Raw genomic sequence first — 55043 nt, forward strand, 5'->3', positions numbered from 1 at the left:
CTGCTCGATGCGCTGGCTGCTCTGCTCCAGCGGCGTGTTCATCGCAACGGCTGTGTCCACCGATACACGCAGATGGGCAGGGTCACCCCCCTGGCCCTGCACCGCGAAGCTGCGCGAGGCATCGGCGTTCATCACCACTTCGTCGATGCGCTTGCCGCCCGCGGCATGCATTTCGGCGGCCAGGCTGCCGGCCAGCTGCGTACTCATCACATCCGGCACGCGGCCGACGCGCACGTCCTGTGCATGTACGCCACGGATCGCGTCGTTGAATAACGGATTGCCCAGATGATTGGCATCGTCCATGCGCAGCATGCTGGTGTGATGGCCGTTCTTCTCCGCTTCGCGGCGTGCCGGCTCACCGGGCTGCAGCGGGCCACGGATGTGGTCGTACAGATCGATTGCTCCGCCAGGGATGCCGCGTGCAGTACGGGTGACGCCGCGGCGCAGTGATTCCACGTCGTCGCGGTACTCCTCGATCATCTTGGCGTTGTCTTTCGCCAGTTGCTGCGTTTCCGGATGCTTCAGTACCGAGCCGTCGTTGAGGAAGTTGCCCAGTTTGTGCGCGCCGAACGAACTGCCTGCTGCAAGGATTGGACGATCCGGGATCAGGTCGCGCAGCGGGTGGTTGCTGAAGCCGGCCGCTGACAGCCTCTTGATCTCATCCGGGTTGGCGTAGATGCGTACTTGGCCGAAGTGGGGCGAAGCAGCACTGACCGGATCGGACGCCATGACGTGGTTGATCATGGTGTTGCCGCCTTCGGGGATGCGGTAGCTGAGGCTGACCGCACCATAGGCGTTGAAGGTCTCACCCTTGACGTTGAAGTGGTGCGAGGTGATCTGGGCAAGGGCGCCGCCGAGGGAGTGGCCGGTGACGGTGACCTGGGGAGTATGTCCACCATTCAAGCGGGACTGAAGTGCGGCAGATTCAAGCGTTCTCTGGGTCAATGCGATCGCGTCAGGTGCCTGTACATTGGTGCGCGCTACCACCATGCCGCCATCGGTCAGGATCGCATCGCGGGCAATATCCTCCGTGCCACGATGGGCAATGACGATCTCTTTGCTGTCTACGCGCTGATAGACGGTGCCCTGATAGCCGTTGAGCCGGTTGTCGACATGCTCGAGTATTTTGTACTCATGGCCGTTGAGCGTGACCTTTTCTTCCTGGCCGGGTGCACGTCGGCCGACGGCGCGGTCCTTGTAGGCGTCATCGGATAACGCAGCGTAGTCCTGGGAGGTGATGGTCACGGTGCCACCTCACTCGCAGAAAGGCTGATCGTGAACAGCTTGTCCTGCAGGTCGGCGGCATAGCCGCTGCGATCAGGCTCACCACTGGCCGGGAAATTGGGAACGCGATCTGCCCGCGGATAGACCAGTTCCGGATAGTAGAGCGTATGCGCGCTGCCGTCGGTCAGCGGCTTGGCATCGACGAAGGTCAGGAAGCGAGTTTCGTCTTCGGCGCCGGTTGCTTTCAGCATGGCACCGGCTCCGCTGAATTCCCATCTGCAGACGCCGCGGCCGTAGTAGTCCTCATCCAGCATACGGTCCACATACAACGTGCCGCGATACTCGCCATCGGCAACCTTGCGCAGCTGCACCGGTTCCTGGCTGGTGATGCGCGCTGCGGTGCCTGTGGCGGGCTCGATGTGACCGCACTGGTCTTCGTTGATGACGTCGTACTGCGCGACGCCCTCGACCACCGCGAAATCGCCGGGGGCATCCTTCAGGCGCAGCACCAGTTCATAGGCCTTGCGCGGGCTGGGGTTGAGCTTGGCGAGGCCACGCCCACCCTGGGCGACATCGGCTTCGGCAGCGGCACGTTCCTGGTTCATGGCGGACTCCGGGTTGCAGGCGGTCAATAAAAGCAGAGCAAGGCACGGAAGCATCTTGGGGCGCAATGTCGGCCTCCCTGGGGCATAGAGGGATATATGGAGCAGGCCACTCTCCGCGCGAGATTCTGCGCAGTGATCATGGTTGAGAGTAACGCGTCACGCAGATCGACCTGGTAGCGCGTCGGGCTTTTCTCGCCGCTTGCGCCATGTCCGGCAATCTCTTCGATGCGGGGGGGACATGCATCAGGAGCGATTCGACGTTCATGCGCTCCCTTTGGCGTGATACGGCGTGGTACATCCATGTCCATGCATCCTTCCCTGTTGACAGGTCCGGCGATTATGGAGTGCCCGGGAAAGCTGGCGCCAGCCGTCTCTGGACAAGGGGGGCGATTTATTGACGCATTCGGCGAAGGGTGATGCCAGGGAATCGACTGCGGCACAGGCGATTCGATAGCGCCAAGGCGTTTCAATGTCGCGATCGGCTCTCACTATCAATTTGTGACTTGAATCATGAATTCACACCTTCCTTACCCTGACAAAGTGCCTGCCATGAACCTTGCAATCCGCGCAGAATCCATCGACGACCATGTCGCCATTCACAAGCTCACCGAAATGGCGTTCCGCGATGCTGTCCACAGCAGCCACACCGAACAGCACATCGTCGATGCATTGCGTGAGCGCGGCGAGCTGAGCATCTCGCTGGTGGCAGAGGAAGCGGGCCAACTGGTGGGTCATGTCGCGCTGTCCCCGGTCAGCGTGCAGGACGGCAGCCAGGGCTGGTTCGGGCTCGGGCCGATTTCGGTGCTGCCGCAGCAGCAGGGGCGCGGCGTGGGCACGGCATTGATGCGGGCCGCGATCGAGGCGCTGCGCAAGAAGGGCGCGCGCGGCTGCGTGCTGTTGGGCGAGCCGGCCTACTACGGGCGCTTCGGCTTCCGTGCCGTGCCGGATCTGGTACTGCCCGGCGTGCCGGCGGCGTATTTCCAGGCCCTGTGCCTGCAGCCACCGATGGCACAGGGGGAGGTGCGTTACTCGCCGGCGTTCGACGTGGTTGCCTGACCGGGGAACGGCCGGTGTTCCAACCGCCGGTCAGCCTGGATGGCGCAGGTGGATGAGGGGATACGGACGACCCTGCGAATCCACCGGCGAGCGACCGGTTTCGATGAAACCCATGCGCCGATAGAAGCCCACGGCCTGCGCATTCTGCGCGTTGACGTCGGTGGTCAGTTGCGGCTGCAGTGCCAACGCATGCTGCAGCAGCTGGCGGCCGATACCGGCTCCGCGCACGTTGGGATCGATGAACAGCGCTTCCATGTGCGAGCCGTCGATCAGCATGAAACCCTGCGGCTGGTCCTGGTCGCCGACGGCCACGACCATCGGGGCCTGTGGCAGGAAGCCGGCAACTTCAGCATCGATCGCCTGGCGGTCATCGGTACTGAGGAAATCATGGGTAGCATCGACGGCGCGACGCCAGAGATCGACGAGAGCGTCACCATCGGTGGCGCGGGAAGGGCGCAGGGTGGTCATGGGATCGGCCAAGGTGCTTCGGAGTACCCGGATTGTACCGGTGCGACACCCGCAAACAGAAAGCCCCGCCGAAGCGGGGCCTTGGATGTCACCGTTCGCTGCGCCTTACTGCACGGTGCAGCCGGACAGTGCCGGGAAGCCGATGACTTCGCCATTACCGGTGCAGGCGAGCGTGACCTTCTGGCCCTTCTTCAGGCTGGCAGCCACGTCCTTGGGCAGGTCGCTGGCCTGCACGAAGCCGAACGGCTTGGCGCTCAGCTGCACGACCGGCTTGTCCATGAAGTCCGAGCTGATGGAGTCGACCGTGCCGGAAACCAGCAGCGCCTTGCCCTTGTACTTGCCATCGGCAGCGATCTCGTTGTCCTGGTAGTCGCTGAACATCGTGGTGGCGGTCACCTCCACAGCCGAGGCGGAGGGCGTAGCGGCATCGTTGGTGACGGCGGTGGCTGCCGGCTCTGCAGCCTTGGCGGCAGCATCTGCCTCCGCGGCGGCTGAAGAGACGCTGGCTTCAGCAACGGCCGCATCGTACTGGCCCTTGCTCTGCGCGCTGATGCCGCTCACCGTGCCGGCAAAGATCGCCAGGCCGACGAAGTACACGATCGGCGAAACGATGATCGAGCCCAGCAGCTGGAACAGGCCCTTCATGGCGCCGCCCTTGGCCATCGCGACGATGGCGAGGATGAAGGCCACCAAGTTCAGCGGCCAGCCCAGGAACAGGCCCAGGCCGGGGAACGGGACGAGGAAGCACAGCCAAGCGATCGCCAGCGTGATCCATGCGGCTTTTCCGGCAGGACTGGCCTGCACGGTGGTTTCTGCAACTGCGTTCAAAACTACCCCCTGTAGAGATCGAAAGGTGAAATCGCTGCCGGCAAGCAGCAGTGCACAGTCGTCAGATGACGAAAGCGCGATCGTAGCGTGAAGGAGTCTTCACGGCAGATCAAGCGGCGATGCAGCGTTTGCCGGTGCGGCGCTCCGCATCGGCGCAGCGGAAGCGCCAGAAGGCCTGCGTTACACTACGCGCGCGCTCATTCCTTGAATCCGAGAAACGCCATGACTGATAGCTTGGGCGTGCCGGTGCACGACATCGACGAGAGCTGGATGCGCCACGCATTGGCATTGGCCGAACGTGCGCAACGCGAGTTTGACGAGATCCCGGTCGGTGCGGTGCTGGTGGGTGCCGACGGTCAGCTGCTGGGCGAGGGCTGGAACCTCAACATCGCCTCGCACGACCCCAGCGCGCATGCCGAGATCGTGGCCATGCGCGAGGGCGGGCGGATGCTGGCCAATCACCGCCTGATCGGCAGCACCCTGTATGTCACCCTGGAGCCGTGCGCGATGTGCGCGATGGCGATCGTGCACGCACGCGTGGCGCGCTTGGTCTACGGTGCCAGCGACCCCAAGACGGGCGCCTGCGGCAGCGTGTTCGATCTGGTCGCTGATGCCCGCCACAATCACCGGGTGGAGGTCCATGCCGGTGTGCTGGCCAAGGAGGCGGGCAACCGGCTGACCAATTATTTCAGGGCCAAGCGTGGCAAGCCGCCGCTGCTGCTGGAGGACCACGCTGGCGAGGGCTGAGTGGCGAAAGGGTATGATGGCCGCCACTTCCCATTACCGGCCGGCCTCGTGCCTGCCCAGCAACGAGGCGACACGATGGCAGAGAACGGCGCGGCCAACGAGCGGCTGATCTGGATCGACCTGGAAATGACCGGGTTGGATACCGACAACGATTCGATCATCGAGATCGCCACCGTGGTCACAGATGCCCAGCTCAACGTGCTGGCCGAGGGCCCGGAGTTCGCCATCCATCATCCCCTGGAAACGCTGGAAGCGATGGACGAGTGGAACCGCAACCAGCATCGTCGTTCGGGCCTGTGGCAGCGCGTCATCGACAGCACCACCACGCTTGGCCAGGCCGAAGCGCAGACCGTGGCCTTCCTGGCGCAGTGGATTCCGGCCGGCGTGTCACCGATGTCGGGTAACTCCATCTGCCAGGACCGCCGCTTCCTGCACCGGCAGATGCCGCGGCTGGAAAAGTACTTCCACTACCGCAACCTGGACGTGTCCACGGTGAAGGAACTGGCCAAGCGCTGGGCGCCAAGCGTGGCTGCGGGCGTGGGCAAGAACAGCAACCACACTGCACTGAGCGATGTGCACGATTCGATCAACGAGCTGCGCCACTACCGCCAGTTCATGGGCGCGCTGTCGGGACTGCCGAGCCCGTGAGGGGGAGTGCCAGCCGCTGGCCGGCAATCGCCTGATCCCCGCCGGCCGCGCAGGGTTGTCGTCCGGCGGCCGGCACCACCCTGCGTTCAACTCCCTGTCGCTAAGATCGGCCGCATGAACGAGCCCATTCTGCTGCCCCGCGATATCGTCCACGACGCTGGTGACTGGTCTGACCTGCAGCGGGCGGTCGCGCTGCTGGAAGCCCCCACGATCACCGCGCGCATGGCCAACCTGGTCGGAACGCCGCTGGAGTTCGCGGTGAAGGCGCTTCCCACCTCGGTGTCCAACCGCATCCATGGTGCGGTGCAGGCGGCGTTGTCCAAATCCGTGCAGGCCGCGCTGTGGAGCATGGACAACACCCCGGGCAAGAGCGCCTCGACGCGTTGGCACAAGCTGGCGGCGGCGACGTCCGGCGCGGTGGGTGGGGCGTTCGGTTTCGCTGCGCTGTTCATCGAGCTGCCGGTGTCGACCACGATCATGATGCGCGCGGTAGCTGACGTTGCCCGCAGCGAAGGCTTCGATCTATCGCAGTTCAGCACCCGCCAGGCCTGCCTGGAGGTGTTTGCACTGGGCGGCAATTCGCCGCGCGACGATGCCAGCGAGACCGGCTACTACCTCGCCCGTGGTTTCACCACCGATGTCATGCGCCACCTCTCGGCCGAACTGGCCGGGCGGGTGGTGACCGGACGTGACCTGACCCTGGGCGTGGCGCCGAAGGAAGCCGGCAAGCTGCTGGCCAAGGTGGTGGAAAAGGTCGCCGCCCGTTTCGGCGTGGTGGTCACCGAGAAGTTTGCCGCGCAGGCGGTACCAATCGTCGGTGCGGCAGCCGGCGCGACGCTCAACACCATGTTCACCGACTACTACCAGGACATGGCCCGCGGCCATTTCATCGTGCGCCGGCTGGAGCTGAAGTACGGCGAAGAGGTCGTGCGAGACTGCTACGACCGCATCGCACACGGCGGGGCGTTGATCGAGCCGACGTTGTAATCCACGCCACGCGTGGATGCGGCATCGTTGCCCCGGCGGCACAACTGTTTTGCGCGGACGCGCCTGTTGCGCGCGCAGCGCCATCCCCATCCTTGCCGGCAATCCCCCGCAAGAGAGTGCCGCCATGTTGTTCACCCCCCACCGCCTGGGCGCGCTGACGCTGCCCAACCGTATCGTGATGCCGCCGATGACCCGCTCGCGTGCGGCGGCCGGCAATGTCGCCACCGTGCAGATGGCCGAGTACTACGCCCAGCGCGCTGGTGCCGGGCTGATCGTCAGCGAAGGCACCCAGATCAGCCCGCAGGGCCAGGGCTATGCCTGGACCCCGGGCATCCACAGCGACGAACAGGTGCAGGGCTGGCGCAGGGTCACCGATGCCGTGCACGCGGCCGGTGGGCGCATCTACGCCCAGCTCTGGCATGTCGGCCGTGTCTCCCATGTGGCCCTGCAACCGGACGGCGCGGCGCCGGTCTCTTCCTCGGCCCTGCTGGCCGACGGGGTGAAGGTCTTCGTCGACCCCACCGGTGCCGGTCCGGAATCCGGCGTGGGCGAGATGATCCAGCACTCGATGCCGCGCGCGCTGGGCGAGGACGAGATTCCGGGCATCGTGGCCGACTATGCGCAGGCCGCCCGCAATGCCCTGGCTGCCGGATTCGATGGCGTCGAGCTGCACGGCGCGAACGGCTACCTGATCAACCAGTTCATCGACTCGCAGGCCAACCAGCGTACCGATGGCTATGGCGGCGCGCTGCGCAATCGCCTGCGCTTCCTGCGCGAGGTGGTGCAGGCGGTGGTCGATGTCGCTGGCGGCGAGCGAGTCGGCGTGCGTCTGGCGCCGCTGACCACGCTGCAGGGGGCGGTGGATGACACGCCGCAGGCGACCTATCTGGCTGCCGCACACCTGCTGGGCGAGCTGGGTGTGGGTTACCTGCACATCGCCGAGGCCGACTGGGAGGATGCCCCGTTGATGCCGGTCGCGTTCAAGCAGGCGCTGCGGATGATCTATCCGGGAACGCTGATCTACGCCGGCAAGTACACTGCCGAGCGTGCCAGGCAGGCGCTGGAGGAAGGCTGGGCCGACCTGATCGGCTTCGGTCGGCCGTTCATCGCCAATCCCGATCTGCCCGATCGCCTGCGCAGCGGCGCGGTGTTGAATTCGCCCGATCGCGCGACGTACTTCGGTGGTGGCGCGGCGGGATTCACCGACTATCCGGTGCTGGAAGAGGCAGTCGAGGCCTGAAGCAGCGTCCGCCGGGCATGGCCCGGCGCTACCGATGACGGCGGATGGGTGCCGGCCACTGGCCGGCACTGCCGATCAGGGCTTGTCGCGCACCAGTGCGTCGGCCTCGACCACGCCACCATCCTTGCCATGCAGGTACAGGTGCATGTCCTGCTGCGGATACGGGATGTTGATGCCGGCCTTGTCGTAGCCCAGCTTGATCTGTTCGAGCAGGGTGACCTTGGTGCCGAAGTGATCGGCCGACTTCACATAGCAGCGGATGCCCAGATTGATCGCGTGCGCACCCAGCTCGTACACCACCACGTCCGGTGCCGGCGTCTGCAGCACGCGCGGGTCGGCCTTCATCAGGGCCAGTGCGGTATCACGCGCCAACTGGATGTTGTCTTCGTAACCGATGCCCACCACCAGCTCGACGCGGCGGGTGGGCTCTGCGGTGAGGTTGATGATCGGCGCGGCGGTGATCAGCGTGTTCGGAATGGTGGTGTGCTGGTTGTCCGCGCCGGTGATCACGGTCTGGAAAATGCGTACCTCGCGAACCGTGCCGGTCTGCCCGGCGATGGTCACCACATCACCCACGCGGAACGGACGCAGGGTCACCAGCATCACGCCCGAGGCGATATTCGACAGCGAATCCTTCAGCGCCAGGCCAACGGCGAGGCCGGCGGTACCGAGCACGGCCAGCAGCGGAGTGATCTGCACGCCCAGCGTGCCGATGGCCAGGATCACCACGATCACCAGCGAGGCCGCGTAGACCACGTTGCGCAGGAAGCTGCCCAGCATCGGGTCCACGCCCATGCGCGAGGTGGCGCGCGGCATGGCATTGGACAGCCGTCGTGCGAGCCACATGCCGACCAGCAGCACCACGATCGCGGCCAGCAACGGCACGCCGTAGGTCTCCAGCAGGCGTTCCCAGTCGAGTGAGCGGAACCAGGAGGTCGTGGCGGGGGAGGGTGGGGCAGCGGCGATCATGCGGACTCCTTTGCAACGGGAACAGGCGCGACGGAAACATGGCGTACGCGGACGCCAGAAACAGCAAGCCCCGCAGAGGCGGGGCTTGCGTGCAGCTTCAGTATGGGCAGGCGTCGATGAAAGCGACGTCAGCCATCACACGTCAACAGGTCACCCCTTGGCCTTCAACTTGGCCAGGCGCAGCCAGGTATCGACCACGGTGTCCGGATTCAACGACACCGACTCGATGCCTTCCTGCATCAGCCATTCGGCCAGATCCGGATGATCGGACGGGCCCTGGCCGCAGATGCCGACGTACTTGCCCTTGGCACGTGCCGACTTGATCGCCATCGACAGCAGCTTCTTCACCGCCGGGTTCCGCTCATCGAACAGGTGCGCCACGATCGACGAATCGCGGTCCAGGCCGAGGGTCAGCTGGGTCAGGTCGTTGGAACCGATCGAGAAGCCGTCGAAGATCTCCAGGAACTCATCGGCGAGCAGCGCGTTGGACGGCACTTCGCACATCATGATGATCTTCAGGCCGTTTTCGCCCTGCTTCAGACCGTTCTGGGCCAGCACCTCGACGACCTTGCGGCCTTCTTCCAGGGTGCGCACGAACGGGATCATGACCCACAGGTTGTCCAGGCCCATCTCGTTGCGCACGCGCAGCACGGCCTTGCACTCCAGTGCGAAGGCGGCCGAGAAGCTCGGATCGACGTAACGGCTGGCGCCGCGGAAGCCGATCATCGGGTTCTCTTCGTGCGGCTCGTAGTTGCTGCCGCCGATCAGGTTGGCGTACTCGTTGGACTTGAAGTCCGACAGGCGCACGATCACCGGGTTCGGCGCGACCGAGGCGGTCAGGGTGGCGATGCCTTCGGCCAGACGGTCCACGTAGAAGCCGACCGGGTCGGAATAACCGGCGATCTTCTCGTCGATCTTCTTCTTCGTCGCCGCATCCTGGCGGTCGTATTCCAGCAGCGCGTTGGGGTGGATGCCGATGTGGCTGGCGATGATCATTTCCAGACGCGCCAGGCCGATGCCCGCGTTCGGCAACTGGCCGAAGTCGAAGGCGCGTTCCGGGTTGGCCACGTTCATCATGATCTTCAACGGTGCCGGCGGCATGTTGCCCAGATCGGTGGTGGTGCGCTCGAAGCCGAGCTTGCCTTCGTAGATGAAGCCGGTATCGCCTTCAGCGCAGCTGACGGTGACCAGTTGGCCATCCTCGATGACCTTGGTGGCGTTGCCCGAACCGACCACGGCCGGCACGCCCAGCTCGCGCGCGATGATCGCCGCGTGGCAGGTACGGCCGCCGCGGTTGGTGACGATCGCCGAGGCACGCTTCATCACCGGCTCCCAATCGGGATCGGTCATGTCGGCGATCAGCACGTCGCCCGGCTGCACGCGGTTCATGTCTTCCAGCGTCTTCACCACACGTGCCACGCCGGCACCGATCTTGGCGCCCACGGCGCGGCCTTCGGCGAGAACGTTGCCGCCCTTCTCGGTCAGTGCGAAACGCTCGATCTGGGTGGCATGGCTGCGCGACTTCACGGTCTCCGGGCGCGCCTGCACGATGAACAGCTTGCCGCTGACACCGTCCTTGGCCCACTCGATGTCCATCGGGCGACCGTAGTGCTTTTCGATGGTCAGCGCCTGGCGCGACAGTTCGGCCACGTCTTCATCGTTGATCGAGAAGGTGGTGCGCAGTTCGGCCGGGGTGTCCTCGATCCTGACGCGCTCGCCGGGGACATCCGAGTACACCATGCGGATCGCCTTGCTGCCGAGCGAGCGGCGCAGGATCGCCGGCTTGCCGGCCTGCAGGGTGGGCTTGTAGACGTAGAACTCGTCGGGGTTGACCGCGCCCTGCACGACCATTTCGCCCAGGCCGAACGAGGAGGTGACGAACACCACGTCGCGGAAGCCGGATTCGGTGTCCAGGGTGAACAGCACGCCGGACGCGCCCACGCCCGAACGCACCATCAGCTGCACGCCTGCGGACAGGAACACGTCCTCGTGCTTGAAGCCGTGGTGCACGCGGTAAGCGATGGCACGGTCGTTGTACAGCGAGGCGAACACTTCCTTGACCTTGTGCACGACATCGTCGGCACCGGTGACGTTGAGGAAGGTTTCCTGCTGGCCGGCGAAGGACGCGTCGGGCAGGTCTTCGGCGGTGGCCGAGGAACGCACGGCCACGGCCACGTCGCCGCCGCCGTTGTCGGCGCTCAGCTTGGCGTAGGCAGTGCGGATGTCCTGGTCCAGCTGCGGCTGCAGCGGTGCATCGATCACCCAGCCGCGGATTTCCTTGCCGGCTGCGGTCAGCGCGTTGACGTCCTCGACGTCCAGCGTGGCCAGCTTGTCGAAGATGCGCTTGGACAGGTCGTTGTGCGCGATGAAGTCCTTGAAGGCTTCAGACGTGGTCGCGTAGCCCCCCGGAACGGAGACGCCCAGACCGGCAAGGTTGCCGATCATCTCGCCCAGCGAGGAATTCTTGCCGCCTACGCGGGCCAGGTCGGCCAGACGCAGTTCGTGCAACCACAGGATGTTCTCGTTCAAGCGCGATGCTCCGTTTGGCCATCGCCCGAGGCGGGCTTTGATGGCCGCGTCCGTAGGAAGAAGCCGATATGATGCCGGGCAGACCACCGTCGGCACAAGCTTGTGTTGGCGGCCCTTTTAGGCTTCGTAGGGGGTAAATGCGCGCATGTCGACCATCCGTCCGGTGTTCTACGTTTCCGATGGAACCGGTATCACCGCTGAAACCATTGGGCATAGCCTGTTGACCCAGTTCTCCGGGTTCAGCTTCATTACCGACCGGATGTCATTTGTCGATGACCCCGAAAAAGCCCGCGAAGCCTGTGCCCGGATCCAGGCGGCGGGGGAGCGCTACCAGGTCCGGCCGATCGTGGTGAACTCCTGCGTGGACCAGAGCCTGAGCCTGATCCTGGCCGAAAGCGGGGCGCTGATGCTGGATGTGTTCGCCCCGTTCATCGAACCGCTGGAGCGCGAATTGTCCAGCTCGCGCCTGAACCGGGTCGGCCAGGCCCACGGCATGGTCGACTTCGACACCTACCACCGGCGCATCAACGCGATGAACTTCGCGCTGACCCACGACGATGGCATCGCGGTGAACTACGACGATGCCGACGTGATCCTGGTGGCGGTGTCGCGGGCGGGCAAGACGCCTACCTGCATCTACCTGGCCCTGCATTACGGGGTGCGCGCGGCCAACTACCCGTTGACCGACGAGGATCTGGAGAGCGACCGCCTGCCGCCCCGCCTGCGCAACTACCGGCGCAAGCTGTTCGGCCTGACCATCGACCCGGACCGCCTGCAGCAGATCCGCCAGGAGCGCCGGCCCAATTCGCGCTACGCCAACCTGGACACCTGCAAGCGCGAGGTGGCTGCGGCGGAGGTCATGTTCCAGATGGAACGCATCCCGACCCTCAGCACCACCCATACCTCGATCGAGGAGATCTCCAGCAAGGTGCTCGGCACGCTGGGGCTGCAGCGCGAACTGTATTGACGGGGGCGCCACGACCAACGGTCGTGGCCTACCTGCGCGGTTGACGGGTGCGCTACGACCCAGGGTCGTGACCCACCTGCGCGGTTGACGGGTGCGCTACGACCCAGGGTCGTGACCCACCTGCGCGGTGGGTATCGACCGTTGGTCGATACAGTACAGGGCCCCTTTGGCCGGGACCGATCAGTCCCCACGTTGAAGGGCCAACGTGTAGGATCAGCCCATGGCCCGAGCATTGCCCCGTACCGAGCGCATTCCCCGCCTGAGCCGGCTGAGCTGGCTCATGGGGCTGTACGCAGAGAACTACCGTCACCTGGTGCGCCTGTTCGCGCCGGCCGAGCTGGTGGCGGGAAGCTACGTCTCTTCGGTGGGCGATGGCCTGGACGTGCGCCTGGACGTGATCGAGTGCCACCGGTACACGGTCGAGCTGCGCCTGACCTATGACCTGGCCGACCCGGTGACCGGTGAACCGGACCCATCGGCCTTCGTCCGCCTGTACCGGGACGCGCGCCAGGCCGAGACCACCCACTGCTACGTCGGCCGCCGCTGGCAGGACACGATGGGCCTGTACCCACCGCCGGCCGAGCTGATCAGCCATCGCATGCGGATGAACACCTTCCTCGGCAAATGGCTGGAATACCTGGCCGAACGCGGCCATGGCGTGGCCACCCTGCGGCGTGATCCAGACGGCAACACCGTGGGTGAGGGCGACCGTCGCCTGTCGCTGGTGCGATGATCGGCCATAATCCACGGCTGACCCGCCGCCGGACCCGCACATGCCGTATACCCCGATCGTCGCCACCCTGGGCTATGTGCTCTCGCCCGATCGCCGCCAGGTGCTGATGATCCACCGTAATACCCGGCCGGGCGACCACCACCTGGGCAAGTACAACGGCCTGGGCGGCAAGGTCGAGCCGACCGAGGACGTTGCCGCCGGCATGCGCCGCGAAATCGCCGAGGAAGCCGGTATCGACTGCACGGCCATGCGCCTGCGCGGCACCATCAGCTGGCCGGGTTTCGGCAAGCACGGTGAGGACTGGTTCGGTTTCGTGTTCGTCATCGACAGCTTCGAGGGTGCCCCGCACGGCGGCAATCACGAGGGCACCCTGGAGTGGGTGGACGTGGACAAGCTGGACCAGCTGCCGATGTGGGAGGGCGACCGCAACTTCCTGCCGCTGGTGTTCGATGCCGATCCGCGACCGTTCCACGGAGTGATGCCTTACCGGGATGGGCGCATGCAGAGCTGGTCCTTCAGCCGGCTGTGAGGCATTCCGGAGGCCGTTGCGTTCGCCGGGCATGGCCCGGCGCTACCCATCCGGCGCAGCCTCGGTAGCGCCGGGCCATGCCCGGCGGGGAGAGCTTCAACGCCGATGTGCCAGCAGCAGGTGGAAGTGCTTTTCCCGCTGCTGGCCGTCATTGCCGGCCGTGCATTCGCGATGCGAGCGCCATGCCGTGACGGTGAAGCCGGACACCCGCAGCGCCAGCTCCACTGCGTCCAGATCATGCAGTTCAAGGTCCTCGGCAAAGGGCAGGCTGCGCATGAATCCGGCATCACCGAAGGCCAGGCATAGCCGGCCGCCGCGATGCAGCACCCGTGCCAGTTCATCCAGTACCGGGGCCAGGTTCGGCCAGCGCAACTGCCCGGCCAGGGTGTATGCACCCAGCATCAGCATCGTCCGTCGGTAAGGAGTCGGGCGTGGCGGCGGCGGGTCCGCCGCAGACCATAGCGCTGGCGGACCGGCTTGGGAAGTAGGAAAACCCCGGCTTGTGGTGATGAGGAAATGTCCAGCGTCGCAGTCGGTGAGAACCAGTTGTCCACAGGGGGTGTGGATTACGCGTGGGCAACTTTGTGGATAAGCGCTGACAGGCGCCACCCCCCTAGGCTGTCAAGATGGGTGGCGAAAAATTCACCGCCGGTGAGGATCGGTGAGTGTCGGGTGAAGGACAGGGGCAGCCCACGCTGTTGCCGGTGGCGGCGCTCGCGGTACCCTGTGGGCCTTGATGCCCCGTGAGACTTCATGAAACGTCACTTCTCGATGCTGCGCGAGTTCCATCTGGCGGACTGGTTCACCCTCGCCAACGCTTTCTGCGGCACCGGCGCGGTGTTTGCCGCCATGCGTTTCCTGCAGGATGGCGAGCGCGGCTACCTGATGTTCGGCATGGCGCTGATCCCGCTGGCTTTCATTTTCGACGCACTGGACGGCCGCATCGCGCGCTGGCGCAAATCCAGTTCGACTCTGGGCCGTGAGCTCGACTCGCTGTCGGACGTCATTTCCTTCGGTGTCGCACCCGCAGCGCTGGCCTATGCCTGTGGCATGCAGGGCGGCTGGGACTGGCTGGTGTTGAGCTACTTCGTCTGCTGCGGCGTCAGCCGCCTGGCCCGTTACAACGTGACCGCCGAGGCGATGAGCGGTGACGAAGGCAAGGTGAAGTACTTCGAGGGAACGCCGATTCCCACCAGCCTGGCGCTGGTGATCGTGCTGGCGATCGCCGCCGGCACCGATGCCATCGGCCGCGACCTGTGGCTCGGCCAGTGGCAGATTGGCCCTTGGCAGCTGCATCCGTTGGTGCTGCTGTTCGCGTTGTCCGGGTCGCTGATGATCAGCAAGACCCTGCGCATTCCCAAGCCATGACCCAGCCCTGCGGAGGAGCGCGATGACCAGCTCGGCCAACGACGCCGGCAGCAGCGATTTCGAAAATCTGGCCCGCCAGTACTTCGGCGCCTGGGGTGATGCCTTGCGCCATGCCGCCGTGCCGGGAACCCCGGCTGGCGACGACCCGGGCAGCTGGAAGCGCCTGTTCGACTGGTGGGGCCAACTGCTGCCCGGGACCGGTGCTGCCGCGCCCGAAGAGGCGGTGCGGCGGTTCCGCGAACAGGCTGGCAGCTGGTACGGGACCATGCAGGAAGTCGCTGCACGCTTTGCCGGCCGCGATGCCAGCAGTGCCGAGGTCGCGCAGGCCTGGCGTGAAGCGGTGAAGGGGCAGGGCGACGGCATGCTGCAGTGGATGCTGCAGGGGGCCCGCGGCAGCACCCATGTGGACGCTGCTCCGCCCGAGTTCACGGCGTGGTTCCAGCAGTTGCAGACGCTGGCTGGCCCTTGGCTGCAGAGCCCGGCGTTCGGGCCCGGCCGCGAGCACCACGCGCGGTGGCAGGCCCTGCTGCGCGCGCAGGAGGAGTACCAGCAGCATTCGCAGGCCTACGTCGAGCAGATCAAGCAGGCACTGGAAGAGGCGTTCGACCTGTTCGAGCAGCGCCTGGCCGAACACGAGCAGCCCGGCAGCCAGCTGACCAGCGCCCGGGCGATGTTCGATCTGTGGATCGAAGTGGCCGAGGAGGCCTACGCCAAGGTCGCCATGTCCGAGCCGTTCCAGCAGGTGTATGCCTCGCTGGGCAACGCACAGATGCGCCTGCGCGCAGGCATGCAGCGCGAGGTTGAACAGATGAGTGAACGCATCGGCCTGCCCACCCGCAGCGAGATGGATGCCGCCCACCGTCGCATCGCCGAGCTCGAGCGCAGCCTGCGCCGGGTGCAGGCACAGGTGGCGGCGCTTGCCGGTACCCATGCCGTCGATCCGGTGGCCCAGCCGGCGCCTGCCAGGGTCAAGCCCGTCGCGCGCAAGCCTGCAGCGAAGAAGGCTGCAGCGAAGAAGCCTGCCGCGAAGAAAGCGCCAGCGAAGAAGGCCACCACCCGCGCGACCACGCGGAAGTCGTAAGCCATGAAAGGACCGCTGGGCTTCAATGCCGATGACCTGATGCAGGAGACCCTGGCCATGCAGCGCAAGCTGATGGAAGGGTTGAAGCTGTTGCCGCAGGTGGAGGATGTCGACTATGGCGCCACCGCCCGCGAAGAAGTCTGGCGCGATGGCAAAGTGGTGCTGTATCGCTTCGTCGGCGAGAACGCGCCGGTGCGGCGCACACCGCTGCTGATCGTGTACGCACTGGTCAACCGCCCCTACATGGTCGACCTGCAGGCCGATCGCTCACTGGTGCAGAAGCTGCTGGCCTTGGGCCAGGACGTGTACGTGCTTGACTGGGGTTATCCGGACCGTTCCGAGCGCTACCAGACGCTTGAGGACTATCTGCTGCGCTATATCGATGGCGCGGTGGATGCGCTGCGCGCGCGCAGTCGTGGAACGGTCGACATGCTCGGCATCTGCCAGGGTGGCGTGTTCGCCCTGTGCTACGCCGCACTGCGGCGGCAGAAGCTGGGCAATCTGATCACCATGGTCACCCCGGTCGACTTCCAGACCGCCGACAACATGCTGTCGCACTGGGCCCAGCAGATGGATGTGGATCTGCTGGTGGATACGCTGGGCAACATCCCGGCCGATCTGATGAATGCCAGCTACCTGATGCTCAAGCCATTCCGCCTGAACGTGCAGAAGTACGTGGGCCTGCTCGACATCCTCGATGACAAGGCCGCGCTGGAGGATTTCCTGCGCATGGAAAAGTGGATCTTCGACTCGCCGGACCTGGCGGGTGAAGCCTTCCGCGAGTTCATCAAACAGTTCTACCAGGGCAACGGCCTGGTCAATGGCACCGTGCGCATCGGCGAAGAGGCGGTGGATCTGTCGCAGGTGACCCTGCCGGTGCTGAACATCTACGCCGAACAGGATCACCTGGTGCCACCGGATGCATCGCGCGCGATGCGTGGCCGGCTGGGCACGCAGGACTACACCGAATCCAGTTTCCGCGGTGGGCATATCGGCATCTACGTCTCCGGCCGCGCACAGCGCGAAGTGCCGGCGACCATCGACAACTGGCTGAAGGAACGCACGCCATGAAGTATTCCCCTCTGCTCGCGCTTGCCCTGGCCCTTGCGCCGGGCGTCGTCGGTGCTGCGCCGAGCGCCGATGCGCGCCGCGAGATCGCGCAGTTGATCGGGAGCCTGGACGGCTCCCAGTGCCAGTTCCAGCGAAACGGCAGCTGGTACGGTCCGGCCGATGCGCGTTCCCACCTTCAGCGCAAGTACGACTACCTGCTGAAAAAGGATATGGTCGACACTGCCGAGCAGTTCATCGAACGTGCGGCGAGCCAGAGCAGCATGAGCGGCAAGGCTTACCGGATCCGCTGCCCCGGCCAGCCCGAACAGACCTCCGCGGCGTGGTTCAGCGCCCGCCTGCAGGCCTTGCGCCAACGCACGCCGTAGACATTGCAGGCGCTACAGTGGCAACAGCCAGTCAGCCGGGAGACCTCGCCATGAACGCTGTGCCGCGCACCCTGTCGCGCTCGCTGAACGACCGCATGATTGCCGGGGTGATGGGCGGCATCGCCCATCGTTTCGGCTGGAACCCGACCCTGGTACGGGTGCTGTACGTGGTGGTCTCGCTGGCGTCGGCCGCTTTCCCCGGCATCCTGGTCTACCTGCTGCTATGGCTGCTGATCCCCAACGAGGCGGATTGAATACCGCGTCCCGTCCCTGGCCGATCTGGCTGCGCGCGCTGCAGGTGCTGGGTGCGCTGTGGACCGTGCCCAATACCCTGATCGGCCTGCTTGGCGGTCTGGCCGGGTTGCTGGGGGGGGCGAAGATGCGCTGGAGCGGTCGTGATTGCGCGGTGGTTTTCGATCACTGGCCCTGGGGCCCGGGCGGAGCGATCACCCTGGGCAATGTGATCCTGCACACCGGCCACGACCTGGGCATGTGCTGCCGTACCTACGCGCATCAGGCGGGGTGGGGCGTGGAGCCGTTGATCCGGCTGGATGACCATGAGCGTGCGCACGTGTACCAGTATCTGGTGCTGGGGCCGCTGTACCTGCCGGTGTATCTCCTGTGTGGTGGTGTCAGCGCGCGTAATCCGTTCGAGCGTGCGGCCGATCATTACGCGCGGTTCGGGCACGGCTGGTGGCCGTAGATTCCAGCCAACGGCGCAGCCCCTCGTGGGTGGGTCGCGAAATGCGATTCATGTGATTGGGCCGGGCGGGGTGGGTTCGCGGGACACGCCGTAAACCCGTCCCTGGGGGCTCGATGGCGCCATCCATGGCGCCAACGGTCCCGCGAACCCACCCCGCCCGACCCCTGACAGTTTCCGTGTGCGTCCAGCCACGGAGAAGAAAAAGAACAGCAACAGCGGGTCGCGCGCTGCGCTTGCTCGTGCAGAGCCGAGCGTGGGCTCGGCTCTACAGAAAGCGGCCAACCAGGCCGCTTTTGCTTTTGATCTTCTTTTTCTCTTCCGTGGGTGGCAGACCGCAGAAATTGTCAGAGGGCGGTCGGGTTGGGTTCGCGGGGGTGTCCGCGGCATGGATGCCGCGGCCAAGCCTTATCTGATTGGAATCTGGCACCGTAGGTGTCGAGAGCCGGCGTGGGCCGCCGTGTAAGCCTGGATCTCGACGATCGCCATGTAGCTTGGCGCCCACGCCGGAATCTCCCTTGATCCGCCCGAACAGTTGCTGGAGCTGACACTCGCAGTGATAAGACTGGGCAAGCGGGGGAGCTCTCGACCCTTCCAGACTATACGGAGTCCGGTGATGAACGGGATCGGGATTGATGTCAGCAAGCGCCAGTTGGACGTTGGCACGACAGACGGACAGACCCTGCAGGTCAGCAATAGCCGCTCCGGCTCCAGGGACGGATTCACGGCGTCCCCCGCGAACCCAACCTGGCCGACCCACCTGCGGCTTTTGCATTCCGCGACCAACCAACCCCACCCACGAGGGGCTGCGCCGTTGGCTGAAACCCGCGTATTCGTTAGCTGGAAGTTAAAGATCCGTAAGCATTCTGCTGCTATCCCGCAGTCATCTGCATGCAACCGATCGTCATTAGTCTTCGTGACGTTCCAGTCAGCTTGGCCGCGGTAAGCTCTATCCCGATGGGCTCGCAAGTACCGCTCATCGTGTGCAGTACGCAGTAGCAATTTGGAGGAAGACATCACATGGCAATCGTTCTTTATGTCGGTGGTAGCAAGGATGGCGAGAAGGGCGTGGTGCCCTACGGCTTCAGCAAATCCCGCGCCGATACCGCGCTGGGGCCGGAGTTCTACACGGAGCGGTTCATGGAACTGCAGGGTGTCGGCAAGGTCCGCCTGATGGCGCTGGAGAGCCTGCGTGACGACATCGTCATGCAGCGTGCCGCCCGCCACTACCGCTGACCTTCGCAGTACGCGGCAGGACGCGCCCCACCATCGCGCGTCCGCGCCGGCATCCCAGCCCCGGGGCCAGTCCGAGCCCCCTTTGCCAGGATGCCGGCGTCCCATCCGGACCCGCCGCCTGAACCGCCGCTCTGTCAACGCCTTGTCCCTGCCGCCCGCGCATTGCAAGAATGGACCTTTCCCGCAATGCGGCCCAGGCCGGAAACAATGCACGACGCCAAGCACGCCCAGCGCCAGCTCGCCCAGCAGATCGCCCAGACCATCGCCGATGAGATCGGCGCCCAGACCGCCCAGGTCAGCGCCGCCGTCGGCCTGCTCGATGAAGGCGCCAGCGTTCCGTTCATCGCCCGCTACCGCAAGGAAGTCACCGGCGGCCTGGACGACACCCAGCTGCGCAACCTGGAAACCCGCCTGACCTACCTGCGCGAACTGGAAGACCGCCGTGCCGCGGTGCTGGCCAGCATCGGCGAGCAGGGCAAGCTCAGCGATGAGCTGCGCAACGAGATTCTCGCGGCCGACACCAAGAGCCGGTTGGAAGATCTGTACCTGCCGTACAAGCCCAAGCGTCGTACCCGCGCGCAGATCGCCCGCGAAGCAGGACTGGAGCCGTTGGCCGATGGCCTGTTGGGCGATCCGACACAGGACCCGCAGGTCTTTGCCGCCACGTTCGTCGATGCCGACAAGGGCGTGGCCGATACCAAGGCCGCGCTGGAAGGTGCCCGCGCGATCCTGATGGAGCGCTGGGGCGAGGACGCCACGCTGGTTGGCGAGCTGCGCAGCTGGTTGAGCGAGCAGGGCGTGATCCGTGCCCGCGTTGCCGAGGGCAAGGAAACCGAGGGCGCCAAGTACCGCGATTACTTCGAGCACGCCGAGTCGTTGGCGAAGATTCCATCGCACCGGTTGTTGGCGTTGTTCCGTGCGCGCCGCGAGGAGATCCTGTTCCTGGAACTGGATCCGGGCAAGGATGCCGAGGCCGGACATCAGTACGCTGAAGGGCGCGTGGCGCACAACGCCGGTATCCGCGATGCGGGGCGCCCCGCTGATCGCTGGCTGCTGGACGCCTGCCGCCTGACCTGGCGGGCCAAGCTGCACATGCACCTGCTGCTGGACCTGTTCAACCAGGCCCGTGAGAAAGCCGAGGCCGAAGCCATCGCGGTATTCGGTGACAACCTCAAGGATCTGCTGCTGGCTGCACCGGCCGGCCCGAAAAGCGTGCTGGGCCTGGACCCGGGCATCCGCACCGGCTGCAAGATTGCCGTGGTCGACGCCACCGGCAAGCTGGTCGCCACCGACACCATCTACCCGCACGAGCCCCGCCGGCAGTGGGAGCAGTCGCTGCAGACGATCAAGCAGCTGTGTGCCAAGCACAACGTGCAGCTGATCGCGATCGGCAACGGCACCGCCAGCCGCGAGACCGACAAGCTGGCCGGTGAAGCCATCAAGGCGCTGGGTGACAACGCGCCGCAGAAGATCGTGGTCAGTGAAGCCGGGGCGTCGGTGTATTCGGCGTCGGAAACGGCGGCCAGGGAATTCCCGGATCTGGACGTGTCGATCCGTGGTGCGGTATCGATCGCGCGTCGCCTGCAGGACCCGCTTGCCGAACTGGTGAAGATCGAGCCGAAGGCGATCGGCGTGGGGCAGTACCAGCACGACGTGGATCAGTACCGCCTGGCGCGCGCACTGGATGCGCGCGTGGAGGACTGCGTGAATGCCGTCGGCGTGTACGTCAACACGGCGTCGGCTGCACTGCTGTCGCGCGTCTCGGGCCTGTCGTCGACGGTAGCCGAGAACATCGTGCGCCACCGCGATGACAACGGTCCGTTCAAGCGTCGCAAGGACCTGCTGAAGGTGTCGCGCCTGGGCGAGAAGACGTTCGAGCAATGCGCGGGTTTCCTGCGTATCGCCGATGGCGATGAGCCGTTGGATGCGTCGTCGGTGCATCCGGAAGCCTATCCCGTGGTCGAGCGCATCGTGGCCAGCACCGCGCGCCCGATCAAGGCGCTGATCGGCGACGGCAGTTTCCTGCGCGGCTTGAAGGCCGAGCAGTTCACAGACGAGACATTCGGTGTGCCGACCGTGCGCGACATCCTCAAGGAACTGGAAAAGCCGGGCCGTGATCCGCGCCCGGAATTCAAGGCGGCCCGTTTCGCCGATGGCGTCGAGGACATCAAGGATCTGCGCGAGGGCATGGTGCTGGAAGGCGTGGTCAGCAACGTGGCCGCGTTCGGTGCGTTCGTCGATATCGGCGTGCACCAGGACGGCCTGATCCACATCTCGGCGCTGTCTGGTACCTACGTGAAGGATCCGCGTGACGTGGTCAAGGCCGGCGACATCGTCAAGGTGAAGGTGCTGGAGGTGGACGTGCCGCGCAAGCGCATCGCCCTGACCCGTCGTCTGGACGACACGCCTGGCCAGGCCACCAGCCGCCCGGGCAGCCGTGACGAACGCAGCCAGGGGCAGGCGCCGCGCCGCGACGCTGGCAACCCCGCGCAGGGACGTGGCCAGGGGCGCAACCCGGGCAATGGCGGACGCCCGGCACAGGCCGCGCCGCCAGCCAACAATGCCCTGGCCGAGGCGTTCGCCCGGGCCAAGCGCAGCTGAGTCCGCCGTCCCCCTCCCGGCGCTGTCGGGTGGGGGACTTGTCGATGTTCCCCGGCAATGCGCACACTTGCGCCGGAAGGGGCGCTTGGACCCCTGCTGTCGCTGGGGAGGCCATGCCGTCAGCACCATCCGCGCTGTTCCGTGACCGCTGTGGTTCGCCACGGCCTGCGGGCAGCTGCGTCGGCAGGGGAGGTGGCTGATGGCCGATCAGGGCAACAGCGGCAACGCACGGCTGGAGCGCCGGCTGCAGGAACTGGCCGAAGAGCGCCGTCGCCTGGCGATGATCATCGAGGGCACCGCGGCCGGCACCTGGGAATGGAACGTCCAGAGCGGGCAGATGCGGGTCAACGAACGGTGGGCCGAGATCGTCGGCTACCGGTTGGACGAACTTGAACCGATCTGCCAGAAGACCTTCATCGCGCTGGTCCATCCGGATGATCTGGCGCTGTCCGATGCGGCCCTGCAGGACCACTTCGATGGCCGCACCGACCACTATGTCTGCCTGTTGCGGATGCGCCACAGGAATGGCGAATGGATCTGGATCCACGATCGCGGACGGGTATTCGAATGGGACGGGCAGGGCAGGCCACTGTGGATGGCCGGCGCCCATGCCGATGTCACCGAACTGCAGCAGGCGCGCCAGGACGCGGCCGAAATGCGGCAGCGCCTGCAGGCGATGGTGGATGCTTCAGACGAAGTGGCGGTGATCGCGACCGACACCGATGGCATCATCACCATTTTCAATACCGGCGCGCAGCGCCTGCTCGGCTACACTGCCGCTGAAGTAGTGGGTACGCGCCGCCTGGATGCCTTCCACGACCCGGTTGAACTGCAGGCGTGGCTGCGACCGCTGGCGACCGCCGATGGACAGGTTCCGGGTGTGTTCGAGGCACTCAGTGCACGTGCCGAGGGCCAGACGTATTCGCGGCAGTGGACACTGCTGCGCAAGGACGGGCAGCGTCGCCAGGTACGCCTGTCAATCAGCCGCATGGATGGCGCCAATGGCGAGCGCATCGGCTATGTCGGCATGGCCATCGACATCACCGAGATCCTGCAGGCGCGCGCCGAGGCTCGTCTTGCGGCGGAAAAATTCGCCGGTGCGTTTACGTCGGCGGCATTGGGCATGGCGCTGGTGTCGCTGGAAGGGCGCTGGCTGGATGTCAACGATGCGCTGTGCCGCATTCTCGGCTACGCGCGGGAGGAACTGCTGCAGGTCGATTTCCAGCGGTTGACCCATCCGGCCGATCTGCAGACCGACCTGGCCCTGGTGCAGGACCTGCTGGCGGGGCGACGCACGCACTATCACCTTGAAAAGCGCTACGTGGGCCGTGAGGGCAACACCATCTGGGCACGGCTGTCGGTATCGCTGGTACGCAATGAGCGCGGTGAACCGTTGCATTTCGTGTCGCAGATCCAGGATGTCAGCGCCCAGCGCAGCAGCGAGCAGCGCCTGTTCGAAAGCGAGCAGCGCAGCCGCATCACCCTGGATGCGGTTGCCGACCTGGTACTCAGCGTGGCCCTGGATGGCCACATCGAATATGCCAATGCGGCCGCCGTGCGAATGCTTGCCGGCGATGGAGCGCTGTCGCTGGCCGGGCATCTCGTGCAGGACGTGCTGTCGTTGACCACCGAATACGCACCGCAATCGCAGCTCGATGTCAGCGTGCTGCTCGATCCGGAAAGCAATGCCGTGGATCTGCATGCCGATCTGCTGCTGCAGATGGGCACCGCCGTGGTGCCGGTTGACCTGACCCGGGCCTGGCTTCGCGACGACGAGGGCCAGGTGCGTGGTGCGGTGTGGGTCCTGCGCGATGACACCCAGCAGCGCGCACGCGAGCGCGAGGCACGACACCTGGCGGAGATGGATCCGCTGACCGAACTGGGTAATCGCCGCGGCTTCGAAGTGCATCTGCAGCAGGCGATCACCCGGGTCGAGCGGACCGGGCAGGCGGCGTCACTGATGTACATCGATCTGGACCGCTTCAAGCCGGTCAACGATACCTTTGGTCATCTGGCCGGCGACGCCGTGCTGTGGGCCGTGGCCAGCGTATTGCGCCATGGTGTGCGCGACTCGGATGTGGTGGCGCGCCTGGGGGGGGACGAATTCGCGGTGATCCTGTCCGGGTGCAGCCCGCGCCGAGCGGCGCGCATCGGCGGCGAGCTGCTGCACACCCTGGCCAACCTGTCCATTCCGTGGGACCAGCACCAGCTGCGGATCGGCGCCAGCATCGGCATCGCACCGCTTGCCGCCGGCATGAGCGTGGACCAGGCCGTCGCCGCCGCCGATGCCCAGTGCTACCGGGCCAAGGCGATGGGGCGCAACAATGTGCAGGTGCAGGGCGAAACCGGCGAACTGTCCGGTAGCTCGCCGGCGGACGGCGGCGACCTCGGCGACGGCTGATCTCAGCCTGTGAGAGGGGCGCGGCGAATACTGCGCCAACGCCCCACCTTCGCAGGAAAACAACATGACGTCCTGGAACCTGAGTGCAGTCCGTGCTTATGCGCCGGCCGTTGTCGGCTGGTCCCTGGCTCTCTCCGGCTGGCTCCGTCTGGAGCAGCTGCGCAACGACCAGCAGGCCCGGATGCTGGTCCCCGTGGTGCAGTGGGGCGTGGCGCTGATGCTGCTGGTCACGCTGGGCTGCATCGTCGTCACCAGCCTGGTGCTCTGGCGCGCCGGGCGTCGCGATGCGCAGCAACGTGGGTAGCGGACCTGCTGCATTGATCAGGTGCGGGCCTCAGCGCAGCACCTCTTCGGCATCCACCAGCTGCACGTCGTGCATCATGTTGAGGTAGGCCTCGTAGTAGCCTTTGTGCGAAGCGCCAACGATGGCCAGCAGGCGCGTTCCCGGGCGCTGTCCCAGCACTTCGCGGATGTTGGCGACCATGCGCAGGTTGCGGGTTTCCCAGTAGCCCACATAGTTGCGGCCAAAGCCCTGGGCTGAGGGTTCGACCAGCGCAGCACCGAAGTCGGCCTGGTAGGCCTGCAGGCCGACGCCGGGGCGGTTGTAGGCGCGATACAGGTCCAGCACGCCATCGACCTTGCCGATGTTGGCGTACAGCGGCTCGTCGGCGTCCCGCCGTGCGTTTGCCTGCGGGTTGTCCCACGCCTTCATGATCGCTTCGCCTGCCGCCTTCTCGTGCTCGGGCGGGGTGGGCGAATCGGCGGTGTGGTCGTCCACCGCCCACAGGCGTTCCAGCCCCAGCCGCGCGGCGAGAACGGCCGCCACCAGGTTGGTTTCATTGCGACGGGTCAGGCTCTTGTCGAGAATCTCGACCAGCGCAGCATCCAGGCCGTCGCCGGCAATACGCTCCTGCACAGGCAGGCGCAGCCATTGCACCTGCGCCGATCCGCGCTCGCCAGCGGCCAGGAACACCGCGGCCAGATGTCGACGCTGCGCGGCTGTCGGGCTTGCCGGCCATGCCGACAGCAGGCGCCCCATCTCGACGTTGGCGTTGGGTACGTCAAGGCCGGTGGCGGCGCGGGCCGCGTCGGTGTCGAAGCAGTAGGTTTCGACGCTTTCGGCATAGCGGCCGGGATTGCGACGCATGAAGTCGCACTGCAGGCCGGACAGGTTTTCGGTGGCAATCGCCTCCGGGCGCCAACGTGCCAGGCGCTGCAACAGTGGCTCCAGCATGGCCGGCTCGAAGGTCTTTGGCAGTTCCGACAGATGTGCTGTCCCAAGCACCAGTACGTCGTTGTGGCGACCGGCGGGTGGCCCCTTCAGCTGGTCGGGATGGAAGCTGGGACGGAAGCCCGCGTCGCTGGCCAATGCGCCGGCACTGCACAGGCTGAGGAAGATGATGGCGTTCAAGCGTCGAAGCATGCTGCCTCCCCAGGAAAAATCCATTCAGTGGGCACATGCTGCGGGCAGCGCGCAGGCAAGGGATGTCCCGATGGTCATTGCAACCTTCTGCGTGCCTGCCGCATCCCCTTTCCGTCGGCGCTGGTCCAGAATGGTGGCTGGAAGACTTCCGGAAGCGCGTCATGGATGAAATCGCCACCATCGCAGCTGCAGGTGCCGTGCTGGGTGCACTGGCCGGCTGGATCGGGCCGGCCAGATGGCGGTGGCAGCTGTTGCGGCTGGCACCGTTGCTGCTGTTGCCGTTCGCGCTTTACATCCTCGCCACCCGCAGCTGGATCCTGGGCGGCGGCGGGCCGCTGGCGGGGCCATCCCTGCTGGTCGTCTGCGGCAGTCTGGGCTACCTGCCGGCGGTGCTGGCAACGATGCTGCTGCGCTGCGTTCTGCGGCGCGCCGCCGACCAGCGGCTGGCCCCCTAAAGTTGCCGACTGCTTCGCCGATACCTTGTCTGGAGCCCGCTGCAGGCTCCCGCCGCCGGACCCGAGGCTGCCTCCGATGGGCGGCCCGTGCCGTGTGCCTCGCCGCTGTTTGATGACGATCGCAGCTGCCGTACTGTTCCTGCCAGTCGCTCGAGTGACGCCTTCCGGCGTCTGCAGTCCCAGGCAATCGAAGTTGCCGCCGGGCATCCCGCCCGGCGGGTCGCAACCGCTACCCGGACACCGAGGATCAGACGATGCTTATTTCAGGCTCCATGGAAGGTGCTCAGGCGCCGGCCGAAGTGCTCACCCGTTGGTCTCCCCTGCGCGCGCTGCAGGGGGTGTTGGGCAGGCAGCGCCGTGCCACGGAGGTGGCCGAGCAGCATCGGCGGCACGTCGAGCTTGAGGCCCAGGTGGCCGCATTGCACCGGGTGCAGGCGGTCATCGAGTTCGCCCTCGACGGCACGATCCTGCAGGCCAATGACAACTTCCTGCAGGCAGTGGGATATCGCCTGGATGAGATCCAGGGCAGGCATCACTCGCTGTTCGTCGACCCCGAGCACGCGCGCAGTACCGGATACCGCGACTTCTGGGCGCGGCTGGGCCGCGGTGAGTTCGATGCAGGGCAGTATCGACGCTTCGGCAAGGGGGGGCGCGAAATCTGGATCCAGGCCTCCTACAACCCGATGCTTGATCAGCACGGTCGGCCGTACAAGGTGGTCAAGTTCGCCACCGACATCACCGCGCAGAAGCAGCAGGCGGCCGAGTCGGCGGGGCAGCTGGCGGCCATCGACAAATCGCAGGCGGTCATCGAATTCAGCATGGATGGCCGCATCCTGGCGGCCAATGCGAACTTCCTCGCCGCCACCGGCTATACGCTGGAAGAGGTACGCGGCCAGCATCATTCGCTGTTCGTCGAGCCTGATTACCGGGCCAGCGACGAATACCGGCGGTTCTGGGAAAAGCTCGGCTCCGGCGAGTACGATGCGGGCCAGTACCGGCGGCTGGGCAAAGGTGGCCGCGAAGTGTGGATCCAGGCGTCGTACAACCCGATTCTCGATGCCAGCGGGCGACCGTTCAAGGTCGTCAAATACGCCACCGACATCACCGCACAGGTGCATGAGAGCCAGGCCATGCAGCGCGCCGTGGCGCAGACACGCGAGGTGGTGGCGTCGGCAAAGGAGGGCGACCTGACCCGAAGCATCGGCATGGCCGACAAGACGGGCCCGATCGCCGAACTCTGCGGAGGCGTCAACGCGCTGGTCGAAGCGATGGCCGCGATCATCGCTCAGATCAAGTTCGCAGCAGACACCATTGCGGTCGGTGCGAGCGAGATCGCCGAAGGCAACAACGACCTTTCCCAGCGCACCGAGCAGCAGGCTGCCTCACTGGAAGAAACCGCCGTGTCGATGAAGGGGCTGGCCGAGACCGTGCAGCGCACCGCGAACAACGCGCGCCAGGCCAGCCAGCTGGCCGGTGGCGCCGCCGACGTGGCCGCACGCGGTGGCCAGGTGGTGCATGAGGTGGTCTCGACGATGGCGGTGATCAACGCGTCCTCGCGGCGCATCGTCGACATCATCGGTGTGATCGATGGCATTGCGTTCCAGACCAACATCCTGGCATTGAACGCGGCCGTGGAAGCGGCGCGCGCCGGTGAGCATGGCCGTGGTTTCGCCGTGGTCGCCACCGAGATCCGCGAGCTCTCGCAGCGCTCGGCGGGTGCGGCAAAGGAAATCAAGCAGCTGATCGATGCGTCGGTTGCCAACGTCGGTGCCGGAACGGCGCAGGTCGAGAGCGCCGGCCGGACCATGGACGAGATCGTGGCCGACGTGCGTCGCGTCAGCGACCTGATGACCGAGATCAGCGCGGCTGCGCAACAACAGAGCGATGACATCCAGCAGATGAACCACGCGGTGGACCTGATTGACCAGGGTACGCAGCAGAATGCAGCGCTGGTGGAGGAGGCCTCAGCGGCCGCGCGCAGCATGGAAGAGCAGTCTTCGCAGCTGCTGCAGACGGTGGCAGGATTCCGTGTGCACGCGGGGGCAGGGCATGGCCATGGCGTGCATGCCCCGGCGCTGCGGGTGGTGTAGGGCGCCGGCGCGCGCTGGCCTATGGGGCGGCGCGGGCCGCCCCGCCAACGCAGCGGTGGCTTGCTCTGGAACGGCAGTAAACTACGGGATCGCCCGTCTCTGCTCAGTCACCATGTCCCTATCGGCAGCGCGTGGTCGACGTTCTCGACGATTTACCCAAGTACCTTGATGGCTGGGAAGGGCCTAGCCAGGCACTGGACTGATTCATGAGTCCGCTCTGGCGGCCAAGGTGTGATCGCACTCGACCAAGCGGGCGTTGCTGACGGCTTGGCGCCCTCCGCATTGGGCACAAGCGAGCAGCGTACCGCCCGGTATGGATTGTAGGTCGGGGCCTGTCGAGTGGGTGACGTGCTGGCAACTGTTGCACCGGACGCTGATGGCGATGACGCTTTGGATGTTCCCCTGCTGATCGCGCATCGGGTCGATGTTGAGAACGTAGAAAAGACCTGTGTCTGGCATGGCCGTGTACCGAAGAGTCAATGCATGCTGCAGGGTGGAGCGGGTTGATCTTGTGACGAGAGTGCGGATTCAGCAAGAGTTTTGGAGCTGAAGCGCTATGGATTCTGCCTATACAGCTACGCCCATTTTGAAGCCTCTGCTGCCAAGCCGGTGACCGGAACGGACAGGCTGAGGGCGCTGGTCGAACCTTACGCAATCGCCGCTTGATCAACCAGGGCCGGCCAAAGCGCTGGAGGCCCGAGCGTCAAACGTTCTTCTGCAGAAAGTCTGCGAATCTGGCCAGGCTGATAGCCTGCCGATTGGGGCACTTGGGGCAACTGAGAATTGCGCCACCAGGGAGATCGATCAGGCCTTCGTTGGGCCGCCCGGTGAACCGGCACGAGCATTCCAGACAACGACACACCACCTGGGTTACCTGCAGCAGACGGCCGCTGTCGTCTTCCTGCCCGAAGACATCGCTGAGGAGGAACAATCCGGTGTCGGCCATGCTCGAATCCTTAACGCCTGTTTTCCATGGAGCCGAAGTCTACAGCTTCCTTGGAAGCTGGAGTTTTGCGTTATGCGCCGGCTCGCGATCGCGGCCAAGCCAGGCTTCGCATTAAACCATTTGGCCCGGTGGCGCATCCAAAGCGGAGCATGGACTCATGCCTTGCCCAACGGACGCTGCCAATGTCCCAGATCTGCCGTATCCGGTTTCTTGCCCTTATCGCGGTGACTGCCCTATGTGGGGCTCCTGCCGTCTCCGCGGAGACCATCGCGATCCCGTTCGAGCTGGGCAAGGACCATCGAATATATGCCGAAGGCACGATCAATCATTCGCGCCCCCTCCGTTTCCTGGTGGACACGGGGGCGGACGGCATGGCCGTGTCGGTCGCTGCAAGCGGACTGGCTGGTATGAAAATCGACGATCAATCCGAAAACACCGGCGCGGACGGCACGACGTTGGTTGACTACAGTACGAGCAACACGGTTGCGCTCGGCGGTGCCAGCAGGACGTTGGGCGCCGCAGTAATCGACTACCAGAATCGGCCCTTCGATGCAGTTCTCGGCTGGAAATTCTTCGAGGGAAGCGTGGTCGAGATCGACTACGACAAGAAGACCCTGTTCGTGCATGGCGCTTTGCCCAGCACGGCGGGATACACCAGGATGAACACGCGATGGATCGACAACATTCCCGCTGTCGAAGTGACGTTGCATGCGGAGAACGCATCACTCCAGGCGTGGCTCTCTTTGGATACCGGCAGCAACGGGACCATCGACCTGGGGTATTCCTACAGTTCCCGACACAACCTCCAGGATGTTCTTACGAAGAAGATCGGAACGTCACAGTTCAGTGGGAGCGCAGGCAAGAAGATCCGCGCGGTCGACGTTCGCGTTCCCTCGGCCGATATCCAGGGGATTCGTCTGGACCAGCCCAAGGTGTCTTTCACCATCGACGAAGACGGCTCCAGTGGCGATGGCACGATCGGAAGTGAAGTTCTTCGGAATTTCAACATCCTGCTGGACACCAAGACCGGCGACGTCTATCTGCGTCCCAACGGGAGGGCGGCGCTGCAGCAACTGCGGCGGTGACAGGACGATCGAGAGGGGAAGTGGGGGAGGAGAATTGGCCGGAGTCGGCTGATTCACGACTCCATTACGCCATTCCTTCTGGAAGCCTCGCGTTGCAAGGTTTTGTGGTGCCGGTGAAAGGACTCGAACCTTCATGGGGTCACCCCCGGCTGATTTTGAGTCAGCTGCGTATACCATTCCGCCACACCGGCAGCAGCGGGATAGTGTACCCGAGCCGGGCGGGCGTTCATAGAGGTGCGGGCGAACGGGGCCGAAATGGCTTCAAATTGTCGGTATCGGCCGACTGCTGGCTATACTGGCAACGCTTAACAGGCACGGAGCGATAGCCTATGTCAGCGTTGCAGGACCTGCGGGTGCTGGTAGTGGAAAACGACGAGATGAGTGCGGCGCTGCTGCAGATGCAGCTGGTGCATTCCGGTGCTCTGGTCGTTGGTCTTGCCGCGTCCGTTGCCGAGGCACTGCGCCTGCTGGAAGAGGCCAACCCTGACGTGGCCCTGCTGGATTACCGGTTGGCCCACAACGAGACCAGTGAACCAGTCGCTGCGGCGCTGGCCGCGCGCGGGGTGCCGTTCGTGCTCGCCACCGGCATGACCGCCGAACAACTGCCGGTCGCGATGCGATCGGGGGTGCTGTTGATCAAGCCCTATCTGTCGGCGGAGCTGTCCAAGGCATTGGCCCGCGCAGTGGGGCGCTCCAGCGCAAGCGCCTGATCCGAGCGCTCAGGCGGCTTCTTCGTAGACATAACGGATCTCCTCGCGGTCGTCGAGGATGGCGTACTGCACCGCCAGGTTGTCCGGGTCCGGGTTGAGCCATGCGTCCAGATGCTCGGCGCGGATCGGCAGTACGCCCCGGTCATGGCCGGCAGCGGCAACATCGATTGACGGTCCATCGGTGATGGTGGCGAACGACAGCAGGCGTCCTTCCGGGCCCTCCCATTCCGCCCACAGGCAGGCCAGCAACAAGTCGCGCGGCGGATCAGGGCGGAACTCCAGCACCACGTCCTGTTCCTTCTCGTCGTTGTGCAGGGTGCGGCCGGCAATGGCGTGGCGAGGGACGTGTTCGTAGAAGGCCTGTACCACCACCACGCCGTGGCGCAGTCCGAAGGCCCCGCGCCAATAGCCTTCCAGGCTGTCCCGCCGCGCATTGTAGGTGCCGGGGTAGAGGACATCGTTGCGCGCGGGCTTGTCCGGAAGCCGGCATTGATAGCGCATCGGCTTGATCACGCGCCGGCCATTCTCGCTGACCATCACCGGAGCGTAGGTGCCAGGAAAAATACGGTTGTCGCGTGGCAGCAGCTGTTCCCGATGCAGGTCGTCCAGTCGTGCCTGCGCGCGGTCGATGCGGTTGCCGGCAACGCGCAGGTCATTGCGCGCCTTCTGCGTGGGACGGACGGCCAGGGTTGCATTGGCGATGTCGCGACGCTCAAGCTGCCGCTCCAGCTCGGCCTGCAGCTGCTGCCGCTCCTGTGCATGCCATTGCTGGATCTTCGCCACGATGTCGCGGCCCAGTTCGGTGCGTGCACCGGCAAATCCGTCGTCCATCGCTTTCGGCGTTTTCGGTCGTTTCTTGCCGGGATCATGCGCATAGAGTTCGGCGAACTCCTCCAGGGAGAGGACGGCGCCGAACTCGCGCACCAGCTTGGCGTAGTCGGCGCGGATCAGGGCGGAATAGCACATTGGACTCTGCCGGAAGATGGGTCGCAGCGGCTGCGACGTGGATGCGGCAGGATAGCTCGACCTTCCAGGAGACGTTGCATGAATGATCCAGAGACGATCCAGTTCCGCCAGGCGGTGCCGACGGTCGAGGACTACTGCCAGCTGCGTGCGCTGGCCGGGCTCAGCGCAAAGACCCATGAGGCGGCGACGCGGGCATTGCCCAATACCGTTTTCGGTGTCTGTGCCTACCAGGGCAGCGAGCTGGTAGCGATGGGCCGGATCATCGGCGATGGTGGTTGCCACCTGCAGGTCTGCGATATCGCCGTGCTGCCGCGCCTGCAGGGGCAGGGTCTGGGCAAGGCGGTGATGCAGCGTCTGAGCGACTGGATGCAGGGCAACCTGCCGCCGTCGGCGTATGTGAGTCTGTTGGCCGATGGCGAGGCACATCGGCTGTATGCGCAGTTTGGCTTTGCGCCGACCGCGCCAGCCTCGATCGGCATGTATCGCCGGTTCTGAAACGCGGTCACCAGGGAATCGCAGGCAAAGAAAAACCCCGGCCGAAGCCGGGGTTTCAAAGATTGGCGTCCCCACGGGGATTCGAACCCCGGTCGCCACCGTGAAAGGGTGATGTCCTAGGCCTCTAGACGATGGGGACGCACGAAAAACTTCAAGTTGTAGAACTCTCGACGGCCTAATGCCGAAAGTGGTGGAGCCAAGCGGGATCGAACCGCTGACCTCCTGCATGCCATGCAGGCGCTCTCCCAGCTGAGCTATGGCCCCATGAAACCAGGATTCCTGCTGGGAGCAGGGTCCTCTTTGAAACTGGCGTCCCCACGGGGATTCGAACCCCGGTCGCCACCGTGAAAGGGTGATGTCCTAGGCCTCTAGACGATGGGGACGCACGAAAAACTTCAAGTTGTAGAACTCTCGACGGCCTAATGTCGAAAGTGGTGGAGCCAAGCGGGATCGAACCGCTGACCTCCTGCATGCCATGCAGGCGCTCTCCCAGCTGAGCTATGGCCCCGTGTTACCGAGCCGCCTATCATACCTGCCTGTTCACATTTGTGGAAGCTTTTTTTGAAGCTTTTTCATCGAATCGTTCATTGCCACAAGGGCAGGGAGCGTTCCGACGCCACAACCTGAATGCCGGTGGGCGGTGAACAAAAAAGACCCGGTTATCGGCCGGGTCCTCGTTGTTCATGATGAGTGGCGTCCCCACGGGGATTCGAACCCCGGTCGCCACCGTGAAAGGGTGATGTCCTAGGCCTCTAGACGATGGGGACGCAGATCTCATCAATGTTCTTTGCGACCTTTCGACGGCCTAATGCCGAAAGTATGGTGGAGCCAAGCGGGATCGAACCGCTGACCTCCTGCATGCCATGCAGGCGCTCTCCCAGCTGAGCTATGGCCCCACGTCGCTGAGGAGCGAAATAATAGCTGCGCCCCCAGGGGTTGGCAAGCGATTTGTTGCACTTTTCCACACATGGCGTGCGATGGCGCGGTTGCGAATTCCGCCTGCCGTGCAGCACATGTGTGGACGCAGACGCCAAGGGTCAGCGGTCCTCTCCGGTCAGCGCGGCGAGGATCGGGCACTGGTCGAGCGCGCCGTGCCCGGGGCAGGCCTCCACCAGCTGCGAGAGGGCGCCATGCATGCGCTGCAGTTCGGCCATCCGCAGTTCGATGTCCTGCAGGCGAATCCGCGCGGTGTCGCGCACGCTGCCCATGTCCTGCGGAGGATGGTCGCTGAGGGAAAGCAGCTCGCCGATCTCATCAAGGCTGAAGCCCAATGCCTTTGCCCGGCGGATGAAGCGCAGGCGTCGCAGATCCTGCTCGCCGAAGATGCGATAGCCACCTGCCGAACGTGCCGCCGTCGGCAGAAGCCGCTGACGTTCGTAGTAGCGGACGGTGTCGATGGGGACGCCGGCCTGGCGTGCCAGCTGACCAATGTTCACGGCGGACTCCTCTGGACCTGCCGTGCATAGTCATCCCTGGACTCTGGTCCAGAGTCAAGGCATGGGTCGCATCGCCCATTCAGCGCACTTTGCAACTTTCTTCATAGCCCCCGGGGCAAAGCAGTTCCTACCCTGCGCCTGAACCGGCCGCTCGACGGCCTGAACCGGAAGAGGAGGTGGGGAGTGGAGGGAATCAGGAACGAAGGATTCGTCGAGGTTGCGGTGGTTGAATACCCCGGAGGCGATCCGTCGGCTGCATCGGTGCTTGCCGAAATGGCGCACGTCGCCAATCGCTTGGCGCAGCAGCAGCGACGGCCCTGCAAGCGGGTGCTGGTCACCCGCTGGATCGTGCCTGCGAGCAATACCGGCGTGCATCGCATTGCCGGCGCCGAGATGCTGGACGCGGCAATTCCTGCGGTGATCGCCTTGCCGGGCCAGGTCAGCTCCGGCGCGTCGCTGCGTGCCGAGGATGTCCTGCTGGATTGGTTGCGGGCCCACTACGACGGCGGCAGCCTGCTGGCCGCCGCAGGTGACGGGGTCAGTGTGCTGGCGCGGGCCGGTCTGCTGACCGGGCGTACAGTCTCCGGCCCTGACCTCAACCGCCACCCGGCGCTGCAGGTGCAGGTCGGCGGCTGGGCACCCAGCGAGCGGGCGCTCGTCGATGATGGCGATCTGCTCACCGTGGGCGGGGCCCAGGCCTGGCGCTTCCTCGGTCTGCGCCTGCTGTACCGGCTGCACGGCCAGGGCGTGGCCAGCGCGGTGGCACAACAGTTGGGGATAGTGGTGCCGGTGGGGATCCAGCAGGATCTCGAGCGATTCAGTGCCAACTTCGCCCATGGCGACCGTGACGTGCTGAAGGCGCAGCGCTGGCTGCATACCACGGCTGCACGTGGGGCGACGCTGGGGGCGATCTGTGAGATCTCCGGCCTGGAACCGCGGACCCTGCAACGCCGTTTCCTGAAAGCGACCGGCCTGCGGCCCATCGAGTACTGCCAGCGACTGCGCGTGGCAAAGGCGCAGACGTTGCTGCAGCAGGGCGCCAGCATCGACGAAGTTGCCTGGGGGGTGGGCTACGCTGATCAGAGCGCATTCCGCCGGCTGTTCCTGCGCATCGTCGGCATGACGCCCGCCAACTATCGTCGCCACGTCAGCAATAAACGCCGCGATCGTCCGCTGACGCCTGCCGTGGCCGGCAGTCTGCGGGGGCTGCGCGCCTCGCCAGGCACGCAGCTGGGGCGCAACGCCGCTTGATGAACGCTGTTGGATGCGTCGTGCTTGCATCGCAGGCACGACGCTTTGACCATGCGGGTCTATGCAGGCGAGAGCTGGTGAGCTGATGTCGAGTGTTGGGCCGGTGCCGATGCCGGTGGTGTTGATCCTGATCTTCCTGTTGCTGGCGATGGCCATTGCGCGGGTCTGGTCGCGTGCTGAGCCTGGCCAGTCTCGGCCACCTGCAGCCGGGATGGTGCTGGACATGCTGCTGGTTGGCCTGCTGTGTGGCCGGCTCTCCTTTGTTGCCGCGCATTTCAGCCTTTATCGTGAAGCTCCCTGGAGCGTGCTGCAGATTGCTGATGGTGGGTATCACCTGGCCGTTGTGATTGGCGCTGGATTTGCCTGGGCACTGTGGCGACTGCGCAGGCATCGCGCGTTGAGGGCGCCGGTGCTGGCAGGTGCGCTGGCCGGGCTGCTGCTGTGGGGCGGTGCAAGCCAGGGGCTCGCGTACTGGCAGGCAAAGCAGATGCCGCTGCCGACACTGCAGGTGGTCGACCTGCAGGGCAGGGCGGTTGACCTGCAGCAGTTTCACGGCCGGCCGCTGGTCCTGAATCTGTGGGCCAGCTGGTGCGGCCCGTGTCGCCGGGAGATGCCGGTGCTGGCAACGGCCCAGCAGAAGCATGCCGATATCCAGTTCGTCTTCCTCAACCAGGGCGAGACCCTTGCCGAGGTCCAGACCTTTCTGGTCGCTGAACACATCTTGCTGGGCAACGTCCTGCTGGATGAGTCATCGGCTGCCTCTACCTCGCTGGACGTCCGGGCTTTCCCCTCCACGCTCTTCTTCGACGCGCAGGGGCGGTTGCAGGAACTGCATCTGGGCGAACTGACCCAGGCCGGTCTTGAACACAAACTGCGCCGGCTGCGGTAGCCTGCGCTGGCATCCCACTACGGAGTTTCCATGTTGTCGATTTCCCCGCGCATCGCGCATACGCTGATGCTGCCGGCCATGCTGGCGCTGGCTGCCTGCAGCCAGGCACAGACCCCACCGGGCAAGGGTGCCGCTGCACCGGCAACGGCTTCGGCAACGGCAGCCGCCAGGAAGGGTGAGTTGCCAGCTGTCCTGAAGGGCATCGAGAAGCATGGCTTCGAGGTGGTCTCCGAATTCGACGCGCCGGGCGGCCTGCGCGGCTTTGCCGGCATGGTTGGCGGCCAGCAGCCGGCAGCAGCTTACGTGACCGCCGATGGCAAGCATGTGCTGGTGGGTAGCCTGTTCGACGCCGAGGGCAACGAAGTTGCAGCCGGGACGCTGGAGAAGCTGGTTGCCGCGCCGATGTCGGCCAAGATGTGGAGCAAGCTGGAGGCCAGTGCCTGGGTACGCGATGGCAAGGCCGACGCGCCGCGCGTGGTGTACACCTTCAGCGATGCCAATTGCCCCTACTGCCACAAGTTCTGGGAGGCGGCGCGGCCCTGGGTGGACGCAGGAAAGGTGCAGTTGCGCCACATCATGGTCGGCGTGATCCGTGAAGACAGTCCGGCCAAGGCGGCGGCGATCATGGCCGCGCGCGATCCCAGTGCGGCACTGCTGGAGAACGAGCATCAGTTCGATCGCGGTGGCATCAAGCCGCTGTCCGGCATCAGCCGGGAGATCGCAGCGAAACTGGATGCCAACCAGGTGCTGATGGTGGAGATGGGCTTCCAGGGTACGCCGGGCATCCTGTTCCAGGATGCGCAGGGCCAGGTGCAGCGACGTGCCGGCCTTCCGCAGGGCAACGATCTGCAGGCGGTACTTGGCCCGCGCTGAGGCGCCGGGCTGCTGAGCCGAGTGACAGGCCCACATGGCGACATGTGGGCCTGTTGCTTTCTGCGACAGTCCCGGCGATGTGGGCTGCGCACGGCGCGAACAGATGTCACGTCTGAATCGTGACTGACATCAAGCATTTCGCCTTGATCCCAATCAAGGCCAAAAACGACAGTCGAACTAGCCTTGGCGCATGGATTACAGCGTCACTGCGCGATGGATGCCGCACACGTCATGCCCTCGAGAGAGCATGCGCGCAATGCCATTCACGACGTTCTCACCCCGCCCTTGCTACCCAGTCCGCTGCGGTCGCTACCCCTTCGGCAGCACTGCTGCAGTGGAAGCGACTCCGGCGCAGTCTGGGCAGGGAGAATGGTGTCATTCCCATGTCGCCTGCAAGGTGCAGGCTGGTGACGGTCGTCGACGCAGTACCCGCATTTCCAGCAACGGCTCGTTGAGGTCGCCGCGGCGCACGCGCGCTGCACGGCGGCACAGCGGGAGTTCCAGCCCGGGGAGAATGCAATGCGCTTGGCGGTACTGAGTATGGGGTGTCTGGCGGCGATGGCAGCGATGCCGTTGCACGCGCAGGAGGATGCGCAGGCATTGCGTCGGGAGATCGATGCGATGCGGCAGACGCTGCAGGGCATGCAGCAGCGTCTGGACCAGCTTGAACGACGCGAGGAGCACGCGGCTGCGGCTCCCGCTGCAGCGTTGCCGGCGACGCCTGCCGGGCCGGAGACAACTGCGATGGCGCCGAACAACGACGTGCTGCACCCGACCCAGGTTCCCGGCGTGTCGCCGACCGTGCTGCCACAGCGTGAGTCGGTGGCCGATCCGTCAACGGCGGCCTCGCGCCCGGACAGCGCCGCCGGCCCGACCGATCCGGACCTGAAAGGCTTCTTCGCCATTCCCGGCACCGACACCGTGATCCGCATCGGTGGCTATGCCAAGCTCGATGCGATTGCGGATTCGCGCGGCGCAGGGGACGAGGATCAGTTCATTCCCTCGTCGATGCCGGTGGGCGGCAGCCATCGCGATGTTTCGAACTTCAACATCCACGCCAAGCAGACGCGTTTCAGTTTCGAGGCGCGGCGGCCGACCACCCATGGCAACCTGCGCTTCTATCTGGAGAATGACTTCTTCGGCAGCAGCGATGGCTATCAGTTCCGCCTGCGCCATGCCTATGGCCAGCTTGGCAACACGTATGCGGGTTACGGGTATTCCAGCTTCATGGACCCGGACAGCCTGCCCGACACGCTGGATTTTGCCGGACCCGGCGGCGCCGGTTACCTGCTGGTGGCCGGCATCCATCACAGCTTTGCACTGGGCAAGGGCAACACCCTGACCCTGGCCGCCGAAGACCCGGACACTGAGCTGGCCGGTGCCAGCGATGCGATGGCGGCGGTCAATCGATTGCCGGATGTGAGTGCCATCGCGCGCATGGAGCGTGACTGGGGCCACCTGCAACTGGGCGTCGTGGCGCGCAATCTGGCCTACGACGGCGATGCCCGCCGTGACCGCGTCTTTGCCGGTGGCGCGCAGCTCAGTGGCTCGGCCTCGGTGGGGGAACGCGATCTGTTGCTGTTCGGCGCGCTGGGCGGCCGCGGCCTGAGCCGCTACACCGCCGATCTCACCGGTTCCGGCCTTGACGCCGTGGTAGGTGCCGATGGGCGCATCGATGCGCTGGACCTGCACGGTGGCTTCGTTGGCTACACGCATTACTGGTCTGATCTGTGGCGCTCGAACCTGATCTACGGTCAGCTGGCACTCGAGCGCAATGCGGCGCTGCCGAGTGATGCATTCCGGCAAAGCCGCTACGGCGTGTTCAACCTGATCTGGAGCCCGGCCCCGTCGTGGACGATGGGCATGGAACTGCTGTACGGCCGCCTGCAGCAGCAGAGCGGCGCGCGCGGCGACACGGTCCGGGTGCAGGGCAGCCTGCAATACAACTTCATCAAGTAAGCGCCAGCGGCAGTACGCCAGCGTCACCATTCCCCACGCCCGGGTTCACCGGGCCCATGCCAGGTACAGGAGATTGTCATGGCAGAAGCAAAGAAAATCGGGGTGGTCGGAGCCACCTTCCTCGTCGCCGGCAACATGATGGGCTCAGGGGTGTTCCTGCTGCCCTCCAGCCTGGCCAAGATCGGTACCGCCTCGATATGGGGGTGGCTGATCACCACGGCCGGTGCGCTGCTGCTGGCCTTCGTGTTCGCCAAGCTCGGCAAGCTGGCGCCGAAAGCGGGCGGCCCGTATGCGTATGCACGCGATTGGTTCGGTCCCTACATGGGCTTCCAGACCAACACCATCTACTGGTTCGCCAACTGGATCGGCAACGTTGCCATTCCCATCGCGGCGGTGGGCTACTTCAGCTACTTCTTCCCGATCCTGTCCGAGCCGCTGGTGCGCTGCATCGCGGTGCTGATCCTGGTGTGGGCGTTGAGCTTTGCCAACGTGATTGGACCGGCGTTCGTCAGCCGCGTGCAGACGGTCACCACCAGCTTCGCGCTGGTGCCGATCCTGGGCATCGCCATCTTCGGGTGGTTCTTCTTCGATGCCGACATCTTCAAGGGGGCCTACAACGTCTCCGGCGAGTCGAACTTCGGTGCGATCTCCAGTGCTGCGGCACTGACCCTGTGGGCCTTCATCGGCGTCGAGTCGGCCTCGGTCACGGCCGGTGTGGTCGAAAACCCGGAGAAGAACGTGGCCCGCGCCACCCTGGCCGGTGTGTTCCTGGCCGCCATCGCCTACATCGCCAGCTCCTCGGTGATCATGGGCATGGTGCCCAACGGCGAGCTGCAGGTGTCTGACGCGCCGTTCGCACTGGCGGCGGCCAAGGCCGTCGGTGGCTGGGGTGGTGCGCTGGTCAGCCTGTGCGCCTTCATCGGCGCCGCAGGTTCGCTGGGCGGCTGGATCCTGCTGACCGCGCAGAGCGCCAAGGCGGCCTCCGACGATGGCCTGTTCCCGAGCATCTTCAGCAAGACCAACAAGGACGACGTGCCGGTCAAGGGCGTGCTGATCGTGGCCGTGCTGATGACCCTGGCGGTGCTGGTGACCTCCACCTCGAAGACGGCCTCGGCCCAGTTCGACGTGATCACTTCGGCGGCGGTCGTGCTGACGCTGCTGCCGTACATCTATTCGTGCGTGGCCTGCTACTTCGTGGTGGAGCGGTCGCACACGCTGGTGCATACGGGTGCGTTCTGGACCCTGACCAGCCTGACGGTCGTGTACTGCCTGTGGGCGATCTATGGCTCGTCGGGAACGATCGTGCAGTACGCCTTCCTGTTCGTGCTGTTCATCACCGTGTTCTATCCCTTCTTCAGCGAGGAGCGTCGCCAGCAGCGGCAGCGTTCCCGCGAGGCGGCGGCGATCTCTGCCGGCGCCCAGCGTTCCTGAGTTAGACAAGGAGAATCAACGTGTATTTCAAGTCCCTGGATTATCCGGTCATCGTCATTGACGGTGACTACGATTCGCCGCGCATCGGCGGCATCCTCATCCGTGCGCTGGTGGAAGAACTGCGCAGCAATGACCAGCGCGTGCTGTGCGGCCTGAACCTGGACGATGCCCGTGCCGGCGCCCGTACCTATGTGGCCGCTTCGGCGGTGCTGATCTCGATCGACGGCAGTGAGGAGGTCGATGGCGAATTCCAGCGCCTGACCGCTTTCCTGCGCGAGCAGAGTGCGCGCCGCGCCAACCTGCCGGTGTTCCTTTACGGCGAGCGCCGTACCATCGAGAAGGTGCCGAGCAAGCTGCTCAAGTACATCCACGGTTTCATCTTCCTGTTCGAAGACACCAAGAGCTTCATCTCGCGGCAGGTGATGCGTGCGGCCGAAGACTACATGCAGAACCTGCTGCCGCCGTTCTTCAAGGCGCTGATCCACCACGCGGCCGAGTCGAACTATTCCTGGCATACGCCTGGGCATGCCGGTGGCGTGGCCTTCACCAAGTCACCGGTCGGGCGCGCCTTCCACCAGTTCTATGGTGAGAATACGCTGCGCAGCGATCTGTCGATTTCGGTGCCGGAGCTGGGCTCGCTGCTGGACCACACCGGCCCGATCAAGGAGGCCGAGGACGAGGCCGCGCGCAACTTCGGCGCCGACCACACCTTCTTCGTCACCAACGGTACGTCAACGGCCAACAAGATCGTGTGGCATGGCACCGTGGCCCGCGGCGACGTGGTGTTCGTCGACCGTAACTGCCACAAGTCGCTGCTGCATTCGCTGATCATGACCGGCGCGGTGCCGGTGTACTTCACGCCCAGCCGCAATGCGCACGGCATCATCGGCCCGATCAGCCTGGACCAGTTCACCCCCGAAGCCCTGCAGCAGAGCATCGCGGCCAATCCGCTTGCCAGCCAGGCCTACCAGGCCGGTTCCAAGCCGCGTATCGCGGTGGTGACCAACTCGACCTACGACGGCCTGTGCTACAACGCCGAGAAAATCGCCGAGGAGATCGGCAGCGCGGTCGACTTCCTGCATTTCGATGAGGCCTGGTACGCCTATGCCGCGTTCCATCCGTTCTACGAGAACCACTACGGCATGGCCAAGGGCAAGCCGCGCGAGCAGGACGCGATCATCTTCACCACTCATTCCACGCACAAGCTGTTGGCCGCGTTCTCGCAGGCCTCGATGATCCACGTGCGCAATTCGGCCAGCCGCGACCTGGACGCCGAACGCTTCAACGAATCATTCATGATGCATACCTCGACCAGCCCGCATTACGGCGTGATCGCGGCGTGTGATGTTGCCTCGAAGATGATGGAAGGGGATGCGGGGCGTTCGCTGGTGCAGGAAATGCATGACGAGGCGATCGCCTTCCGCAGGGCGATGCTGCATGTACGCGACGATCTGGGCCGCGATGACTGGTGGTTCAGCGTGTGGCAACCGACCAAGGTCGAGCGCAGCCTGGACAAGGGCGATACACCGGCGCCGCTGGTCGCCAAGCGCGAGGAGTGGTACCTGCAGCCCGATGCGCATTGGCACGGGTTCGAGAACCTGGTGGATGACTATGTGCTGATCGATCCGATCAAGGTGACCCTGTTGACACCGGGGCTGTCGATGGACGGCAGCATGGGCAAGCTGGGCATCCCGGCTGCGGTGCTGAGCAAGTTCCTGTGGGGCCGCGGCATCACCGTGGAGAAGACCAACCTGTACTCGGTGCTGTTCCTGTTCTCGATGGGCATCACCAAGGGCAAGTGGAGCACCTTGGTTACCGAGCTGATGGCGTTCAAGGAGCTGTACGACCGCAACGCGCCGCTGACCCAGGCGCTGCCGTCGCTGGCTGCCGACTATCCCCATGCCTATGCCGGCTGGGGCCTGCGTGACCTGTGCGACGCACTGCATGCGTTCAACCAGGAGTTCGCGGTGGCCAAGGTGATGCGTGAGATGTACGTGGACCTGCCGACGCCGGTGATGACCCCGGCCGATGCCTACAACCACCTGGTGAAGGGCGAGATCGAGCGGGTCGACATCGAGCAGATCAGCGGCCGCATCGCTGCGACGATGCTGGTGCCGTATCCGCCGGGCATCCCGACGATCATGCCGGGCGAGCGCTTCGGCGACCGCGACGAACCGATCATCCAGTCGCTGCGCATCGCCCGCGAGCAGAACGCGCGCTTCCCGGGCTTCGAGTCGGACGTCCATGGCCTTATCATCGAGCGCGATGGCGACGTGCCGTCCTACAAGGTGGAGGTGCTGAAGGCCTGAGCCGGTACGGTCGGCCCTTCGGCGGACGATGGATACCGCGCGCGAGCAACGCATCCTGAAGTTCTCGATCGGGGTCACCGTGGCGGTCAGCGCGGTTGGCTTCATCGGTGGCCTGCTGGTGGGATCGCAGGCCATCCTGTTCGACGGCATCTACAGCCTGGTCGACGTAGCCCTGACCCTGGTGTCGTTGTCGGTGCTGCGGTTGGTGGCGCGGGAGCACAGCCCGCGCTTCCAGTACGGCTATTGGCACCTGGAGCCGATGGTCGAGGCGCTGGGCGGGGTGATCCTGTCTCTGGCCTGCGTGTATGCGCTGGCCAACGCGGTGATCGGCTTGACCACCGGCGGGCACGAAGTGAAGTTCGGACCGGCGCTGTGGTGGGCGGCGCTGCTGAGTGCCAGCAACCTGGGCATGGCCGCGTTCGTGGCCCAGCGGGCCCGCAGGCTGCAGTCGGCATTGCTGTGGCTGGATGTGCGCGGCTGGTTGCTGGGGGGCTTGATGAGCCTGGCGGTGGTGCTGGCCTTCGTATTGGCGCTGGTGCTGCATGGTGGCCAGTGGCACCACTGGGTGCCCTATCTGGATTCGATCGTACTGGCGTTGATCAGCCTGGCGGTGTTGCCGGTGCCGGCGCGCAGTGCGTGGAAGGCCATGCGTGAAGTGCTGCAGGTGGCGCCCGATGACCTGGACGAGCGCGTGCAGCAGGTGATGCAGGCATTCGTGGCCGAGCATGGCTATGCCGGCTTCACCAGCCATGTAGCGAAGATGGGGCGGATGCGCTTCATCGAGATCCACATCCTGACGTCGCCGTCGACGCCGCTGGGCACGGTGGGTGAGGTGGATGCGATGCGCGATGAGATTGCAGTGCGGTTGGACGCGCGAAGCAGCACGTTCTGGCTGACGATCGATTTCACTGCGGACCCGGCGTGGACCTGATCCTGCAGATCGTTGCGTGCGTTGGACCGCTCTGTTGCAGGTAATCGGTTTGACCTCAACAGCAGTTGAGGTCGCAGACTGCGTCGCATTCCCCACGAGGCATGCGGTATGAACCTGCTGACCACCCCGGACTTCAGCCATGGCCTGCTGGATCTGTTCGATCCGCCCGGCCTGCACGATCCCAGTGCCAACGGATATTCGCATGTGGCGGTGGTGCGACTGCCAGCGCGTGTGATCCATATCGCCGGACAGGGAGGCGAGGACGACCAGGGAAGCCTGTCGCCGAGCTTCGAGGAGCAGGTGTCGCAGGCACTGGACAATCTGCAGACCGCGCTGCGGTCGGCGCATGCGGATCTGGCCGATGTTGCACGGCTGCGGATCCTGGTGGTCGACCACGACGAGGATCGCCTGGGCATCATCGCCCGCCAGGTGCGGCGACGTTGGGCCAATCGCGCAGCGCCGACCTGCACGTTGATTCCGGTGCCGCGGCTGGCGTTGGAAGGAATGCTGTTCGAGATCGAGGCAGAGGCCTACAGCGCTTAGCGCAGGTAGTACTCCACCGGCACCACCAGTTCCTGCGGAGCTGGCAGTTCTTCTGGAATCCGGGGCAGGGGCTGCGCGCGGCGGAATGTCGGCAGCGCGCTTTCATCCAGCATCGGCTGTCCACTGGACTGTTCCATACGCAATGCCCGCAGGCGACCGTCGCGGTCGATGCTGGCCCTGACCCATGCGGTGCCCTGCTGGCGCCGCGACCTCGCTACGGCGGGGTAATAGCGGTAACGCTCCAGCCGCGCCATCAGGCGGGCTTCCCACTGGTCGCTGGCGGCGCCGGCCTGGAAGTCCGCCGGTGGTGCGTCCGGAGCGGGCGGTGCGGCCGTGATCGATGCCGGTGCGGAACGGGCATCGGTCGCGGCCGCAGGTGGGGCCACGGGCAAGGACTGGTGGCCGTCGCTATTCTTCTCGCTGGCGGCGAGGTTGCCCTCGGGTGCCGCCGTGGCCCGCGGTGGTGGGGGTGTTTTCCGCGCCTCGGCTGCCCGCGATTGCTGGGCCTGGCTGAAGCGTTCGGACTGCAGTTCTTCCACCGGCTGCGGCGGCGTGGCTGGCGCCAGCAGGCGCAGGCTGATGCGTACGTCCTGTTCCGGCGGCGGCTGCAGCGGCGGGGTGGACACCCAGTGGACGAACAGCAGCAACGGCAGCAGGTGCAGCCCGATGCTGATCGTCACCGCTTGCCAGTGCTGCCGACGCTCACTCATCGCTGACTACCCCGGACGGGTCGGAGACGTCGGCAGCGTGCAGAGGGCCAGTGACCGCAGCAGCACCTGAGGCAAAGCTGTGTTGGATGAGTTTGCGACGGACGTGGGCGTGCAGCGGCCGGTAGCGGGCTGCGCACTGCTGCGCGACATCCGTCGATTCGACAGGCATGGGCACGGGGCAGGCGAGGGAAGGGAACAGCCCGCGGCGGCAAGGGCAGCGGCGTCACGTTACAGTAAAGAAGAAGCATTGGCATCCGAGCTTGTGCGCGCCCGTCCTGTGGTAGTGCCACGCGGGCGTGGCACGCGTAGAGCGGGCTATGGCGAGCGCGCGGCGCGTTCCATCTGCAGCAGCAGGCGATGCGCGGGGAACATACGCAGGCTGGGGTAGCGGGCGCGGTAGTAGGCATTCCAGTAACTGGCAGCGCGCTGTCGGCAGAGGTCGAAGAATGCGCGGTTCTCGCCAATGAGCGCGGCATAGCGCTGCAGGCCGGTCTGTTGCGCCGGGATCGCCACGGCCGACGCGACCTCGTCCACGTACTCCCCCAGCAAGGCCAGCTGGAAGGCATGCACCCAGGGCATCGGCGAGGGACCCAGCGTCTCGATCGCACGTTGCCGTACATGTCCGTCACAATGGCGCGAGAGCAGGCAGAGGCAGAGGGCGCGCGCATCGTCCTGCAGATGGGATGCGAGCCGGAACAGGTTCGTAGCGTCCGCATAGATGCGATAGGGGAAGCGCAGCAGTTCTCCCTCGAGGACGAGGCGGTGTTCACCATTGCCCGACAGGTTGTCGATCCGTCCCAGGCGTTGCTGGAGCTCGGTGCAGGTTGCCTGCAGTGCGCTTGGAACGTCGATCAACGCGACCGTTCCGCCAGTGTCGTGCCGCGATGGTCGCAGTGGATCTGCAGGCTCTCGGTGGCGTTGGGGTGCAGATCGAAGCCGCACCGCTGCAGTGCATGCTTGGCCGCTGCAACGGCGTCTGCATGACGGCTGACGCGCTGCTGCTGCCAGCGCAATGGAGTGAACACGCCCAGCGGAAGCAGGCGTACGCGCCGGCCGTGCAGGACCAGCGAGACATCCACATGGCGACCGTCCAGATCATGGCTGTTGGCGCCGAAAATGGCGTCGATCTCATCGTGGCGATGCCGATAGCAGCAGCGGAACACGGCGATGCCGAGCCGCCGTACCAGACGCCGGAAGCCTCCCAGCTTTCCCTGGCTGCATTCGAAGCCGCGGGTGACCAGCAGGCGCAGCGTGGATGGCAGCAGTTCCTGCGCATCAAGCAGGCACTGCAGGACCTCGGCCTCGAGGATGACCTGTGACGCGGGCCAGCGCGGGGCAATGCGCAGGCCGTCGATGGAGCCGCGTGACAGGGACAGTCTGGAGGTTGGCGGAAGGTGGTCTGGCATGAGCGCGTTCCTGCGGCATCGAGCGGGTACGACTCTACAGGACGTTGCGCAGCATGCGTTGGGTCAATGCCGCATCACCTGGGGATCAGAGATCGCGGTATTGGATCTGCGCGGCCAGCACGCGCAGGCCATCGGCAGTGCTGGAGAGGATGCGCTCCTCGCCGATGCCCTTCTGCCGTTGCAGGCTGAAGCCTTCGGCGGCGGGCAGGCGTGCGGCGATGGCATCGATGCGTTGCAGCGCATTGGGACCGTCACAGTCGAAATGGCCCCAGTGGATGCCGTTGTGCTGGATGGTCAGGCGGTAGTGCATGGGCGGGTCTCCGGCAGGTCGTGCAGCCACTGTTGGAACATCGCGGTCGCCGCAGCGGCGAGAGGCCCGCCGTAGCGGCGGGCCTGCGCGCGCAGGTCGATGGGATCGATGCCGGCCGCGGCCAGTTCCAGCGCGTGGCCGATCAGCCAGCGCTCGAACTGGCGCGCATCCAGTTCCGGATGGCATTGCAGGGCGAGTGCATGGTGGGCGATGGCGAAGGCCTGGTGGCGACAGGCGGGCGTACTGGCGAGGCGGCGTGCGCCCTCCGGCAGTTCGAAGGCTTCACCATGCCAGTGCAGCACCGGGATGCCCTGTAATGCCTGCAAAGGCGAGCGCTGGCCTTCATCGGTGAGCAGCAGCGGTGCGAAACCAATTTCCTTGCCGCCGGTGGGGGCAACGACCGCATGCAGTGCGCGCGCCATCAACTGGGCGCCCAAGCAGATGCCCAGCGTCGGCCGCTGTTGCTGCAGGCGACGCTGCAGCAACGCGGTGCTGTCGGCGAGGAACGGGTAGGCCGATCCATCGTTGACGCTGATCGGGCCACCCAGCACCACCAGCAGATCGGCATCTTCGGCAGCATCGAGTGCATCCACGCCGGCTTGCAGTGTATGTACCTGCCATCCCTGCGCGAGCAGCAGCGGATGCAGGGTGCCAAGATCTTCAAAGGCCACGTGCTGCAGGGCAACGGCGCGCTTCATGCCGGTGCTCCCGGGGTGGGCCAGTAGAAGCTGTCGGGCGTGGAGCGTGCACCGAAGATCGCTTGGCCAACGCGGACGACGGTGGCACCTTCCTCGATGGCGACTTCAAAATCACCGGACATGCCCATCGACAGCTGCGACAGGTCCAGGCCTGCCGGCGCCGTCTGCTGCAGCTGGTCGCGCAGCTCGCGCAGGCGCACGAAGCAGGCGCGTACGCGTTCCACCTCGGGGGTGAAGATGGCGAGGGTCATCAGGCCACGCACGCGCAGGCGGTCGAAGGCGGGCAGCTGCTGCACGAAGTCGGCCACCGCAGCCGGCTCCAGGCCGTATTTGCTGGGCTCGGCCGAGGTGTTGACCTGTACGAACACATCCAGCGTACGGTCCTCCAGCAGCAGCCGCTGCTGCAGCGCCTCGGCCACGCGCAGGCTGTCCAGCGCCTGGAACTCGCTGGCGAAGCGTGCGACGTACCGGGCCTTGTTGGTCTGCAGGTGGCCAATGACCGACCAGTGCACGCCAAGGTCAGCCATGGCCTCGGCCTTGCGCTGCGCCTCCTGCACCTTGTTTTCCCCCAGTTGGTGGCAACCGGCGGCTACGGCCATGCGGATGCGTGCTTCATCGACGGTCTTGCTGACCGGTAGCAGGCGCACGCTGGCCGGATCACGACCGGCGCGGGCACAGGCGCTGGCGATGCGCTGGTGCACGGTGGCGAGATTGGCGGCGATCTGTTCGACGGACTGGGCGACGGGCCAGTCGGCGGCGGCGAGGGACATGGGGCACCTCCGGTGCGGGGTGGCCAGGGTGGGATACACTGGCACAGGACAAGATATAGTTTGGCATAGGACAAAATGAAAATCACCGGGAACAGCGCCGAAGCGATCTTCGACAGCATCCGCGAGGGCATCGGTAGCGGCCATCTGGCAGCCGGCAGCGTGCTGCCGCCGGTACGCGATCTGGCCGATCAGCTGGGGGTCAACCGCAACACCGTGGCGGCGGCCTACAAGCGGCTGGATGCAGCGGGGCTGGCCAGTACGGCGGGACGTCGCGGCACCGTGGTGCGCGGCCTACCGGCGACGATGGCACGCGAGGGCAGTGCGCCGGGGTTGGCCCTGCATGATCTGGCCGGCGGCAATCCGGATCCGCGCTGCCTGCCCAGCCTCCGCGTGGCTGCGACGGCTCCGCGCCTGTATGGGGTGGAGACGGTTGATCCACGCATGCAACGCCTGGCACGGGCCTCGCTGGATGCCGATTGCCCGCCGGACTATGCGCTGGAACTGAGCCACGGCGCGGTCGATGGCATCGAGCGCCTGCTGTCGGCGTGGCTGCTGCCGGGGGACCGCATCGCGGTGGAGGATCCCTGTTTCCTGGGCAGCCTCAATGTCCTCGGTGCGGCCGGACACGTGCCGTTGCCGGTGGCGGTGGATACGCACGGCATGCAGGTGGAATCACTGCGGCAGGCGTTGGATGCGGGTGCACGTGCGGTGCTGCTGACCCCACGCGCGCACAATCCCACCGGTGCCAGCCTGGATGCGAAGCGTGCGCGTGCGCTGCGCCAGTTGCTGGCCGGCTATCCGCAGGTGGCGGTGCTGGTCGACGATCACTACGCCCTGCTCTCGCAACAGGCCTATCACTCGGTGCTGCCGATGGACGGTCGGCGTTGGGCGCTGCTGCGTTCGTTGTCCAAGGCATTGGGCCCGGACCTGCGCGTGGCCTGGTTGGCCTGCGATGGGCAGACCGCGGTGCGCCTGCGCCTGCGCTTGGCGGCGGGCACCGGCTGGGTCAGCCATCTGCTGCAGGATGCAGCCAGTTCGGTATTGGAGTCGGCGCAGCAACGGGCGAAGGTGGCTGCCGCCGGTGAGCGCTACCAGCAGCGGCTGCAGGGTCTGCAGGCCCTGCTGCAGGCGCGCGGGCTGCCGACACCGATACCGATGGAAGGCTTGAATCTGTGGCTGCCACTGCCGGCCGACAGCACGCCGCAGGTGCTGGCACTGGCGGCACGTGGCTGGCATGTGCGTGGGGGTGAAGTCTTTGCGGTGTCTGCACCGGCGCATGGGTTGCGCATCACCTGTGCGGCACTCGGCCCGCCGCAGCAACGTCGGTTGGCCGATGACCTGGCGGCGGTGGTGCGCTGAGCGTGCGCGCTCAGGGCGCAGCGCTGGCGCCGGGGCGCACGTAGTAGGACTGGCCGCTGTCGTCGAGGAACACCAGCTCCGGCTTGCCCTGCCAGGAACTCAGCATGGCGCCGGTGTTGTTCTGGTGCTTGACCATCAGGCTGGCGCCGCGGTCCGGGTTGGCGACCACCTTGAAGACTTCGGTGGTGCCGGTGGCATCGTCAAGGGTCAGCAGGGCTTCGCCACCCCGGTCGCTGGTGCCGTAGCCGCCGCGCTCGGAGCCATCGGGGCCGAGCAGGATCAGGCCGGACAGGGCGGTGGCACGCGGCCCCTGCGGGCGGCCCCGGCTGAGGGGGTCGGGAACCGGGGCGCCAAGGATCACCCGCGGCTGGCCGCTGGCATCGTGGATGATCAGGCCGCGCGCTTCGATCACGCGGTGTGGTGACTGGCTGCGATGCAGGTTCCAGGCTGTCCAGCCGGAAACGAGCAACGCGAGCAGGGCGACCACCAGGGTGGTCAGGGTCAGGGCACGAGCCATTGTGTATTCCTTCCTTGGACGTGGCCGACGATAGCGGAATCCGGTTGGCCGTGGCCAGTTCGTTGTGTGACGGTGTGTATCGTCAATGGAAGTCGCGGCTGTGGCTGCGCAGTCCCTGTAGCAGTTCGTCCAGGCAGTGCATGCGCTGCACGATCACATGCTGCACGCCATCCACGCGTTCCAGCCGGCCGTCGATCTGCATCAGTTGCGTGTCTACCAGGACGTGGTGCTGGCGGTCGGCCAGATGTCGCCAGACTACGGCGTTGACCATGCCGGTTTCATCTTCCAGGGTAAGGAAGGTGACACCGCTGGCGGTCTGCGGGCGCTGGCGCATGCGTACCAGGCCGGCGATGCGTACGCGCCGGCCATGACCATGGTTGGCCAGCTGCGCGGCATCCAGGCAGCCACGGGTTCGCAGCTGCGCACGCAGGAACGACATCGGATGGCGGCCGAGGGTGGTGCCGGTGCTGCGGTAATCGGCCTGCATGTCTTCCCAGGCGCTGGGCAGGGGCAGGGCCACGCGCGCTTCGGCGGTGGCCCGGGCCTGGTCGAACAACGGCAGGCGGTTCTCCACGCCGGAGATATCCCAGCGTGCGCGGTGGCGATGGCCGCTGAGGCCGCGCAGGGCGCCGGCATCGGCGAGCAGGCCCTGCTGGCGGCGATCCAGTGCGGTGCGCTGGCAGAGATCGCCGACATCGTCGAAGGGGCGCCGTGCGCGTTCACGCATGATGATCTGCGCGGCCGGTTCGCTGCAGCCATCGACCAGGCGCAGGCCGAGCCGGATTGCCGCCGCGCCCTTGCTGAAGTCCAGTGTGCAATCCCAGTCGCTGTGACGCACGTCCACCGGCAGTACCGTGATGCCATGCCGGCGCGCATCCTGCAGCAGCTGGTCGGGGCTGTAGAAGCCCAGTGGCTGGCTGTTGATCAGGCTGGCGGTGAATGCAGCCGGGTGGTGGCACTTCAGCCAGCAGCTGGCATAGGTGAGCAGGGCGAAGCTGGCCGCGTGGCTTTCCGGAAAACCGTAGTCGCCGAAGCCCTTGATCTGCTCGAACAGGTGCTCGCCATATTCCAGACTGAAGCCGTTTTTCAACATGCCCGTCAGCAGCTTTTCGCGGTGCGGTTCCAGGCCGCCACGACGCTTCCAGGCGGCCATCGAACGGCGCAGTGCATCGGCTTCGCCTGCGGTGTAGTTGGCCGCATCTACCGCCAGCTGCATCACCTGCTCCTGGAACAAGGGCACGCCCAGAGTGCGCGCGAACACGCGGTCGAGCTGGGGGGGATAGAGTGGGTTGTCCGGATCGTTCAACGCATCCACGCCTTGTTCGCGCAGGATCCGCCGACGTTCCAGGTAGGGATGGACCATGTCGCCCTGGATCGGGCCAGGGCGCACGATCGCCACCTCGATCACCAGGTCATAGAAATTACGCGGCTGCATGCGTGGCAGCATCGCCATCTGCGCGCGCGACTCGATCTGGAACACGCCGATGGTGTCGGCGGCGCAGATCATGTCGTAGGTCGGCTTGTCATCGTCCTTGATTGCATCCATGCGTCCTTCGTGCAGGCCGTGCTGCTGCAGCATCGCCAGGCATTTGCGGATGGCGGTGAGCATGCCCAGTGCCAGGCAGTCGACCTTCATCAGGCCGGTGGCGTCCAGGTCGTCCTTGTCCCACTGGATGACGGTGCGGTCGGCCATCGCCGCGTTCTCCACCGGCACCAGCGTCGACAGCGGATGTTCGGAAATCACGAAGCCGCCCGGATGCTGCGACAGATGGCGCGGAAAATCGATCAGCTCGGCGGTCAATGCCAGCAGCCGGCGCATCAACGGTGTTTCCGGATCGAAGCCGCGCTCGCGCAGGGTTTCCGGCAACGGAATGTTGCCGCCCCAATGGTCCATCGCCGCGCCCAGCTCGTTGACCTGGTCCATCGGCAGGCCCAGCGCACGGGCGACATCGCGGATCGCGCTGCGGCCACGGTAGCTGATCGCCACCGCCGTCAGCGCGGCACGCTCGCGGCCATAGCGGTTGAACACGTACTGCAGCACTTCCTCGCGGCGCTCGTGTTCGAAGTCGATGTCGATGTCCGGTGGTTCATCACGCTCGGCCGAGATGAAGCGCTCGAACAGCAGGTTGCTGCGCGCCGGGTCGATCTCGGTTACACCCAGCACGAAGCACACCGCTGAATTGGCGGCCGAGCCACGGCCCTGGCAGAGGATGTCCTGGCTGCGGGCGAAGCGCACGATGTCCTGCACGGTGAGGAAATAGGAGGCGTACTGCTTCTGCTTGATCAGTGCCAGTTCGTGCTCGATCTGCTTGCGCTGGGCTGGCTCGATGCCCTTTTTCCAACGCCAGGGAATGCCGCGCTCGACCAGCACGCGCAGCCAGCTGTCCGGGTCGTGGCCTTCGGGCACCAGTTCGCGCGGGTAGCTGTATTTCAGCTGGTCCAGGGAGAAGTGGCAGCGTTCGGCGATGCGCAGGGTTTCTGCCAGCAGGTCGGGCGGATACAGCTGGGCCAGTGCAGTGCGCGGGCGCAGATGGCGCTCGCCGTTGGCAAACAGGCGCCAGCCAGCCTCGGCCACGCTGCAGCGGTGGCGGATCGCGGTCAGCGTGTCCTGCAAGGCACGACGCCGGCGCACGTGCATGTGCACGTCGCCACTGGCGACCAGCGGCAACTGGTGGCGCTCGCCGAAGGCCTGCAGCTGCTGCAGCCGGCGCGTGTCGTCGTGTTCGTGGTGCAGCTCCACGGCCAGCCACAGGCGCTGCGGAAAACAACGGCGCAGCAGTTCCAGTTCGGTGGCCGCCGGTTGCCGGTCCAGCCACAGGCACAGCAGGCCCTCGGGCAGTCCGTGCAGATCCTCGCGCAGGCAGCGGTATCCGCCCTTGGCTGCCCGCCGGCGACAGGTGGTGATCAGCTGGCACAGTCCGGCGTAAGCGGCCTGGTTGGTGCACAGCAGGGCCAGCTTGGGCCCGTCTTCAACCTGGAATTCGGCACCGACGATCAGCGCCACGCCGTGCGTCTTCGCCGCCTGCCATGCGCGCACGATGCCAGCCAACGAGCATTCGTCGGTGATGGCCAACGCGCGGTAACCCTGGCCGGCGGCGCGTGCGAACAGTTCCTCGGCGGTGGACGCGCCACGCTGGAAGCTGAAGGCCGACAGGCAGTGCAGTTCGGCGTATCCGGGCAGATCGGTGTGCATGGGGTTCAACCGAACCAGCCGTGCAGCATCCACGGCGCATGCGGATCATTGCGCGTGCGGAAGGCCCAGCCCCGCTGGCCCTGCGCGGTTTCCACCACGTAATAGTCGCGGCGTGCATCGGCCTGGTCCCACCAGCCCGATTCGATCCGTTCCGGCCCGGCGACGATGCGCAGGCGCGGATCGCGCAGCGGCTGTGGCGTCTCCAGCAGCCAGCCGGGGCGCAGCGGCCACCAAGCGGGTGGCTTGGCCGGTGGCTGGGTGCCACTGGCGCGTTCGGGGCGGTGGTCGGCCTGCACGGCCAGTGGCTGCACGGCGTCATCGCCGAGGCGGGCACGCAGGCGCTCGCGCAGCTGGGTCCATGGCATCGCCTGCGCCGGGCGGGTATCGAACAGGTCACGTGCGGCCGGTACGAACGGCGGCAGCTGCTCGGCCTGCAGGCGCAGCGCACGGCTGCCGGCGGGCAGGGCGAAGGCTTCCATGCGGTTGCGTGCGATCTCGAACAGCAGCGCCGCATCGCGTTCGGGGGCCAGCAGGCCGATGGTCAGCACGCTGGCCGGCAGCAGGTCATGCTCGAAATGCAGATCGAAACGCTGCACTCCGCCATCGCGCGAACACAGGAATGCGGCCAGGTCCAGCAGCAGGCGCCGCAGCGGGAACAGCAGGGCCTGGCTGGATTCGATCTCGTATTCGAATTCGATGCGCGCATCGAACCGGTCCGGCGGCTGGTAATAGCGCAGCGGCGCGTTGCCCAAACCGCGCACGGCATCCAGCTGCTGCAGTACCTCGGGGGCGAAGCGGCGGGCCAGGCTTTCGCGCGGCAGGTCGAAGGCCGCCCCCAGCGTGCGCAGGCCGGAGCGTGCCAGCACGGTCACTGCATCAGCGGGCAGGCCACTACGCGCCAGCGGCAGCTGTGCCAGTGCGGCGGGCAGCTGCTGCGCATCGATGCCAAGGCCATCGTGCACATTGGCCAGCACGCGCGCGGCATGCGGGTTGGGAGCAGCGACCAGGCGATGGCGGAAGCCCAGGTCGTGCAGGCCGTTGCGCAGGCGTTGTTCGATCGTCAGCCAATCGCCGAACAGGGCACGGCTGGCACCGATCTCCAGCACCAGCGCATGCGGAAAATCAAGGCTGACCAGCGAACTGGTGGCATACAGCCAGCTGGCCAGCAACTGCCGGGTGTGCTGTTCGGCGCTGGGATCGTAGTCATGCAGCTGCAGGTCCTGCACCAGCACCTGCGCGGCCGACAGCAGCATGCCCGGGCGCAGCCCCGCTGCCCGCGCGGCAGGGCTGACCGCACGCAGCACACGACGCTGCGCCGGCCCCTGCAGCAGTACCAGTGGCCGCTGTGGATCGGGCTGCAGGCGCAGCACGCTGTCCAGCGCCAGCTGCGGCAACAACAGGCAGGCCCAGTGCATGGCGCGGCCTCAGTGGGCGATGGCCAGCGGCAACGGCTGCGCTGGTGGCAGCCCGCCGCGGCACTTCAGCACCCGCACCTGGCCATGGTCGAGCTGCAGGCGCAGGCTGGCCGGGGAGGGGTTGCGGGCGGCGCGGGCCTCGCGGAACACGAAACCCAGGCACTGGCCGCTGTCAGCGGCGACCTGCAGGCGGCGCAGGGCACGATCGTCGGCCTGCTGCGGCCAGCACAGCACGGCGGCGCAGGCGGCAGAGCGCAGGCACTGCTCGGCCGCCCACAGCGCCTGCTTCGGTGCGGCGTGGATGATCTGCAGCTGGGCCAGGTCGAGCCCGGCGGCGGCCCATGCCGGGGCGTGCGGGCGATGGGGTGGGGCGACCAGCACGATCGGCCGTGGGTGCTGGCTCAGCTTTGCCAGTGCCGGCCAGACCAGGGCCAGTTCACCGACCCCGGGTGCGGCCTGCAGTACTTCGCACAGCCCGCTGGCTGGCCAGCCACCGCCGGGCAGGCGCGCGTCCAGCGCC

Annotated in this window: 52 protein-coding genes, 7 tRNA genes and 2 pseudogenes (2 of these 61 cut by a window edge); 33 read left to right on the top strand and 28 right to left on the bottom strand. The window is 65.8% G+C overall.

Annotated features, from left to right (window positions below; genetic code table 11):
• A protein-coding gene (locus K5K93_RS00320; RefSeq protein WP_222389042.1) for an XVIPCD domain-containing protein crosses the window boundary here: on the bottom strand, positions 1 to 1245 show its 5' portion. 78 nt of this gene lie to the left of the window's left edge; 1245 of the gene's 1323 nt are visible here — the first part of the coding sequence; its start codon is at positions 1243 to 1245; its stop codon lies off the left edge, out of view.
• On the bottom strand, positions 1242 to 1895 hold the full coding sequence (locus K5K93_RS00325) for a hypothetical protein (RefSeq protein ID WP_222389044.1): 654 nt from the start codon (positions 1893 to 1895) through the stop codon (positions 1242 to 1244). Before K5K93_RS00325 ends, K5K93_RS00320 begins: the two co-directional genes overlap by 4 nt.
• A 483-nt stretch (positions 1896 to 2378) precedes the next feature.
• On the opposite strand from K5K93_RS00325, the gene K5K93_RS00330 reads away from it, so the two are divergent.
• Positions 2379 to 2885 (top strand): N-acetyltransferase, encoded by a 507-nt coding sequence (locus K5K93_RS00330; RefSeq protein WP_222389046.1) that lies wholly within the window; start codon positions 2379 to 2381, stop codon positions 2883 to 2885.
• 30 nt (positions 2886 to 2915) lie between these two features.
• Here K5K93_RS00330 and K5K93_RS00335 read toward each other — a convergent pair whose 3' ends face one another.
• Positions 2916 to 3353 (bottom strand): acetyltransferase, encoded by a 438-nt coding sequence (locus tag K5K93_RS00335; protein WP_222389048.1) that lies wholly within the window; start codon positions 3351 to 3353, stop codon positions 2916 to 2918.
• A 105-nt stretch (positions 3354 to 3458) separates the two neighbouring features.
• Entirely contained in the window at positions 3459 to 4181 is a 723-nt protein-coding gene (locus K5K93_RS00340; protein ID WP_220387492.1) for an OB-fold putative lipoprotein, read from the bottom strand.
• 222 nt (positions 4182 to 4403) lie between these two features.
• Here K5K93_RS00340 and tadA point away from each other — a divergent pair, with 222 nt between their 5' ends.
• From tadA to K5K93_RS00360, 4 genes are all read left to right on the top strand, one after another.
• Entirely contained in the window at positions 4404 to 4928 is a 525-nt protein-coding gene (gene tadA / locus K5K93_RS00345; RefSeq protein ID WP_222389049.1) for a tRNA adenosine(34) deaminase TadA, read from the top strand.
• Between the two features lie 75 nt (positions 4929 to 5003).
• Positions 5004 to 5576, top strand: a complete 573-nt coding sequence (orn, locus tag K5K93_RS00350) for an oligoribonuclease (RefSeq protein ID WP_025879267.1) — start codon at positions 5004 to 5006, stop codon at positions 5574 to 5576.
• Between the two features lie 114 nt (positions 5577 to 5690).
• On the top strand, positions 5691 to 6563 hold the full coding sequence (locus tag K5K93_RS00355) for an EcsC family protein (protein ID WP_093819144.1): 873 nt from the start codon (positions 5691 to 5693) through the stop codon (positions 6561 to 6563).
• A 124-nt stretch (positions 6564 to 6687) separates the two neighbouring features.
• The gene (locus K5K93_RS00360; protein WP_222389050.1) at positions 6688 to 7803 is read left to right on the top strand and encodes an alkene reductase; all 1116 of its coding nucleotides are present in this window, start codon (positions 6688 to 6690) and stop codon (positions 7801 to 7803) included.
• Between the two features lie 75 nt (positions 7804 to 7878).
• On the opposite strand, the gene K5K93_RS00365 is transcribed toward K5K93_RS00360, so the two are convergent.
• Together K5K93_RS00365 and ppsA are read right to left on the bottom strand one after the other, a co-directional pair.
• On the bottom strand, positions 7879 to 8772 hold the full coding sequence (locus K5K93_RS00365; RefSeq protein ID WP_025879264.1) for a mechanosensitive ion channel domain-containing protein: 894 nt from the start codon (positions 8770 to 8772) through the stop codon (positions 7879 to 7881).
• 150 nt (positions 8773 to 8922) lie between these two features.
• On the bottom strand, positions 8923 to 11301 hold the full coding sequence (ppsA, locus tag K5K93_RS00370) for a phosphoenolpyruvate synthase (RefSeq protein ID WP_180830985.1): 2379 nt from the start codon (positions 11299 to 11301) through the stop codon (positions 8923 to 8925).
• 145 nt (positions 11302 to 11446) lie between these two features.
• Here ppsA and K5K93_RS00375 point away from each other — a divergent pair, with 145 nt between their 5' ends.
• The 3 genes from K5K93_RS00375 to K5K93_RS00385 all read left to right on the top strand — a co-directional run bounded on the left by K5K93_RS00375 (position 11447) and on the right by K5K93_RS00385 (position 13530).
• On the top strand, positions 11447 to 12268 hold the full coding sequence (locus K5K93_RS00375; RefSeq protein ID WP_025879262.1) for a pyruvate, water dikinase regulatory protein: 822 nt from the start codon (positions 11447 to 11449) through the stop codon (positions 12266 to 12268).
• A 220-nt stretch (positions 12269 to 12488) separates the two neighbouring features.
• Complete coding sequence (locus K5K93_RS00380; RefSeq protein WP_099784603.1) at positions 12489 to 13001, top strand: DUF1249 domain-containing protein; 513 nt, start codon at positions 12489 to 12491, stop codon at positions 12999 to 13001.
• A gap of 40 nt (positions 13002 to 13041) precedes the next feature.
• Complete coding sequence (locus K5K93_RS00385; protein WP_093819148.1) at positions 13042 to 13530, top strand: 8-oxo-dGTP diphosphatase; 489 nt, start codon at positions 13042 to 13044, stop codon at positions 13528 to 13530.
• 96 nt (positions 13531 to 13626) lie between these two features.
• On the opposite strand, the pseudogene K5K93_RS00390 reads toward K5K93_RS00385, so the two are convergent.
• Positions 13627 to 13896 (bottom strand): annotated as a pseudogene (locus K5K93_RS00390) (methyltransferase); the annotation flags it as partial.
• 387 nt (positions 13897 to 14283) lie between these two features.
• Here K5K93_RS00390 and K5K93_RS00395 point away from each other — a divergent pair.
• From K5K93_RS00395 to K5K93_RS00445, 11 genes and pseudogenes are all read left to right on the top strand, one after another.
• A complete protein-coding gene (locus K5K93_RS00395) occupies positions 14284 to 14898 on the top strand; it encodes a phosphatidylcholine/phosphatidylserine synthase (RefSeq protein WP_093819149.1) in 615 nt (204 codons plus the stop codon).
• A 22-nt stretch (positions 14899 to 14920) separates the two neighbouring features.
• On the top strand, positions 14921 to 15979 hold the full coding sequence (gene phaE / locus K5K93_RS00400) for a class III poly(R)-hydroxyalkanoic acid synthase subunit PhaE (protein ID WP_222389051.1): 1059 nt from the start codon (positions 14921 to 14923) through the stop codon (positions 15977 to 15979).
• 3 nt (positions 15980 to 15982) lie between these two features.
• Positions 15983 to 17050, top strand: coding sequence for a class III poly(R)-hydroxyalkanoic acid synthase subunit PhaC (locus K5K93_RS00405; protein ID WP_222389053.1), 1068 nt, complete (start codon positions 15983 to 15985; stop codon positions 17048 to 17050).
• Positions 17047 to 17415, top strand: coding sequence for a YfeK family protein (locus tag K5K93_RS00410; protein ID WP_222389056.1), 369 nt, complete (start codon positions 17047 to 17049; stop codon positions 17413 to 17415). The genes K5K93_RS00405 and K5K93_RS00410 overlap by 4 nt, the downstream gene beginning before the upstream one ends.
• Positions 17416 to 17465: 50 nt before the next feature.
• On the top strand, positions 17466 to 17669 hold the full coding sequence (locus K5K93_RS00415; RefSeq protein ID WP_025879254.1) for a PspC domain-containing protein: 204 nt from the start codon (positions 17466 to 17468) through the stop codon (positions 17667 to 17669).
• Positions 17666 to 18118, top strand: a complete 453-nt coding sequence (locus tag K5K93_RS00420) for a hypothetical protein (protein WP_025879253.1) — start codon at positions 17666 to 17668, stop codon at positions 18116 to 18118. The genes K5K93_RS00415 and K5K93_RS00420 overlap by 4 nt, the downstream gene beginning before the upstream one ends.
• Before the next feature lie 613 nt (positions 18119 to 18731).
• A pseudogene (locus K5K93_RS00425) lies at positions 18732 to 18824 on the top strand (IS110 family transposase); the annotation flags it as partial.
• A 311-nt stretch (positions 18825 to 19135) separates the two neighbouring features.
• Positions 19136 to 19351, top strand: a complete 216-nt coding sequence (locus tag K5K93_RS00430; protein ID WP_025879252.1) for a hypothetical protein — start codon at positions 19136 to 19138, stop codon at positions 19349 to 19351.
• Positions 19352 to 19558: 207 nt separating this feature from the next.
• Positions 19559 to 21952: a Tex family protein gene (locus K5K93_RS00435; RefSeq protein ID WP_222389059.1), complete on the top strand. Its 2394-nt coding sequence runs from the start codon at positions 19559 to 19561 to the stop codon at positions 21950 to 21952.
• Positions 21953 to 22151: 199 nt separating this feature from the next.
• Positions 22152 to 24353 (top strand): PAS domain S-box protein, encoded by a 2202-nt coding sequence (locus K5K93_RS00440; RefSeq protein WP_222389062.1) that lies wholly within the window; start codon positions 22152 to 22154, stop codon positions 24351 to 24353.
• 64 nt (positions 24354 to 24417) lie between these two features.
• Positions 24418 to 24657 (top strand): hypothetical protein, encoded by a 240-nt coding sequence (locus tag K5K93_RS00445; RefSeq protein ID WP_222389063.1) that lies wholly within the window; start codon positions 24418 to 24420, stop codon positions 24655 to 24657.
• Between the two features lie 30 nt (positions 24658 to 24687).
• Here the strand turns inward: K5K93_RS00445 and K5K93_RS00450 are convergent, their stop codons facing one another.
• Positions 24688 to 25776, bottom strand: a complete 1089-nt coding sequence (locus K5K93_RS00450) for a DUF5694 domain-containing protein (protein WP_222389065.1) — start codon at positions 25774 to 25776, stop codon at positions 24688 to 24690.
• 161 nt (positions 25777 to 25937) lie between these two features.
• Here K5K93_RS00450 and K5K93_RS00455 point away from each other — a divergent pair, with 161 nt between their 5' ends.
• The gene (locus tag K5K93_RS00455; RefSeq protein WP_222389069.1) at positions 25938 to 26231 is read left to right on the top strand and encodes a hypothetical protein; all 294 of its coding nucleotides are present in this window, start codon (positions 25938 to 25940) and stop codon (positions 26229 to 26231) included.
• A 254-nt stretch (positions 26232 to 26485) separates the two neighbouring features.
• On the top strand, positions 26486 to 28321 hold the full coding sequence (locus tag K5K93_RS00460; protein WP_222389070.1) for a methyl-accepting chemotaxis protein: 1836 nt from the start codon (positions 26486 to 26488) through the stop codon (positions 28319 to 28321).
• 703 nt (positions 28322 to 29024) lie between these two features.
• Here K5K93_RS00460 and K5K93_RS00465 read toward each other — a convergent pair.
• Positions 29025 to 29267, bottom strand: a complete 243-nt coding sequence (locus K5K93_RS00465; RefSeq protein ID WP_032976177.1) for a hypothetical protein — start codon at positions 29265 to 29267, stop codon at positions 29025 to 29027.
• Positions 29268 to 29449: 182 nt separating this feature from the next.
• Between K5K93_RS00465 and K5K93_RS00470 the strand changes: the two genes are divergently transcribed.
• On the top strand, positions 29450 to 30352 hold the full coding sequence (locus K5K93_RS00470) for a retropepsin-like aspartic protease (RefSeq protein ID WP_222389072.1): 903 nt from the start codon (positions 29450 to 29452) through the stop codon (positions 30350 to 30352).
• Positions 30353 to 30457: 105 nt separating this feature from the next.
• Here the strand turns inward: K5K93_RS00470 and K5K93_RS00475 are convergent.
• Positions 30458 to 30543: transfer RNA gene (locus tag K5K93_RS00475), tRNA-Leu, on the bottom strand.
• 138 nt (positions 30544 to 30681) lie between these two features.
• Between K5K93_RS00475 and K5K93_RS00480 the strand changes: the two genes are divergently transcribed.
• Entirely contained in the window at positions 30682 to 31062 is a 381-nt protein-coding gene (locus K5K93_RS00480) for a response regulator (protein WP_222389074.1), read from the top strand.
• 9 nt (positions 31063 to 31071) lie between these two features.
• On the opposite strand, the gene K5K93_RS00485 is transcribed toward K5K93_RS00480, so the two are convergent.
• Positions 31072 to 32028 (bottom strand): SOS response-associated peptidase family protein, encoded by a 957-nt coding sequence (locus tag K5K93_RS00485; protein ID WP_222389077.1) that lies wholly within the window; start codon positions 32026 to 32028, stop codon positions 31072 to 31074.
• A gap of 78 nt (positions 32029 to 32106) precedes the next feature.
• Here K5K93_RS00485 and K5K93_RS00490 point away from each other — a divergent pair, with 78 nt between their 5' ends.
• Positions 32107 to 32523 carry a GNAT family N-acetyltransferase gene (locus K5K93_RS00490; protein WP_222389079.1) on the top strand — a complete coding sequence of 139 codons (417 nt, stop codon included), beginning with the start codon at positions 32107 to 32109 and terminating at the stop codon, positions 32521 to 32523.
• A gap of 63 nt (positions 32524 to 32586) precedes the next feature.
• On the opposite strand, the gene K5K93_RS00495 is transcribed toward K5K93_RS00490, so the two are convergent.
• The 7 genes from K5K93_RS00495 to K5K93_RS00525 form a co-directional block, all read right to left on the bottom strand.
• Positions 32587 to 32662: transfer RNA gene (locus K5K93_RS00495), tRNA-Glu, on the bottom strand.
• A 49-nt stretch (positions 32663 to 32711) separates the two neighbouring features.
• A tRNA-Ala gene (locus K5K93_RS00500) sits at positions 32712 to 32787 on the bottom strand.
• A 43-nt stretch (positions 32788 to 32830) separates the two neighbouring features.
• Positions 32831 to 32906, bottom strand: a tRNA-Glu gene (locus tag K5K93_RS00505).
• Between the two features lie 49 nt (positions 32907 to 32955).
• Positions 32956 to 33031, bottom strand: a tRNA-Ala gene (locus K5K93_RS00510).
• A 183-nt stretch (positions 33032 to 33214) separates the two neighbouring features.
• Positions 33215 to 33290 (bottom strand) — tRNA-Glu (locus K5K93_RS00515).
• A gap of 53 nt (positions 33291 to 33343) precedes the next feature.
• Positions 33344 to 33419: transfer RNA gene (locus tag K5K93_RS00520), tRNA-Ala, on the bottom strand.
• A gap of 141 nt (positions 33420 to 33560) precedes the next feature.
• Entirely contained in the window at positions 33561 to 33959 is a 399-nt protein-coding gene (locus K5K93_RS00525; RefSeq protein WP_222389082.1) for a MerR family transcriptional regulator, read from the bottom strand.
• A gap of 183 nt (positions 33960 to 34142) precedes the next feature.
• Here K5K93_RS00525 and K5K93_RS00530 point away from each other — a divergent pair, with 183 nt between their 5' ends.
• From K5K93_RS00530 to K5K93_RS00565, 8 genes are all read left to right on the top strand, one after another.
• Positions 34143 to 35210 carry a helix-turn-helix domain-containing protein gene (locus K5K93_RS00530; protein WP_093819164.1) on the top strand — a complete coding sequence of 356 codons (1068 nt, stop codon included), beginning with the start codon at positions 34143 to 34145 and terminating at the stop codon, positions 35208 to 35210.
• An 85-nt stretch (positions 35211 to 35295) separates the two neighbouring features.
• The gene (locus tag K5K93_RS00535; protein ID WP_222390909.1) at positions 35296 to 36099 is read left to right on the top strand and encodes a TlpA disulfide reductase family protein; all 804 of its coding nucleotides are present in this window, start codon (positions 35296 to 35298) and stop codon (positions 36097 to 36099) included.
• A 30-nt stretch (positions 36100 to 36129) separates the two neighbouring features.
• The gene (gene dsbG, locus K5K93_RS00540; protein WP_222389084.1) at positions 36130 to 36972 is read left to right on the top strand and encodes a thiol:disulfide interchange protein DsbG; all 843 of its coding nucleotides are present in this window, start codon (positions 36130 to 36132) and stop codon (positions 36970 to 36972) included.
• 519 nt (positions 36973 to 37491) lie between these two features.
• Positions 37492 to 38931, top strand: coding sequence for a DcaP family trimeric outer membrane transporter (locus K5K93_RS00545; protein WP_222389087.1), 1440 nt, complete (start codon positions 37492 to 37494; stop codon positions 38929 to 38931).
• A 78-nt stretch (positions 38932 to 39009) separates the two neighbouring features.
• A complete protein-coding gene (gene adiC / locus K5K93_RS00550; RefSeq protein WP_093819168.1) occupies positions 39010 to 40362 on the top strand; it encodes an arginine/agmatine antiporter in 1353 nt (450 codons plus the stop codon).
• Positions 40363 to 40382: 20 nt separating this feature from the next.
• Entirely contained in the window at positions 40383 to 42671 is a 2289-nt protein-coding gene (locus K5K93_RS00555; RefSeq protein WP_025879234.1) for an Orn/Lys/Arg decarboxylase N-terminal domain-containing protein, read from the top strand.
• Positions 42672 to 42699: 28 nt separating this feature from the next.
• Entirely contained in the window at positions 42700 to 43602 is a 903-nt protein-coding gene (locus tag K5K93_RS00560; protein ID WP_025879233.1) for a cation diffusion facilitator family transporter, read from the top strand.
• A 108-nt stretch (positions 43603 to 43710) separates the two neighbouring features.
• Entirely contained in the window at positions 43711 to 44145 is a 435-nt protein-coding gene (locus K5K93_RS00565) for a RidA family protein (RefSeq protein ID WP_222389091.1), read from the top strand.
• Here K5K93_RS00565 and K5K93_RS00570 read toward each other — a convergent pair.
• The 6 genes from K5K93_RS00570 to K5K93_RS00595 form a co-directional block, all read right to left on the bottom strand.
• Entirely contained in the window at positions 44142 to 44855 is a 714-nt protein-coding gene (locus K5K93_RS00570; protein ID WP_222389094.1) for an energy transducer TonB, read from the bottom strand. The genes K5K93_RS00565 and K5K93_RS00570 overlap by 4 nt on opposite strands.
• Before the next feature lie 315 nt (positions 44856 to 45170).
• Positions 45171 to 45710 carry a hypothetical protein gene (locus tag K5K93_RS00575; RefSeq protein ID WP_222389096.1) on the bottom strand — a complete coding sequence of 180 codons (540 nt, stop codon included), beginning with the start codon at positions 45708 to 45710 and terminating at the stop codon, positions 45171 to 45173.
• On the bottom strand, positions 45707 to 46261 hold the full coding sequence (locus tag K5K93_RS00580; RefSeq protein ID WP_222389098.1) for a hypothetical protein: 555 nt from the start codon (positions 46259 to 46261) through the stop codon (positions 45707 to 45709). The genes K5K93_RS00575 and K5K93_RS00580 overlap by 4 nt, the downstream gene beginning before the upstream one ends.
• A gap of 85 nt (positions 46262 to 46346) precedes the next feature.
• On the bottom strand, positions 46347 to 46571 hold the full coding sequence (locus tag K5K93_RS00585) for a hypothetical protein (RefSeq protein WP_025879228.1): 225 nt from the start codon (positions 46569 to 46571) through the stop codon (positions 46347 to 46349).
• Positions 46556 to 47269: a glutamine amidotransferase gene (locus K5K93_RS00590; protein ID WP_222389101.1), complete on the bottom strand. Its 714-nt coding sequence runs from the start codon at positions 47267 to 47269 to the stop codon at positions 46556 to 46558. Before K5K93_RS00590 ends, K5K93_RS00585 begins: the two co-directional genes overlap by 16 nt.
• Positions 47266 to 48039: a YggS family pyridoxal phosphate-dependent enzyme gene (locus K5K93_RS00595; protein WP_033831385.1), complete on the bottom strand. Its 774-nt coding sequence runs from the start codon at positions 48037 to 48039 to the stop codon at positions 47266 to 47268. The genes K5K93_RS00590 and K5K93_RS00595 overlap by 4 nt, the downstream gene beginning before the upstream one ends.
• A 75-nt stretch (positions 48040 to 48114) precedes the next feature.
• On the opposite strand from K5K93_RS00595, the gene ptsJ reads away from it, so the two are divergent.
• The gene (ptsJ, locus tag K5K93_RS00600) at positions 48115 to 49398 is read left to right on the top strand and encodes a transcriptional regulator PtsJ (RefSeq protein WP_222389102.1); all 1284 of its coding nucleotides are present in this window, start codon (positions 48115 to 48117) and stop codon (positions 49396 to 49398) included.
• Between the two features lie 10 nt (positions 49399 to 49408).
• On the opposite strand, the gene K5K93_RS00605 is transcribed toward ptsJ, so the two are convergent.
• From K5K93_RS00605 to imuA, 4 genes are all read right to left on the bottom strand, one after another.
• Positions 49409 to 49915, bottom strand: a complete 507-nt coding sequence (locus K5K93_RS00605; protein WP_222389105.1) for a hypothetical protein — start codon at positions 49913 to 49915, stop codon at positions 49409 to 49411.
• Positions 49916 to 49997: 82 nt separating this feature from the next.
• Complete coding sequence (locus K5K93_RS00610; protein WP_222389108.1) at positions 49998 to 53108, bottom strand: error-prone DNA polymerase; 3111 nt, start codon at positions 53106 to 53108, stop codon at positions 49998 to 50000.
• A gap of 5 nt (positions 53109 to 53113) precedes the next feature.
• Positions 53114 to 54523, bottom strand: a complete 1410-nt coding sequence (locus K5K93_RS00615) for a DNA polymerase Y family protein (RefSeq protein WP_222389118.1) — start codon at positions 54521 to 54523, stop codon at positions 53114 to 53116.
• 9 nt (positions 54524 to 54532) lie between these two features.
• Positions 54533 to 55043, bottom strand: partial view of a translesion DNA synthesis-associated protein ImuA gene (imuA, locus tag K5K93_RS00620; protein WP_033831381.1) — the 3' portion only. 104 nt of this gene lie beyond the right edge of the window; the window shows 511 of its 615 coding nt (coding positions 105–615); its start codon lies off the right edge, out of view — the gene reads right to left on this strand; the stop codon is at positions 54533 to 54535.

The sequence above is a fragment of the Stenotrophomonas sp. DR822 genome (genome assembly GCF_019793815.1).
Lineage (GTDB): Bacteria > Pseudomonadota > Gammaproteobacteria > Xanthomonadales > Xanthomonadaceae > Stenotrophomonas > Stenotrophomonas indicatrix.

What these genes read in the sequence shown, in the direction of transcription:
- K5K93_RS00330 (WP_222389046.1), top strand. Translation starts at nt 2,379, where the DNA reads ATGAACCTTGCAATCCGCGCAGAATCCATCGACGACCATGTCGCCATT.
- K5K93_RS00335 (WP_222389048.1), bottom strand. Translation starts at nt 3,353, where the DNA reads ATGACCACCCTGCGCCCTTCCCGCGCCACCGATGGTGACGCTCTCGTC.
- tadA (WP_222389049.1), top strand. Translation starts at nt 4,404, where the DNA reads ATGACTGATAGCTTGGGCGTGCCGGTGCACGACATCGACGAGAGCTGG.
- orn (WP_025879267.1), top strand. Translation starts at nt 5,004, where the DNA reads ATGGCAGAGAACGGCGCGGCCAACGAGCGGCTGATCTGGATCGACCTG.
- K5K93_RS00355 (WP_093819144.1), top strand. Translation starts at nt 5,691, where the DNA reads ATGAACGAGCCCATTCTGCTGCCCCGCGATATCGTCCACGACGCTGGT.
- K5K93_RS00360 (WP_222389050.1), top strand. Translation starts at nt 6,688, where the DNA reads ATGTTGTTCACCCCCCACCGCCTGGGCGCGCTGACGCTGCCCAACCGT.
- K5K93_RS00365 (WP_025879264.1), bottom strand. Translation starts at nt 8,772, where the DNA reads ATGATCGCCGCTGCCCCACCCTCCCCCGCCACGACCTCCTGGTTCCGC.
- K5K93_RS00375 (WP_025879262.1), top strand. Translation starts at nt 11,447, where the DNA reads ATGTCGACCATCCGTCCGGTGTTCTACGTTTCCGATGGAACCGGTATC.
- K5K93_RS00380 (WP_099784603.1), top strand. Translation starts at nt 12,489, where the DNA reads ATGGCCCGAGCATTGCCCCGTACCGAGCGCATTCCCCGCCTGAGCCGG.
- K5K93_RS00385 (WP_093819148.1), top strand. Translation starts at nt 13,042, where the DNA reads ATGCCGTATACCCCGATCGTCGCCACCCTGGGCTATGTGCTCTCGCCC.
- K5K93_RS00395 (WP_093819149.1), top strand. Translation starts at nt 14,284, where the DNA reads ATGAAACGTCACTTCTCGATGCTGCGCGAGTTCCATCTGGCGGACTGG.
- phaE (WP_222389051.1), top strand. Translation starts at nt 14,921, where the DNA reads ATGACCAGCTCGGCCAACGACGCCGGCAGCAGCGATTTCGAAAATCTG.
- K5K93_RS00405 (WP_222389053.1), top strand. Translation starts at nt 15,983, where the DNA reads ATGAAAGGACCGCTGGGCTTCAATGCCGATGACCTGATGCAGGAGACC.
- K5K93_RS00410 (WP_222389056.1), top strand. Translation starts at nt 17,047, where the DNA reads ATGAAGTATTCCCCTCTGCTCGCGCTTGCCCTGGCCCTTGCGCCGGGC.
- K5K93_RS00415 (WP_025879254.1), top strand. Translation starts at nt 17,466, where the DNA reads ATGAACGCTGTGCCGCGCACCCTGTCGCGCTCGCTGAACGACCGCATG.
- K5K93_RS00430 (WP_025879252.1), top strand. Translation starts at nt 19,136, where the DNA reads ATGGCAATCGTTCTTTATGTCGGTGGTAGCAAGGATGGCGAGAAGGGC.
- K5K93_RS00435 (WP_222389059.1), top strand. Translation starts at nt 19,559, where the DNA reads ATGCACGACGCCAAGCACGCCCAGCGCCAGCTCGCCCAGCAGATCGCC.
- K5K93_RS00440 (WP_222389062.1), top strand. Translation starts at nt 22,152, where the DNA reads ATGGCCGATCAGGGCAACAGCGGCAACGCACGGCTGGAGCGCCGGCTG.
- K5K93_RS00445 (WP_222389063.1), top strand. Translation starts at nt 24,418, where the DNA reads ATGACGTCCTGGAACCTGAGTGCAGTCCGTGCTTATGCGCCGGCCGTT.
- K5K93_RS00450 (WP_222389065.1), bottom strand. Translation starts at nt 25,776, where the DNA reads ATGCTTCGACGCTTGAACGCCATCATCTTCCTCAGCCTGTGCAGTGCC.
- K5K93_RS00455 (WP_222389069.1), top strand. Translation starts at nt 25,938, where the DNA reads ATGGATGAAATCGCCACCATCGCAGCTGCAGGTGCCGTGCTGGGTGCA.
- K5K93_RS00460 (WP_222389070.1), top strand. Translation starts at nt 26,486, where the DNA reads ATGCTTATTTCAGGCTCCATGGAAGGTGCTCAGGCGCCGGCCGAAGTG.
- K5K93_RS00465 (WP_032976177.1), bottom strand. Translation starts at nt 29,267, where the DNA reads ATGGCCGACACCGGATTGTTCCTCCTCAGCGATGTCTTCGGGCAGGAA.
- K5K93_RS00470 (WP_222389072.1), top strand. Translation starts at nt 29,450, where the DNA reads ATGTCCCAGATCTGCCGTATCCGGTTTCTTGCCCTTATCGCGGTGACT.
- K5K93_RS00480 (WP_222389074.1), top strand. Translation starts at nt 30,682, where the DNA reads ATGTCAGCGTTGCAGGACCTGCGGGTGCTGGTAGTGGAAAACGACGAG.
- K5K93_RS00485 (WP_222389077.1), bottom strand. Translation starts at nt 32,028, where the DNA reads ATGTGCTATTCCGCCCTGATCCGCGCCGACTACGCCAAGCTGGTGCGC.
- K5K93_RS00490 (WP_222389079.1), top strand. Translation starts at nt 32,107, where the DNA reads ATGAATGATCCAGAGACGATCCAGTTCCGCCAGGCGGTGCCGACGGTC.
- K5K93_RS00535 (WP_222390909.1), top strand. Translation starts at nt 35,296, where the DNA reads ATGTCGAGTGTTGGGCCGGTGCCGATGCCGGTGGTGTTGATCCTGATC.
- dsbG (WP_222389084.1), top strand. Translation starts at nt 36,130, where the DNA reads ATGTTGTCGATTTCCCCGCGCATCGCGCATACGCTGATGCTGCCGGCC.
- K5K93_RS00545 (WP_222389087.1), top strand. Translation starts at nt 37,492, where the DNA reads ATGCGCTTGGCGGTACTGAGTATGGGGTGTCTGGCGGCGATGGCAGCG.
- adiC (WP_093819168.1), top strand. Translation starts at nt 39,010, where the DNA reads ATGGCAGAAGCAAAGAAAATCGGGGTGGTCGGAGCCACCTTCCTCGTC.
- K5K93_RS00560 (WP_025879233.1), top strand. Translation starts at nt 42,700, where the DNA reads ATGGATACCGCGCGCGAGCAACGCATCCTGAAGTTCTCGATCGGGGTC.
- K5K93_RS00565 (WP_222389091.1), top strand. Translation starts at nt 43,711, where the DNA reads ATGAACCTGCTGACCACCCCGGACTTCAGCCATGGCCTGCTGGATCTG.
- K5K93_RS00570 (WP_222389094.1), bottom strand. Translation starts at nt 44,855, where the DNA reads ATGAGTGAGCGTCGGCAGCACTGGCAAGCGGTGACGATCAGCATCGGG.
- K5K93_RS00580 (WP_222389098.1), bottom strand. Translation starts at nt 46,261, where the DNA reads ATGCCAGACCACCTTCCGCCAACCTCCAGACTGTCCCTGTCACGCGGC.
- K5K93_RS00585 (WP_025879228.1), bottom strand. Translation starts at nt 46,571, where the DNA reads ATGCACTACCGCCTGACCATCCAGCACAACGGCATCCACTGGGGCCAT.
- K5K93_RS00590 (WP_222389101.1), bottom strand. Translation starts at nt 47,269, where the DNA reads ATGAAGCGCGCCGTTGCCCTGCAGCACGTGGCCTTTGAAGATCTTGGC.
- K5K93_RS00595 (WP_033831385.1), bottom strand. Translation starts at nt 48,039, where the DNA reads ATGTCCCTCGCCGCCGCCGACTGGCCCGTCGCCCAGTCCGTCGAACAG.
- ptsJ (WP_222389102.1), top strand. Translation starts at nt 48,115, where the DNA reads ATGAAAATCACCGGGAACAGCGCCGAAGCGATCTTCGACAGCATCCGC.
- K5K93_RS00605 (WP_222389105.1), bottom strand. Translation starts at nt 49,915, where the DNA reads ATGGCTCGTGCCCTGACCCTGACCACCCTGGTGGTCGCCCTGCTCGCG.
- K5K93_RS00610 (WP_222389108.1), bottom strand. Translation starts at nt 53,108, where the DNA reads ATGCACACCGATCTGCCCGGATACGCCGAACTGCACTGCCTGTCGGCC.
- K5K93_RS00615 (WP_222389118.1), bottom strand. Translation starts at nt 54,523, where the DNA reads ATGCACTGGGCCTGCCTGTTGTTGCCGCAGCTGGCGCTGGACAGCGTG.